The organism is Paenibacillus paridis, assembly GCF_006345825.1.
Classification (GTDB): domain Bacteria; phylum Bacillota; class Bacilli; order Paenibacillales; family Paenibacillaceae; genus Pristimantibacillus; species Pristimantibacillus paridis.
In genome coordinates this window covers 173,014-230,684 of sequence record NZ_VCIX01000088.1, presented here as the reverse complement: position 1 = coordinate 230,684, position 57,671 = coordinate 173,014, and the positions used below count along the sequence as shown (strand labels likewise).

Here is a 57,671-nt window from a genome sequence, read left to right as displayed (position 1 = left end):
CTACATCTACAAAGACTCGCAGCAAAGCAGCTATCGTGGAATTTTGTCGATTGCCGTCATGCTGCTCCCGTTCATCTATTGGATCTCTTCTTTTCAAGCGGTGTCGAGCTATTACGGAAAGTTTATGTTTCTTGTGTTCTTTCTGCTGGCCTCGCTCTTTATAAGCGGCCTTTATTTAGCAGAATCTAAGCATGCTCGTAAAACGATTGAATATGCGCTTATGCTCTCCTCCTATTTAATTGTTATTTTCGGCTTGCTTAATTTGTTCGGGCAAATGTATTACAAAGATGCGCTATGGCTTGCACACGATGGCTTCCGCCTTGCATCAGTCTTTCAATATTCAAACGCCTACGGCGGCTTTTTAGTTGCATTATTTCTAGTCAGCTTATACTATGCGGCTCATTGTATCCGTCCGTCAGCAAGAATCGTGCATGCTGCCATGCTCGTGCCGATTTGGATTTCATTCATGCTTACCTATTCACGAGGCGCAATTGTCATTGTGCCTGTTGTCGTGTTAGCTCTGCTCCCGTTCTTGCGATTAACTAAACAAATAGCCTATCTCCTCTTCCTGATTCTATCTGTTGGTGTTTCAATGGCTCTATTAGGAAAGCTTACAGCAATCGTCGATAAAATCTCAGCGATTGTACAGCCGAATGAAACGAAGGCGCAGCAAACCATCTCTTTGTTTAGCTCGCTTCCCATGCAGGGCTGGGGATTCCTACTGCTCGGTATGATCGTGACTACTGGACTGATCCTTCTCTACCATGCCAAGCTAGATGCTCTACTGGAAAAGAAACTCAAAAAGCTATCCGCGCGTAAGTATTCATTCGCTATGGTGCCTGTTGTCGCCATCATCTTAGCAACTGCGGCAGCGGCCAGCCTGCTCGGCAGCAGCGCGATTCGCGGCTTGTTGCCGGATAAAATTGCGGTGCGCTTCGAAAATATTAATTTTCAGCAGCACAGCGTTCTGGAACGTCTAACCTTCTATAAAGATGGGCTTCATGTAGCCGAGGATTATCCGTTGCTTGGAGGCGGTGGCGGCGCTTGGCAGGCCATGTACGAGCAGTATCAGAATAATCCTTATTGGAGCAGGCAATCACATAGCTTTATTGTTCAAATTTTGGTTGAAACCGGCTGGATTGGCCTTATTGCTTTAATCGGTGTGCTTGTTCTCGCCTATGGCTTATACATCCGTTCTTATTTCCGTCATCCTGAGCTAAGAGGAAGCCATTTTGTCTTTTTTATTTTCTCTTTAGCCCTTTTGCTGCATAGTGCTATTGACTTTGATATGAGTTACCTTTACATCAGTGCCATCGTATTTATATCTCTGGGCTGTATGCTTGCCCCATACGCCAGCAAGCTCATCCTTCAACGTAATGCGGCAAGCAGTTGGTTAAAAATCACCTATCCAGCCGTCCTTATTGTACTATCCTTGGTGCTGCTAGTCGTTACAATTCGTGAGAATAGTGGCGTTCAGAAATACGAGAAAACGTATGATTTGGCCGTCCAAGGGCAAACGCCATTGGACGGACTACTCCCATTGTTGAATGAGGCTATTGACCGCTCACCCAAAAATTCTTCGTTCACCTTAACAAAGGCCGATTGGCTGGAACAGGCCTATAAACAAACGAACGATGCCAGCTTCCTTGAGCAAGCCCTCAGCACGGCACAGCAAGCGCGCAAAACAGATCCGTATAATCGTGGCCTTCTGATTTCGGAATTCCGTCTTCTCCAGCAAAAAGGTCAATTTAAAGAATCGCTTGCCGTCATAGACGAAGGAGTCACTAAGTTCCCATGGGACATTAACCTTTATGAAGCTGCGGTAACTTCGTATGCTGAAGCTAATAGTAAGGCTCTTAAAGAACAAAACGAGGCTGAGGCGAAAAGCTATGCAGACCGCGTTGAAGCACTGTCGGCCGAGGTCAACAGAAGGATAGATCAGCTTGCCACTTTACCGGCAGAACAGCTTCAGGGCCGTTCCTTCGCCCTTACACCGGCAATGGAAAAGGCTATCGCCGGCATCGAGCTAGCCGCGAATCAGTAATTTAATATTATAGCAACTATCTTGACTGCCTGCTGGCGCCACTCGCGCCTAGCAGGCAGTCTTTTTTTCGGATCATCGTTGGTATGTTTTACGTCCTTTAAGAATAAATAGCAATAGAACGCTCCGAACGAACCAAGCTTCTATTCCCAAGGAGGATTGATCTTCATGTTTAAAGATAATAAGCGTCTTTCGCCATCGGATACTTTGATTGGCCAAGGTACGCAAAGTGAAGGGAAACTACGCTGCGAGGCAAATCTGCGCATAGAAGGGGAGCATCGTGGTGATATTGACTGCAAGGCTGATGTCATTATTGGGGAATCCGGTATCGCGCGGTCTGCTATTTCGGCACGGGATCTTACCGTCGCTGGCAAGGTTTTCGGAGATACGTCCATGACCGGCCGCCTCATCATCACCTCTTCCGGCCAATTAACAGGATCGGTTACTGCGACCTCCATCATCATTCAAGAAGGTGGCCAGCTTAACGGGATGTGCCATATGGAGCCCTCAGCAGACAGCAGGCAGCGTTTGCTTCCAGAACAAGACAAAGTTAACCAGCAAGGAAAAGATTCCGGAATCAAAGATGCTAATGAGAAATCGCGCCAAGCCGGATAAAGCAAATATCACAAAAAAGCCGTATCGGCTGCTGTCCGCCTTTCATGGAAGCAGCAGCCGATACGGCTTTTTAAAATAGGGTTGAAGAGCTAGGAAGCAACATCCCGTTTACTGAAGACGTACCAGGTCAATGCGACGAAAATGACATAATAAACAGCTAGCACGCCAAGCGAGAAACCTAGCGTCATCCCGTCACGCATCGGGTTTCCATCAAGATATTGGGTGAGATTCAAATGAATAAATAGCAAATAATCAATCCATTCATATTTGAGCATGGCAATCAAACCGATAAAGCTATTAACGCCTAACAATAGAAAGAGCGCCATGCCAATAGCAAGTCCGCTGCTGCGAAACACAGTCGAGAGCATAAAAGCCAGCGTAACTGTTACAACAAGTGAAATGAGCGTCAAGCCGTAATACTTCAGCATATAAGAAACAGGACTTGCCTGATCGATCCCCATGAAGCCTGGCTTGATAGCAGGATCGGCATTTATGCCAAAACAAATCCAGTTAATGAGAATCGTGCTTGCAAACAACAAAATCGCGAGCAAAATGGCGAACAGCATGATTGATATATATTTGGACAACAAAATTTTGGAGCGTGACCATGGCCGAATAAGCAGCAGCTTTATCGTTCCGCTAGTAAACTCCTCTGCAACTCCGCCTGCAGCAATTACCACTGTAAAGATCGTCACGAGTAGGAACAATATCGACGATTCCAAAAATGCAACATCCCACATCGATGCATCCCTACCGCCAAAGATCAACCACATAATCGAAATGGCTATTACAAGCACAAGTAATATTCCAGACATTACCCATGTGCGAGGACGACGGTAAATTTTCATATTTTCATTTTGAATCAGCGGCAAAAAATTACCCAATTCGTTCCCCTCCTGTCACTTCCAAAAATTGATCTTCAAGCGTCTTCACTTGGGCACGTATACCATATACTTTAATTCCCGCTGCTACAAGCGTTGCATTAATGGCAGCTGTGCTTTCTTTATCTGCATCGACGGCTATCGAGCTTTCGCCCTCAAGCACTCCAGATACGCCAGCAGCAAGCAATACATCGAGCGCACCTTGGGTACGGTCAACTTCGATAACGACACGGTTGTTCGCCTTGGCCGCATTCTCTCCGCGAATCGTCCTGACATCAATCAGCTTGCCGTTCTGAATAATCGCGACCCTGTCGCACATAAGCTCCATCTCTGAGAGCAAATGGCTGGATACAAATACAGCGATCCCTTCTTCCTTGGATAACTGACGCAAATAATCGCGAAGCTCCCGAATACCGCCTGGATCAAGCCCGTTAGTCGGCTCATCCAATATTAATAGCTGAGGCTTATGTAAGATGGCTTGTGCTACGCCAAGGCGCTGGCGCATGCCTAGCGAATAGGTTTTAACCTTATCGCGAATCCGGCCCTCAAGACCAACAAGCTTCACAACCTCATGCACGCGATGCTCCGTAATACCCGGAATCATTCTCGCATAATGAATTAAGTTATCATAGCCACTCAAATATTTGTACATTTCCGGATTTTCTACTATCGCACCTACATGGCGGATCGCTTTCTCATATTGCTTCGTGATGCTATGTCCGCCAATTGTAATTTCTCCCTCAGTCAGCGACATTAAGCCAACCATCATACGGATCGTAGTCGTTTTTCCTGAGCCATTCGGTCCTAAGAAGCCAAAAACTTCCCCAAGCGGCAAATCCAGAGTCAGTCGGTCAATAATCGTACGCTTGCCGATTTTTTTCGTTACGTTTTGCAATTTAACAATAGGCTCCTGCATAGCTGTGCTCCTCCTCCAGAAATCCAAATCCTTTTTATTATAAACGATTAAGGAAACAATTGGAAGTTTACAAAAAAATACAGCCTCGCTCTACAGTTATACTGTAGGGCAGAGGCTCTCATTTCCATCTGTTCTATACGGTTGTATAACATGTTCAGCAACTTTCGCGTCTGCTCGAAGAAACATTTTATAGTCATAGTTATTGGTCTTACCCTGCGATCCTACTATAGCATCCAGCTTATCCTGTTCCATGCTGCATGTTAAGCAATAACCCATTGGATGTACCACCCGGAAAAAACCTGTCCGAAACAAAATATCCGCTTCAGGATTGGAAACCATCTCTCCGCAACTAACACAATAAAAACGGTCCTCTGAACATATCATCCGATCGATCGCTCCCTCTCTCTTTCGTAATGATTGTATCAACCCTATACGATTGTGGACTGACTCGTTATTTCCTCCCAAGAGATGCCTAATCTAATAACATCATTCTCCTCGATTTGTTTTCCCGTTTGTACCTCAATTAGTTCGATATCAGTTATTGCGCGCAAAGCGTGTCTAGACCGCTCCGGTATCATAACGGCATCCCCTGGACCGACCATGCGCTGGGTTTCGTTAAGGAGAAGCAGCCCTTCTCCGCTCAGAATCGTCCACACCTCATTTCTTTTAAAATGCATTTGATAGCTCATATTTTGGCCTGCTGCTATAAAGATTCGTTTGGTCACGCTATGTAAGCCAGATGCGAGCAAAGCTGAGTCAATGACCTTAGCATGCCCCCATCGCCGCTCCTCAAATTTTGGCCGCTCATTCATCGCTTGAAGCTTGGCATCCAGTTCAGAGCTTGCATGCTTGCTCGTTACCAAGATACCGTCGGGACTTGCTGCAACGATAACGTTGCTTAATCCAATTACCGAGATTGGAATATCAAGCTCATTAATAAGCTGTGACGCCTCGCAATCCTCCGATATGCTGCCTAATCCCAGTTGGTCGTATGCGATATTTTCAGATAGATGCTTCCATGTCCCAAGATCCTTCCACTCTCCATCGAATCGGACAACTGACCGGGAGCTTGATTTTTGCGTGACCTCTGCCTCAAAGCTTGCTTTGGGCATTTTGGCATACTGCTTATACAATTCCTCATAATGAATTGGTAAACCGCGATTCATCAGCAGCGATATAATATAGTCGAGTTGAAACGCATAAATGCCAAGGTTCCATAGGGCACCTTCCTCAATCAGCTTCCTCGCCTCTGCTGCGTGCGGCTTTTCCTTAAAAGCCCTAATCTTTCTATCAAGCAGACCCTCGTCCTCATGAAAACGGTTGGCTTCAGGTACAATATATCCATATTGGTCAGTGGCACAGCTGGGACTTGTCCCAACCATGAGCAAATCTGATTTGCTCTCTCTTGCCAGCTTAGGGAGCCCTCGTATGCAGGAGAAGAAGTCATTCTCAACATATGCGTCTACTGGCATAATAATAACGGTTTCTGTTAAAGAAACGCCTGCAATGGAATACAAATAAGCAGCAGCAAGCGCTACTGCCGGAAAGGTGTCTCTTTGCTCAGGTTCAATAACAAGCGGCGCTTTCGTGCCGACTTGCCTTTGCAAGAGCTCTACCTGCTGCCGACAGGTCGCAATGCGAGTATGCTCACGCAGATCGGCTTCATCCAGTTGACGCCACAAACGCTGCAGCATCGATTCCATTTCGCCGCCTGGACCTTGCAGCACCGATAAATATTGTTTAGCTCGATTTCGATTGGACAAGGGCCATAGTCTCTTTCCCGATCCGCCGGATAGCAAAATGATTTTCAAAGCATGTCCCCCTTTAAGCACGTGCTTACCAATTCTCCAAACGAAAACAGGTCATCCGCTATAATGCATTCGTTTGGTATTCAGCAGCCTGCTGTACAAATAATGAATCTTTTGCTGCTGTGGCTGTCTTTCCAGTATTTCTTGATTCATGACCCCAATAATCAGCGAGCGCAGCGTATTCGAGCATTCAAACAATACGCCATGTGAATACTGATTATCCTTCCTAGCGTTCCAAACAATGCGGCCGCGAACATTGATCTGTACGTTCGATATCGTCATTCTACATTCAACCAAGTAATTCTTTTGAATAGGCAGCTGCAGGCCGGATAAAAAACATAGTCCGTTTTGACTTAAGTTGAGCAGCAATACCGTAGTCGTCGAGGGAGTCAGCAGTTGTCCGTCTTTGCTTATAAGTCGAAGCTCCGCTTTCACCCCATCGTTGAACCGCAGTCTAATATGAGCGCGAGAGGCTTCATTTGAATGGTCACTCATTCCTAATTCCTCCATCATACCTAGTCACAAATATGAATCCAAATACTCATGTTTTTCAGTAAAAGCATGCATTTGTAACGTATCCGTATTAATATAGATGTAGTACTCGTTTTAAAACAGGAGGAGTTCCATGAGTATCGGCAAACGGCTTGCAGCATTGAGGGACGAACGGAGATGGACGCAATTGCAAACCGCCGCTTCGCTTGGCATATCCAGAGCGGCATTGTCTCATTACGAAAAAAACCGAAGAGAGCCTGACTCCGAAACCTTATCAAGGTTCGCGGACTTATTTCAGGTGACCGTCGACTATTTGATCGGTCGAACTTCCATCCCCCAGCAAACATTAACCAATGATGTACGAAGCTTCGTTGACCATTTGGAGCTCTCAGACGATGAAATATTGAACAAATATCAGTTAAGCGTAGATGGACGAATTCTGACAGCGGATGAAACGAAAAGATTCATTGCCTTTGTAAGGGCAGAACGTCTGCAGCAGTAAGCTGCTTTTCATCGCACTGCCATTTTTGCTGCGAGATGCCGGTTTGACTCAAGATTGCCTCAATCGTGATTAAAGTAACGATTGGAGAGTCTGCTTTCTCTTCGAACTTAAGCTTAGGCCAATCTCTTAGCATACATTAGGCTCCTAATCGTGTAATTATAATGAAAGGAATATTAACATCATTATACCCGAGTCGCCGGATGGAATATGTCGGTTAATGGGTGCGGCTTTTTTCTAATTTAGTGGCTTTTTGTCGAAAAACAAAAGGGACTGTCGCCTAAAGTAGTTAACTACTTTAGGGACAGTCCCTTTTTCGCATTTATGCTGTAATCGTTTTGACTATTTGCCGCCAGCGCGAGCAAGCTCTCTTTTGTTCGCTTCAAAAGCGGCAAGCAGCGCTTCTTCGCCGACAAGGCCCGTATCCTCAACCTTGCGGATCTGTTCAAGCATGCGCTTGTAATCTTTCGGAATAACTTTAACGAACTTGGAAAGCGATGTTTCCCAATCATTTAAGATGCGGGAACCGATGGCACTCTCCGTATATTTCACATGAGACTCAACCAAGCCTTTCAGCTCTGCAATATCAATCGATTCCTCCAGACGCTCCAGTAATACCATTTCTAGGTTGCAATGGTTGTAGAAATCGCCTTTCTCATCGTAGATATAGGCAACGCCGCCAGACATACCAGCGCCAAAGTTACGTCCCGTACCGCCAAGAATGGCTACGCGTCCGCCAGTCATATATTCGCAGCCATGATCGCCTACGCCTTCTACGACAACATTTGCTCCACTGTTCCGAACAGCAAAGCGCTCGCCTGCTGCACCACGGATGTACGCTTGGCCGCTTGTAGCGCCATAAAGCGCAGTATTTCCAATAATCACGTTGTCTTCAGCAGCAAACGTCGCCTTAGGTGAAGGAGCAACGAATATTTTACCGCCAGACAAGCCTTTACCGAAATAGTCATTTGAATCGCCTTCGATGGATAGCGTTATGCCCTTCGGCACGAATGCGCCAAAGCTTTGTCCCGCAGTACCAACAAAGTGATAAGAAATCGTATCCTCAGGCAAGCCAGCCGCACCGTAGCGGCGAGTAACCTCACTGCCTAGGATCGTTCCGACAACACGATTCGTGTTCAGGATCGGGAACGTACCGCGAACGCGTTCGCCGTTCTCAAGCGCTGGCTGCGCAAGAGGCACCAGCTGCTGCATGTCGAGCGACAATTCCAGACCGTGGTTTTGCTCTTGAATGTTATAACGTACAGCATCCTGCGGAAGGTCAGCTTCGTAAAGCAAGCCCGACAGATCAATGCCTTTCGCTTTGTAATGCTCAAGCAGGTGCTTCGTTTCCAGCATATCCACACGGCCAACCATTTCCTGGATCGTACGGAAGCCCAGCTCAGCCATAATCTCACGAAGCTCTTCAGCAATGAAGCGCAGGTAGTTTACAACATGGCTCGGATCGCCCATAAACTTCTTGCGAAGCTCAGGGTTTTGCGTAGCTACGCCTACCGGACAAGTATCCAATTGGCATACACGCATCATGATACAACCAAGCACGATAAGCGGTGCAGTCGAGAAGCCATACTCCTCGGCTCCAAGCAATACGGCAATCGCCACGTCGCGTCCGTTCATCATTTTACCGTCTGTTTCCAGAACGACACGGTCACGCAATTTGTTAAGCATGAGCGTTTGGTGAGTCTCAGCAAGACCAAGCTCCCACGGCAAGCCTGCATGACGGATGGAGCCCATTGGTGATGCTCCAGTACCGCCGTCGTAGCCGCTGACCATAATGACATCTGCACGGCCTTTCGCTACGCCAGTCGCAATCGTACCCACGCCTACCCCTGATACGAGCTTCACGTTGATGCGAGCACGCGGGTTGGCATTTTTCAAGTCATGAACAAGCTCAGCCAAATCCTCGATCGAATAAATATCGTGATGCGGCGGCGGCGAGATGAGTCCCACGCCTGGCGTCGAACCGCGAACTTCGGCAACCCAAGGGTATACTTTGAGGCCAGGCAATTGTCCGCCTTCACCAGGCTTCGCGCCTTGGGCCATTTTAATTTGAATTTCATCCGCATTGACCAAGTAGTTGCTCGTTACGCCAAAACGTCCGGAAGCTACCTGTTTGATCGCACTGCGTCTTGAATCTCCGTTTGCGTCCGGAATAAAGCGTGCAGGATCTTCCCCGCCTTCACCTGTATTCGACTTCCCGCCGAGACGGTTCATCGCAATAGCAAGGCTCTCATGCGCTTCTTTACTGATCGAACCGAAGGACATCGCGCCGGTTTTGAAACGTTTTACGATAGACTCCAACGATTCAACCTCTTCAAGCGGCACCGACTGGCGGCCTTCCTTGAATTGAAGCAGGGAACGAAGCGTCAGATGCTTCTTGTCCTCGCCTTGTACAAGGGCAGAAAACTTCTTGTAGAGTTTATAATCATTCGCTCGAGAAGCCATTTGCAGCGTATGAATAGTCTGCGGCGTGAACAAATGATCCTCGCCGTCTTTGCGCCATTGATAGTCGCCGCCGGAATCCAGCTCCTTCTCTCCACCTTCTTGCTCGGAGAAAGCGCGGTTGTGATGCTTCAGCGTTTCTTCCGCGATCACATCAAGGCCGATACCGCCAATGCGGGACGGCGTCCATGTAAAGTACTCGTTGATGACATCCTCTTTCAAGCCAAGCGCTTCAAAAATTTGCGCGCCGCGGTAGGATTGAATCGTCGAGATCCCCATTTTGGACAATATTTTAATAACGCCTTTAGTGGCTGCTTTAATAAAGTTTTTGACTGCTTTCTCATGCGATACGCCGCGAAGCATGCCTTGACGAATCATATCATCAAGGGACTCGAAGGCAAGGTACGGGTTAACCGCATTGACGCCGTAACCAAGCAGCAAAGCAAAATGATGCACCTCGCGCGGCTCGCCCGACTCAAGCAGGATAGCTACTTTCGTACGCGTTCCTTGACGGATCAAATGGTGATGCAATGCAGCTACCGCCAGCAGCGCCGGAATGGCAGCATTCTCCTTGTCAACGCCGCGATCAGACAGGATAAGCAGGTTATGGCCTTTCGCGATGACACGGTCAGCCGCTTCGCACATTTGCGTAATCGCAGCGCGCAGTCCACTTTCGCCTTCGCTTGCCGTGAAGAAAATCGGCAGTGTAATGGAACGGAACCCTGGGCGACGAACATGGCGAAGCTTCGCGAATTGCTCATTCGACAGAATTGGCGTATCCAGCTTAATGTGGCGGCAGCTTTCCGGCTCTGGATTGAGCAGGTTGCGCTCAGGTCCGATTGTCGTTCCCGTTGCCGTAATGATTTCCTCACGAATCGCATCGATCGGCGGGTTCGTCACTTGAGCGAACAATTGCTTGAAGTAGTTATACAGGCGCTGAGGGCGCTCAGACAACACAGCAAGCGGAGCATCGTAACCCATGGAAGCAATCGGCTCTGCGCCGCTGCCCGCCATCGGCTCAAGCACCTTGCGGATATCCTCGAACGTGTAACCGAACGCTTGCTGTCTGAGTTGAACCGTCGCATGGTTAGGCTCTGGCAGTTCAGGCGCTTCCGGCAGATCCTCCAAATCAACGAGATGCTCATTCAGCCAATCGCGGTACGGGTGCTCGGTTTCGATCTCCGCCTTTACTTCCTCATCGGAAATAATGCGTCCTTTCTCCGTATCGACAAGCAGCATGCGGCCTGGACGGAGGCGATCTTTGTATAAAATATCCTCAGCCGGAATTTCAACCGTTCCTGCCTCGGAGCCTAAAATAATATGGTCGTCTTTGGTAACGTAATAACGGGCCGGACGAAGTCCATTGCGGTCAAGAACCGCGCCAATCTTCACACCGTCAGTAAAACCAAGCGCAGCCGGTCCGTCCCATGGCTCCATCAAGGTGCTGTGGTATTCGTAAAAGGCTTTACGCTCGTCGCTCATGCTCTCGTGGTTGGACCAAGGCTCAGGAACCATCATCATAGCCGCATGGGCCATGGAACGCCCCGAGAGGAATAGGAACTCAAGCGTGTTATCGAACATCGCAGTATCAGAACCGTCAGGATTAATGACCGGTTTGATCTTCTCGATATCATCGCCAAACAATTCTGTAGCGAACAGCGTTTGGCGTGCGTGCATCCAGTTCACGTTACCGCGAAGCGTATTGATCTCGCCATTGTGGATCATATAGTGGAAAGGATGCGCACGTTCCCAGCTCGGGAAGGTATTCGTACTGAAACGGGAGTGAACGAGCGCCATTGCCGATACAACGGACTCATCATTAAGCTCCGTGTAGAACGAGCGCACTTGCTCCGTTGTAAGCATTCCTTTATAAACAATCTTCCTCGAGGACAAGCTCGAGAAATAAAACATGTTGCCGCCTTCTTTGCCGGCATATCGAATCGCAAGCTCAGCGCGCTTGCGGATCACATACAATTTGCGTTCAAATGCCATATTGTCCTTCAAGCTGTCATTCATTCCAATAAACAACTGGCGAACATAAGGCTTAACAGCTAATGCAGATTCACCGAGCTTCTTGTCATCTGTCGGAACCGTACGCCAAGCGATGACCGACTGGTTCTCCTCTTGAACGATCGTTTCCACTTCACGCTCAATTGCGACGCGTGCAGCCTCATCCTGCGGCATAAAAATCATCCCGACGGCATAATGTCCTTCTGCCGGAAGCTGAATTTCTTGCTTCTTTAATTCAGCCGCAAAAAATGCATGCGGAATTTGAAGCAAAATACCCGCTCCATCTCCTGTATTCGGTTCGCTGCCTTGACCGCCGCGATGCTCCATGTTCTCGAGCAGCATCAGCGCCTGGCGAATGACCTTATGTGATTTTATTCCCTTGATGTTGGCCACAAAGCCCATGCCGCAAGCGTCTTTCTCGAATTGCGGATCATAAAGCCCCTGCTTCGGCGGCAATCCCAAAATATGTTCTTTCATTGTGTGCAACCTTTCTATGAGAAGATTTTTGGGTAAGCGTGAACGTGTAGAAAATAAGCACCGATGAATACGCATTACGCTTCATTTTTGGCTTGTTTTATCATAGAATGGTAGTCAGCGAGGCGCATCGGCCTGCTCCTTGCCATTCATAAACTTAACGCCGGCAGCCCAGCCTGTGAGTGCCTGCGTTTCATTGACCATATACCGGGCCTATACCGCGACATTGCGATTATTATATTATTTTAACATTAGGCCATAGCGGAATCAATTTAATATTTTCATAATTGTTTGCACTATTTTACTACAAAACCACACTTCAGCACGTGTAAATGTGCGTTTTTGGGTTCGTTTCGCCATGGTGGCAAGCTTACCACAAAAACCATTTTTCTTACCCTCATATATTATCAGAAGGAGGTATCTGTGTTGTATAGCAAGTTAAGGAAAGTCGCTTTGAAGACAATCGCGCTTGCTTTAATTGCCATGCTCTGGACATCTGTCATGGCCTACGCCGCGCCAGTGATGAATAAATCAGCAAACAAAGGTACATACAAAATTGTGGCAGTTGGCGATTCGGTAGCGGCTGGATATGAGCACGGATATGATGAGCAATCCGTACCTTACGGGTTTGTGGAGCATGTTTATGAGCAAGCGCTTTTCCATGGGCTCCGCGCGGAATACGAGAATTACGGGGTGCTCGGATTGCGGACAACGGGGCTAAACAACTGGATGAGTGCCGTTGTTCAAGGCACAGAGTCGGTAAAGAGCGGGGACATTCAGGCCAATCTTCCCGATCCCCGCGCAGAGCGGATATTTAATGAGACGAAGCAGCTTCGACTCGCCATAAGCGATGCAAGCCTCATCCTGATAAACATTGGCGGCAACGATATGTATGCTGTGCTTGACAAGCTTAAGAAAGATGCCAACCAAAGCGAAGCCGCCATAATCAGGGACAGCGCTTTGCAAACCTATGAGACAAAGCTTGAGGCATCGCTTCGATTAATCCTCTCCTTGCAGCCGAATGTCCAATTGGTTATCGCCGATCAATATTTGCCGATACCCGCACCGGTCAAGGTCGGATCACTGGTTTTTCCGCTTTTCCCTGAGAAAGACCGCTTGTTTTTGCTCGATAGCGTGAAGCAGCTTCGGGAGCGGCTAGACCTTCTTGTGCATCAGCTCACACAAGAAGGCTTCCGAGTTAACGTTGCCAATGTGGCTGCCGCATTCATGAATAACGAGCTTAGCTTCACCTCGATCGCTGAGGGCGATATCCATCCGAGCCGGGAAGGCTATGCGGCAATGGGAAAAGCTTTTTCGAAGACCATATGGGGCGACTACCGGGTAGTAAAGCCGAGGGTAAACGATGTGCCTGTGTCGGTCGTAGTCAACGGCAAGGAACTTGCCGGTGCTCATCAACCATTACTAGCTAAAAATAAAACGTATGTTCCTTTGCGCGATATTGCCGATGCAGCTGGTGCCATTATCAAGTGGAACGCCGCATCACAGACAGCAACCGTGAGTCTGCAAGGCGTAAACGTCGCTATCACGGTAGGAGCCTCCAATTTATCAATAAACGGAGCGATAAGGCCGCTTATAGGCCCGCCCGCTTTCCTTCGGACCGAAGGCAAAGCGAGCACACTCTATGTTCCGTTAGCTGCACTGAGCGATGGGCTGCAGCTTCAAGTCGTTTACCGTGATAAGTTAAAAACAGTCTTCATTAATAAATAACATTTCTATTTATATTCCTTATGCAGCTGCTGCATTTGTTCCAGCCCTTTCGCTGCCCAGCGATGCAACCGGTCAAGCGCTGCGATTTCTGCTTCAGCTGCTGCCCGAAGCGATGTGCCGTAATCCGGAATAGTGCCCGCAAATGGTTTCAGGTCACGCATGAGTACGGTCGTTTTCTCCGTATAGCTTAGTGCGCGCCGCTCGTGGAACATCGGCACGTCCGGATTATAAGGATTATGCAGATCGCCCTGCTCTGGATGCTTTAATACGGCAAGCACCTTTACAAGCACGCGTGGTCCGTTCAGTTCCATTAGCTCTCCAATATATTGGCCAGAACGCACTTCCGCCCGCACAGTATCGCCAATTTTAAAACCTTGTTCTTCAGAATGTATGCTTGTCATTTCGATTCCCTCACTTTATATTTCTAATGATTGTAAAATATTTGTAAATATAGTTGATCGCAGGGATGCATATCCTAAACAAGAACCTAGCTGCTTTTAAGGATAAATTATCCACAGCCTTATTCGCAACCCTGCTCGGATAAAACTTGTGTTAGTTGTACAAGCGTCGTAATATGGAATTAGAAAAGTAGGTGGAATGAATGCGTAAGAAAAGAGTGCTTCTGCTCTCTGAAGGCTTTGGCTCCGGTCATACTCAAGCTGCCTATGCGCTCGCTGTCGGACTGAAGCAATTATGTCCGGGGATTCAGACCCGCGTCATCGAGCTTGGAAAGTTTCTTAATCCGGTGCTCGGTCCATGGATTATTTCGGCATATCGCAAAACCGTAAGCAAACAGCCCAAGATGGTCGGTCTTATGTACCGCAGCAACTATAAAAAATCTTTTAACCGCCTTACACAGCTTGCGCTGCATCGCATGTTTTATACCCAAACGTCGCAAGTGATCTCGCAGTTGAAGCCGGATTTGATCGTTTGCACGCATCCCGGCCCGAATGCGGTGGTGGCTAGGCTTAAGCGCCTGGGACTCGACATGCCGCTTTATACCCTTATTACCGATTATGATGCACACGGCTCTTGGGTGAACAAAGAGGTCAATCTATACCTGGTTTCCTCTGATCTCGTGAAAAAAAGGCTGATGGACAAGGGTGTCGACGAGGAACGCGTAGAGGTGACGGGAATTCCCGTTCATCCAAATTTCTGGCATACATACGATAAAGAAGAGATACGCGAACAATTTTCATTGCAAAATATGCCGACAGTGCTCATTATGGGCGGCGGCTGGGGTATAATGTACGAGGATAACGCTCTCGAGTACATGACCAAATGGAGGGAGACGACTCAGCTTATCTATTGCGTTGGCTCCAACGAAAAAATGAAAGAAAAAATGCTCGCCGATCCGCTTTTCCAGCATCCGAACATTCATGTGCTTGGATTTACCCGTGAAGTGAACAAGCTGATGGATGTTTCAGACTTGCTTATTACGAAGCCGGGAGGCATGACCTGTACCGAGGGAATGAGCAAAGGAATTCCGATGCTTTTTTATGAGCCTATCCCAGGCCAAGAGGAAGAGAACTGCGAATACTTCATAAGCAACGGCTTTGGCGAAATGCTGGATTCGAACGATACCGTCGATCGATGGTTCTCGCTCATCCACGAGCCCTACGCCTCAGGTCAGTTCCGAGACAGTCTGCTAACAAAACGCAATTTGCAATATGACCCCATGAGCTGTCCGAACGCCGTCCTGCGATTAATGCAGTGATGGCTTTCTTTTTCAAGAGGGTAATGAAGCATAAATTGTATACCCTTATCCAAATCCTATAGATGACGAAGGGAGCTGTTTAGTATGAGTGCGATGATGACAGATGGAAAAACGATTATTTTGAGGATTGAAATCGATACGAATGTCGCCCAGTTTGGACGAGCAGCTACAGCGATCGAGCAAGCCAAAGGCGATATTATCGCCATTGACGTCATACATACCGACAAGAACAAGAGCTTGCGCGACTTGACCGTCAAAATAGCAGAGCAAGGCGCCGCTGAGCGGCTGACGGCGTCCTTAAACGCACTTGAGGGCATTCGGCTTGTCCATATATCCGACCGCACCTTTCTGCTGCACCTTGGCGGGAAAATCACCATTCAGCCTAAAACTCCCATTCAAAACCGCGACGATTTGTCACGTGTCTATACGCCCGATGTGGCTAGAGTCTGCCAAGCCATCTTCGAGGAGCCATCGAAGGCTCATACCCTCACCGTGAAGCGCAATATGGTTGCCGTTGTATCCGATGGGAGCGCCGTTCTAGGCCTTGGCAATATCGGCCCATATGCAGCCATGCCGGTCATGGAGGGCAAAGCCATGCTGTTCAAGCAGTTTGCGGACGTAGATGCCTTCCCAATCTGCCTTGACACCCAAGATACCGAAGCCATTATTGCCACGGTAAAAAACCTGGCCCCCGCCTTCGGAGGCATTAATCTAGAGGATATTTCCGCGCCGCGCTGCTTTGAAATTGAACAGCGGCTCCGGGAAGAGCTCGATATCCCTGTCTTTCACGATGATCAGCATGGCACAGCTGTTGTATTGTATGCCAGTCTGCTCAATGCGCTCAAACTAACCGGACGCAGGCTAGAGGAGGCACGTATCGTCATCTGCGGCATCGGGGCTGCGGGCACCGCCTGCACCAAAATGCTGCTCGCGGGCGGCGCGAAGCATATCGTCGGCGTAGATCGCGACGGCATCCTCACGGCAGATCGTACTTATGAAAATGCCATGTGGCAATGGTACGCTGACCATACGAATCCGGAACGCCAAACTGGCGGCTTGGCAGACGCTCTGGTTGGCGCTGATGTATTTATCGGTGTTTCCGCAGGCGGAATATTGAAACGCGCCCACATCGAAACGATGGCCAAAGACCCTATCGTGTTTGCAATGGCTAACCCAGAGCCGGAAATACGGCCCGAGCTGGTCGAGGATATCGTCGCTGTCTTCGCCACGGGTCGATCCGATTACCCCAATCAAATTAACAACGTTTTATGCTTCCCTGGCATTTTCCGGGGAGCTCTCGACAGCCGCGCAACAACCATAAACGAAGAAATGAAGCTGGCCGCAGCAGAGGCGATCGCTTCTGTCATTAGCGAAGATGAGCTAAGCCCGATGTATATCGTCCCAAGCGTCTTCAACAGCCGGGTCGTCGAAGAGGTTAGGCGCCGCGTGATCCAAGCAGCTCAGCAAAGCGGCGTATCCCGTCGCCAAACGAGGGAGTAGATGCCGCTGCACCTATAGGAGCATCCTCAGCCGCCTTCTCTTCCTTTTTGAGCTTTATAAGCATGTATATATTCTGCCTGTTTACGGGGTTTTTCCGTTTGCAGGCAGTTTTTTATTGAAGTCAGATTTTAAATATGCAGCGTTTTCTTAAACTGGTTGAAACCTGAATGGCTGCTTGCACGTATTCGTTCTTATGCACTACTTTCAGGATGCGTCGGCACTAGAACAGCTGGCATCCCTATAATGAGGGCAAACTGGTGTCTTCAGTCCATATTTTCAAAAAAACACATGACAACTATCATCTTCTTATGCTAATTAAATATGCTATAATTATTATATTAAGCGCTAAAGCGCTTTTTTCAACAAGCTGCAGCATTGGCAGGCACATAAGGGAATTTCCATTTGGTGTATTTCAATAAGCAGGCTTATGTGCAGTTAGTTGACGGAAAGGGAGCCTGGTAATGTTTCAAGCAGTAGTCGACTTTTTAAAGGATTTCGGGCCACTGGGCTTGTTTATTCACGCGTTTTTGGACGCCGTTATTTTTCCCATTCCCGCATTTTTCCTACAAGTTTCACTAAGCATCCTAAATCCATCTACAGCACTATGGCTGGCTACTGTGGGCTATATCGCCTGCCTCTTAGGTACACCCGTAGGGTATTACCTTGGCAAGGTAATGGGCAAATCCGTCCTATATAAGTTTCTCAAAAAAGAATGGATCGACGCCGCGACCGACAAGTTTCAGAAAAATGGCGAAGCCGCCATTTTGATCGGATCGTTTACGCCGATTCCCTTTAAAGTATTTACCATCTTATCGGGCTGCTTAAACTTCCCTATCTGGCGATTGATTGGCTATGCCGCGATCGGACGCGGATTGAAATTTTATATCGTGGGTCTCTTGTTTTATTTCTACGGACGTGCAGCGGAGAGCATGGTGAAAGACGTTTCCTTATATATCTTTATTGTGGCGGTTCCGCTCATCGTTATCTTTTTGCTGATCCGCAAAAGAAGAAACAAAAAGAAAGCGTTGGCTGAAAAGCAAACCGAAGCCGAAGCTTCACAAACCGAACAAATTAAAGCAACCGAAAGCACAAACACGATTCAAATTGATTCCTAATACGTGATTCCTGACACAACAAAGAAAGACGTTCAATGATGAACGTCTTTCTTTGTTGTATTCAACTACTTGCTCCGTGAGCCGGCTTCGCGCCCGCCAGTTGCCTTATTGGAACACTTAACTATAATGCGCTTCCGCCAAACACCATCCGGTACTCCCAATGGGTTCCCGCAATGCTGCTGACCGTTACACCGCCGCCTTCTACCGAATACGTATGTAACACCTTGCCATCGCCTAAATAAATGCCGTCATGCGTGATAGCAGCCGTTGCCTTGTTTATGCCGCTATAAGCAGACGCTTTTGTCCCTTTGTAAGACATAAAGAAAACCACATCGCCACGCTTAAGCTGACTCCAGCTTGTCTTTGCTGTCCCTTTATCCTTTACGTACTGGGCTTGCTGACGGGAATCAGCCGGAAGCTTGATGCCAAGTCCATCCAAAAAAGCTTGTCTTACAAAGTCTGAGCAGTCAAAGGTTGTCGTCGTATTACGGTTAGAGCCATATTCGTAAGGCGTACCTAGATATCGCATGCCTGCGGCTATCATTTTCTCAACCGACTTACTCGCTGATTCACCAGGGACAGTGACTGTTCCGCCGCCGCTATTTCCCGAGCCGCTGCCCGGAACAGAGCCTGTTAAGCTCAGATAGGAGTCCTGCGTGCTGACATAGCCTCGTACGCCATTGCCGTCCTTCACCTCGTACCAGTAGCTGTTAGGCATGGAAAGAACAGTTACCTGTTCGCCCTTCTTCAAAAAACGTATCCGCTCGCCTGACGTAGAAGCAGCTTTTCTGAAGGATACGGATTCTTTTACAACTGCATTGCTGCCGCTCGGAGCCGGCGTAGCGGTTGCGTTCTTAAGCTCGATATATTGGGAGGAAGTTGATATATAACCCGTTTTGCCTGAGGAGTCCGTAACCTTGTACCAATAGGAATTCACCTGATCGACAACGGTTACTTGCTCGCCCTTTTTCAGGCTTCGGATGATCGTTGCTGATGTTGACGGCGAGGTGCGCATATTCACGCTGGATTGTACCTCTCCGGCTTGTGCGGCCAATGCTGCAGGTACGGATATCGAACTGAACAATAATGCTGCCGTTAACGTTGCTGTTGCCATCCTTTGTTTCATGGTGTATTGCAAATCTTTACGCCTCCTTGGTGTGTAAACAGTGTAGGTGTAACGGTTTCTGCTCCCATTGTAAAGAGGATTGCAACAGACAAGTATCGACCATTTCTCCTAATTCCCGATTAGCAAAATTGGGAGGCTAGTCCCATAAATATCTTGGTAAAAAATACAAAAAAGGCATCCCCGCTTAAGAGACGCCTCATTACCTATTGCTTTTGAAACATTTACCTACATTGGCATAGATCCATCAAATAAATATCAAACATTTGGGTCTTTTGGCAGAATGTCTTTTTCATGCCTTTTGTACCACAAAAAAAATATTTCTATATCCATTGGTAACAATTACCGATTATTTTCAGTGGTTTTCCGGCCTATTTATTTCCAAATGGTCCTCAAGCTCCTGAGGCTCCACATGCACATGCACACTCATAATATTGTGCTTTCGGCCCATTCGCTGCTCAATCTCATCACTAATGCGGTGACTTTCGATCAGCGTAAGCTCAGGATTCACCTGTACGATCACATCGACCAGCACATGACTGCCATGCACCCTCGCCTTAATGTCCTTGATCGATTTGACGCCTTTGATCTTAGCAATCGTGGTACGCAAGGAAGAAAGCTCATTTTCATCAAAACCGTCGGTAAGCGCATGCGTAGAGCTGTAGAAGATCTCCCAAGCTGTTTTGCAAATAATGATCCCGACCGCAATAGCAGCTACTGGATCAAGCCATGGCAAACCAAACTGGGCTCCGATGATGCCAATGGCTGCTCCGATACTGACCAGTGCATCCGAAAGATTGTCTTTGGCTGCTGCAAGCAGCGCCTGATTATTTATGCGCAGCGCCAGCTTGCGGTTGTACACATAGACGCCAAACATGCACGCGGCAGCAAATAGAGCGACCCATGCCGTAATTAAGTTCGGAATATGAGAAGTCGGAGAAAACAAAGATTTCACTGCGCTAATCAGCACCTGAATGCCTACTGTCGCCATAATGAAGGAAGCGATTAATGCCGCAATGGTCTCTGCGCGGAAATGCCCGTACGGATGATCCTTATCCGGCGGTTTCTGCGATATTCGAAGGCCAATCAATACCGCCAGGGAAGCCACGATATCCGTTAAGTTGTTAAAGCCATCCGCGACTAGCGCCCCTGAAACAAACCAGTAGCCTGCACCAAGCTTCATCGCCGATAGCGCCAAATAAGCTCCGATACTGACCCAAGCGCCCTTCTCTCCTTGCTTGATTTCATCATATTGATTCAGCTTCATTACCTCCCGAGCATCCATCCTATGTATTCTCAAGCTTAACATTGAACTTATCGGTATCATACCCGATCCATTCCGTGTGGGTCTAGAGAAACAGTGTTTACCAGGTGCGCGCTTTTATGCATGGAGGCAACAATCCTCTGTTACAATTCTTCCGGATATTAATTAGCTTACCGTTCCTACTGGAACATTTGTCACTCCTGTTAGGCCTCCGCTGCAAATGCTCAACCAAGCACCTCGTAGATTCTTGCTTCATAAGGCCTAAGCTCAATCGTGCGCTCCTCCATTACCCATTCGGGATCGGTTTCTGCGTAATTGCCCAGCACCAGGGCTAGCTGCAAGGTATCGCTGCCCAAGCAGTGGTTCGATAACGTAAATGTCCTTGTTTCCCCGCTGTGATTGAGCAATACAATCCATTCCGTACCATCATGCTCCCTTGCGTAACCATATAGATACGGATCATCTCCGCTAATATCGGTAAAATCTCCATATACCATTACCGGATTGCTTTTGCGCAGCCCAATCAGCTCCCGGTAAAATGCAAGTACGGAATGGGAGTCCTTCTCTGCCTGCTCCACGTTGATTTCCACATAATTAGGATTCACCTTAATCCATGGCTTCACATTACTGAAGCCCGCATGAAGGCTTGTATCCCACTGCATGGGCGTACGGGAATTATCCCGGCTGAGCGGCTGAAGTGCACGAAAAACCGCCGCAGGGTCCTTGCCCTTGCCGACTTCTTCCACGTACTTGTTCAGCATTGCGATGTCATTATAATCGCCGATCGTTTCGTACCTAACCCCGGTCATCCCAATTTCTTCGCCTTGATAAATATAAGGAATGCCTGGCAGCGTGTGAATCATCATCGCCAGCAGCTTGGCAGACTGCACACGATAGTCCTGATCATTTCCGTATCGCGACACTTGTCTCGTATGGTCATGATTATTCAGAAATTGCGAACCGAAGCCGCGTCCGGCCAGCGCTTCCGCCCATTCCTTTTGAATTTTTTTAAAGCGCAGCATATCCCATTCCGGCATTTCATCCGCTACTTCAAAATGAAACAGCGTATTCAGCTCCCCGCGTTCCTCATCCACAAACAAAGGGCCCGTTTCCGGCGTTGCAAATGCGATTTCACCAACGGTCATCATATCATAATGGCGGAAAACCTCACGGTTCATTTCCTGCAAGAAATCATGGAGCCCGGGATTATGCGTCAAATACTTAATCTCTCGCGGCTCTTCCACGTCCGTGAAGATTTCGGGTTTGGCAAGCAGCGCAAGCGCATCAAGCCTTAGCCCATCCACTCCCTTATCGAGCCAAAAACGCAGCATCGTATAGATTTCCATCCGCAGTTCCGGGTTTGCCCAGTTCAAGTCAGGCTGCTCTGTTGCAAACGAATGCATATAATATTGCCCCGAAGCCTCATCCAGCTCCCAGCATGACGGATTGAAGTAAGACCGCCAATTCGTAGGCGGCTCCTTAGCCGTACCTTTTTCACCTGTTTCCTTCTCCTTGCCATCCCGCCAAATATACCAATCCCGTTTCGGATTGTCGACCGACGAGCGTGACTCGATAAACCAAGGATGACGATCCGAAGTATGGTTAACGACCACATCCATCATCACTTTCATGCCCCGCGCATGCGTCTGCGCAACGAGCCGTTCAAAGTCTTCCATCGTCCCGGCTTTTGGCATTACCGCATAATAATCGGATACGTCATATCCGTTATCCTTATCGGGCGATTCGTTAAACGGGTTAATCCACACCATTGTGACGCCTAAGGATTGAATATAATCAAGCTTGGCTATCACGCCCTGCAAGTCCCCGATACCATCTCCGTTCGTATCGCAAAAGCTCCGCCAATAAACCTGGTAAACAACCGATTCCTTCCACCACGCCGGTTTAACCTCCATCAAACTCACACTCCTCTATCTCTGTCATTTTTATGTCCATAACTAAAATGGCGCACGCCGGACACGAGGTCCAAACGCTGCGCCACTTTGCCAACCATTGTTACGCCATAGTCAGCCCTTAATCGATCCGCCAAGCATTCCGCGAACGAAATATTTTTGCAAGGCGAAGAATACGGTTAAAGGCATCAGCATGGAAACAAATGCGGCGGCAGTCAGCAAATGCCAGTCATTTCCTCTAGAGCCGACCATATTCGCAATGTTCATTGATAATACCTGTACTTCCGGCTGGCTGCCAAGGAAGATGAGCGAGACCAGATAGTCGTTCCATACCCATAAAAACTGAAATATGCTGATTGAAGCAAGCGCAGGCACCGACAACGGCAGGATCAGCTTGCTGAAAATCGTAAAGTTTGTTGCTCCATCCATAAACGCCGATTCAAACAAATCCTTCGGCAATTGGCTGATGGAGGTATACATGAAATAAGTAATTAACGGTAAACCAAAGGCCGTATGTGCGAGCCATATGCCAAAGTAGGTTCCGTTAAGCCCAAGTGACGTGTAGTCTCGCAGTATAGGAATAAGCGCTACCTGCATCGGGACGACAAGCAAAGCAATGACGATGACGAACAACGTCTTTCGCCCCGGAAAGCGGAGCCAAGCAAAAGCATACGCAGCGAAGGAAGCGATGAAAATCGGGATAACCGTCGCCGGTATCGTAACTGCAATCGTATTCCAGAAGGAACGCGACATGCCGCTGCCCTTCTCCGTTTTGGTCGTGCCGTCAGGCATGGTGATGGAATAGGTTTTGCCGCCAAGCACAGTCTCATAATTCTGGGTTGTAAAATGAGAAATAACCGTCCATTCCTTCTCCTGTACATTCAGGAGCCTAGCCCGCCGATTTTCCCAAATGATCCGTTTCCCATCCTGCTCTACGCCGGATCGCAGCTGATCATCCGTAAACGTGACTCCATTCACCTGAATGGGCTCGCGAAGATCGGTATCTTTTGGCAATTGAAGCTGCTCTGCGGTTTGCCAATCACGATGCGGCAAAATGTTCCACCAGCCCGTTGCCAAAATATCTGCGGCAGGCCGGAATGAGGATACGAGCAGTCCGAGCGTCGGAATCGTCCATATGAGACAGATGACTGCAAGCACTGTATTCACGAGCCATTTGGACTTGCGCAGCTTTTTGTTTTTGCTCATCTTAGAAGCCCCCCTCTCTCCGGAACTGGCGCAGGTTGAATATAATAACCGGAATGACCGCAATTAGCAGCACGATAGCAAGCGTGGAGCCGTAGCCTGCATTTTGGTACATAAAGAGCTGCCGATAGAACTGGGTAGCTACCACGTCCGTCTCATATTGCCCGCCTGTCATGATCATGACCACGTCGAAAATTTTGAGCGTGAATACAATGATCGTTGTCGTAACGGAAAGCAGCGTTCCCGCGATATAAGGAATCATGATTTTAAAAAATATCCGTACTTCGCCCGCGCCATCCATTCTGGCTGCCTCAAGCATATCCTCGGGGATGCTCTTGATTGCAGCCGAAAAGATGACCATCGCAAACCCTGTTTGCATCCAAATCAGGATCGCGATCAGGAAGAGGTTGTTCCAGGGTTGGACCATACTGAGCCACGCTTGCGGCTCACCCCCGAATTTGACGACGATCGCATTAAGCAGACCGATCTGTTCATTGCCAGGTTGATAATAATAGATGAACTTCCAGATGACGCCTGCCGCAACGAATGATATCGCCATCGGCATAAAGATCAGTCCTTTAGCAAGCTTCTCAAAGCTGCTGCGGTCAGCCAGAATCGCGATGAGAAGGCCCAAGCTCACGCAAGCCAATGTGCCAAAAAATACCCAAAGCAAGTTATTGCGAAGCGCCATCACAAGCAGCCGGTCTGTAAATACGGCAGCGTAGTTGGCTAAGCCGACAAAATTGACCGAGCCTGCATCAAAGAAGCTTAAATATAAGGTGCGGAGCGTTGGAAAAACGAGCAGCCAGCCTAACAGCAGAACTGCAGGTCCAACAAATACAAAGGGCAAAATTCTGCGCTTCCATTGATCCGGGTATTGCTCGACTGCCCAGTTGAATGAGTAGTAAATGGAATAAATGCCGAGCGCTCCCCAGACTACAGCCAGCACCGCATTTAGGACGGGATGGAGGCTGGATTCGCGAAAGAATAAAAAGATGCCCCAGTGAACGGCAATATTCAGAGCTGGCACGAGCACGGATATCAACAGTAGACGCAGAGCATTGCCCTTCCTAGCTTGAAGCTCCATATGAATCCTCCTCCAAGGTTTGTGAAGCAAACCTGACTTCGTAAGCATAAGCTTAGGTTTGTGAAGCAAACCTGACTTCGTAAGCATAAGCTTAGGTTTGTGAAGCAAACCTGACTTCGTAAGCATTAAGCTTACATCTTTCAAGAGGCTGGAGGGGCTTCGCCTTCTTGTTGGAAGCCCCTCCATTATCCTCAAGCTTTGCTACGCATCATTTAAAGCCGGTCTGAATTTCTTTCAGGGCCGTATCTAGATCAACCGTGCCGCTTACCCAGTCAGTCATGCCTTTCCAGAATGTGCCGGCGCCTACTGCACCTGGCATCAAGTCAGATCCGTCAAAACGAATCGTATCCGCCGTGCTTACGAATTCAGCCATTCTGCGCTCTTGGTCATTTGGATACCAAGAAGGATCCGCATCGTTCATAGGCGCCGTTACGCCGCCCGTTTGAATCCATGTTTTCAGCGATTCGCCCGTTGTGAAAAATTCGAGTACGGCACGAACCTCTGGACGATCGTTGAACATGGCATAAATATCACCGGAGATCAGCGCTGGCTGCCCATATTGCTCGTCAATGGCTGGCAGTGGGAACCAATCATAATCATCCGCAGTCAAGCCTTCAGGGAAGAAGCTGGTGATAAAGCCTGCTTGACGGTGCAGCCATGCTTTTGGCGGATTATCGAAGAGAGGCTTAACCGCGTCTCCAAACGATGTCGTAGCGATTGATTTGCGGCCACCGTAAACGTAATCCTCGTTAAACCAGATTTCAGCCATTTTTTCGGCAGCATTTTTAACAACAGGATCTGTAAAAGGAAGCTCGCCTGTCAGCCATTTGTCATAATTTTCTGGTGTAGTGGTGCGAAGCATGATGTCCTCCATCCAGTCCGTCGCCGGCCACCCCGTTGCCGTGCCGCTTTCGATACCGATGCTCCATGCCGGATCGCCGTCCTTCGCAATCTGATCCGTTAGAGCCATCAGCTCCGTCCATGTCTTAGGAACCGTATAGCCGGCTTCCGCAAAAGCTTTTTTGTTGTACCAAACCAAGCTTTTCACGCTGCTGCGAGCCCATACGCCAGCCATTACATCGCCGCTAGCGCCTGGCATCGTCGCCATGTCAAGCCAGCTTTGATTGTATTGCTTCTTCAAATACTCATCACTAAGGAATGATTTCACATCTACCACTTTACCTGCGTTAGCAAATCCCTTAAGCAAGCCAGGCTGCGGAAAATCTGCGATATCCGGCGCGTTATTGCCGTTTACGCGAACAGAGATCGTCGCTTCGAATTCCTTGGACCCCTCATACGCAATATCAATTCCCGTTTTCTCTTCAAAAGCTTTAATGCTTTCGTTAAACTTCACTTCATCCGCATCCGTAAATGGACCAAACATCGTTACTTTTTTACCTTTAAAATCACCGTTTAACGCTTGCGCAAGCGCTCCGTCCCCTGTCGCTGAATTGTTCCCGCCCTCCGCCGTTTCCGTTGGTTTCTCCGATGGCTTGTTGGTTGGCGTATTGGTATTGTTGTTTCCTCCGCAAGCCGTAATCGTTGTCGCGAATGCTACGGACATAATAAAGGCAGTCAATGCTTTTTTTGTTTTTCTAGTGTACACAGACCTCATCCTTTCATATTTAAGTAATTCAGTAATTACCTTACACATGCTGGACCCTTTTGAAACCTCAATGACAATCAATTCACGACTTAGGACATCACCTCCTTAAAATGCCATCGCTGGCTAGTTTTATGCCCGAACTCGATCAAAAAAAGCAGTCAACCTATAGTTTGCGCTTACATTTGACTCTGAAAAGCTTTTCAAAACTCCTGAAAGCAACCCTTTATTCGAGTTCCTATTACAAGCTCGATGGTCTAAAGGCGCTTTCCTGCGATGAGCGAGGCTTACCATTTTAACACTGCAATTTATATTTCGCGGGTAGATTCCCTCACGATCAGATGATGAGGCAGCTTCTCCCTAAGCACAGCAACCTTGCCCGACGTAATCAACTCATGCAGCTTGAGCACGGAGCGGTATCCAATATCGTAAGTAGGCTGGTCGATCGTGGTCAGCTTCGGGATAAACATTTGCGCCATTCGGATATTGTCAAAGCCGATTACGGATACATGCTCAGGCACGGCTTTCCCTTGTTCGCGCAAATACGAAATAGCGCCCATTGCAAATTCATCCGATGCTGCAAAAATGGCGGTTAAATCCGGGCAGCGGCTCATCAGCCGCTCAGATGCTTCAAATGCATGCTCAAAACGGTGCTCGGCAAATTCAATGCATTCTTCATATTCCGAAAGCCCGAATTGCCGAAGTGCCTGTTTAAATCCCGTGTACCGCGGCTCACCGGAAATCGTCTCCCCTAACGGAAAGCCGATCATTCCAATTTTGCGGTGTCCTGCGTCAAGAAGATGCCTTACCGCGTCATAGGCGCCTTGAACATCATCAATGTCAACGGACGGAATATCGTATTCAGGCGCATTCGTTGAAGCTAGCACAAATGGCAGGCGATAACGCTGCATTTCCTCGTAATATTCTTCGTGCAAGGAATCGCTCGTAAAAATTATGCCGTCGACCTGCTTCTCAAAAAAGCTCTGCACGTAGGCGATTGTCCTCTGCTTATCGCGATCCGTATTACAAATCATCAAGCTATGGTTAAGCATAACCGCCGCATCCTGCATCCCGCGAATCAGCCCCGCATAATACGGATTTTCAATATCCGGTATCATGACGCCAAGCGTATCGGATTTTTTGTAAATCAATCCTCTTGCGAAACCATTAGGCTGATACTGAAGCGCCTCAATGGCTTCGAGCACCTTCGTTCGCTTCTCCTCCACTACGGTGTCCGGCGCATTCATGACACGAGATACCGTGCTGATGGATACGTTTGCGTATTTTGCTACATCGCGTATAGTCGATTTCATGATTGCACGCCTTTCTTGGTGAATGAAAATGATCGTTCATGAAATAGCATTATGATGCTTCCCCGTATTGTAAGGGCTTACTGAAAAGGTTTTCTGAAAACCTTTTCAACGATAGTATAGCCTCTTTTCCAGCCATATGCAACCCATAATTTAGACTACTTGTCCACGGCTCCTGTCTTATTCCTCTTATCTGCTGGCTCACCTGCCCTCAAGCAGGCCCAGCACTTTGAGCTGTTATATTCGCATTTCTAGCATGCAAAAAAAACGCCGACAAGCAGGGCTACCTGCTGTCGACGCTCTCTAAAAAGGCGGATTATACCGCGTACATACGCTCGCGAAGCGCTTTGACTTCTGCGCTCTCAAGGTACTCGTCATAAGTCATCATCCGGTCGATTACGCCGTTCGGCGTAATTTCTACGATACGGTTCGCAATTGTTTGAACGAACTGATGGTCATGCGAGGTGAACAGGATCGTACAATCGGTGTCCGTCAAGCCGTTATTCAATGCCGTAATGGATTCGAGATCCAAGTGATTCGTTGGCTCGTCGAGAATAAAGACGTTCGCGCCTTCCAACATCATCTTGGAGAGCATGCAGCGAACCTTCTCGCCACCTGACAATACGCTTGCTTTCTTCATTGCATCGTCGCCAGAGAAAAGCATACGGCCCAAGAAGCCGCGAATGAACGTCTCGTCAGGGTCCTTCGAATATTGACGCAGCCATTCCACCAAATTCAAATCAACGCCGTCAAAATATGGCGAGTTGTCTTTCGGGAAATAAGCCTGTGACGTCGTAACGCCCCATGAATAGCTGCCTGCGTCCGCTTCAACTTCGCCAACCAGCAATTGGAACAACAATGTTTTCGGAAGGCTGTTTGGCCCAACAAAAGCAACCTTGTCGCCTTTGTTGAGTGCGATCGTCAAGTTGTCGATAATTTTCTCGCCATCAATCGTCTTCGTCAAGCCGTCAACCAACAGCAATTGCTTGCCCGCTTCGCGCTCGCCTTTGAATAGAATGAACGGGTATTTACGGTTCGATGGGCGAATATCGTCAAGCGAAATTTTCTCAAGCAGCTTCTGCCTGGAAGTCGCTTGCTTCGCTTTGGATTTATTGGCGCTGAAACGTTGAATGAACGCTTGAAGCTCTTTAATTTTGTCTTCCTTCTTCTTGTTCTCTCCGCGCATCAGCTGCAATGCAAGCTGGCTGGATTCGTACCAGAAGTCATAGTTACCGACATACATTTGGATTTTGCCGAAGTCAATATCCGCGATATGCGTACAAACCGTGTTCAGGAAGTGCCGGTCATGGCTGACTACGACAACTGTGCCTTGATAATCCGCAAGGAAATCTTCCAGCCAGCGGATCGACTCAATGTCCAAGTGGTTGGTAGGCTCATCGAGCAGCAAAATGTTCGGAGCGCCGAATAAAGCTTGTGCTAGCAATACGCGAACCTTCTCGTTGCCGCTAAGCTCCGCCATCTTCTTGTCATGCAGGTCAGGCGTAATGCCAAGGCCGTTCAGCATCTCAGCCGCTTCCGACTCCGCTTCCCAGCCGTTCATGTCCGCAAATTCGGCTTCAAGCTCGCCTGCGCGCATGCCATCCTCGTCAGTGAAGTCCGCTTTGGCATACAAAGTGTCCTTCTCCTTCATTACTTCATAAAGACGCTTGTGGCCCATCATGACCGTCTCAAGTACGACGGACTCATCGTATTCATAATGGTTCTGCTTGAGAACAGCCAGCCGCTCGCCCGGTGTAATATGCACTTCTCCGTGGGATTGCTCCACTTCACCGGATAATATTTTCAAAAAGGTCGATTTGCCTGCGCCGTTAGCGCCGATCAAGCCATAACAGTTGCCTGGTGTGAACTTAATGCTTACATCTTCAAAAAGCGCACGCTTCCCGTAACGGAGCGTTATGCCACTTGTGCTAATCATTCGTTTAATCCCGTCCTTCACTACAAAATCAGTTTATATCGAACTATTATAGCACATTATGCTCGGAAACCGAACCCTCTTTTGCCCTCGGGACTGCCGGCCTGTTCGTTCGCCAAATTGTCCAAGCGCTTGTGCCATACAGCAGGGCACTCAAATAAAACAAAATATTAATCGTTAGCCAGTCTATTAAAAAGCCGCCTAAAATAACCGCAAAGCCCGAAGCGACCGACGTCCAAAAATGATAGGACCCGATTCCAGCCCCTCTAGATCCAGGCTCGGTATAATCGGCGAGCAGCACACGCTCGCTCATTCGCTGCATCGCATTGCAGGTTCCCATCAAGAGCTGCAAGAGCAGCACCCAGCCATAGGATGAGGTCCATGGAAAAACGAGCATCGCCCCCATCATGCCAAGCGAACTTACAATCATCATGCACACCCCGTGCTTATCCAGCCTAGGCGCAAGCCAATGCGATACCGCCGCTGAGCTTATCGTAAATACAGCGAAGGCCAGGCCGTATTTGGAGAAGCTGTTCCCGAGATTTTTGAGAAACAAAAGATAATAAGGATAGATCATGCCAGCCGCTAAAGTCATGATGCTTTGCGATCGAATCAGCCATTTCAAGTTCATATGCAGCCCCCTAACCCCCATATTGCTCATAAAAATAATTCATAAACAGCTCATCCGGGTCGTAATCCTTTTTCTTGGCGAAAAAATACTCATATCCCGGATAAACGTTGCGGAACTGCTCCAGCGTAGGGTAAGCAATGTAGGGCAAATAGTAAGAGCCTTCTGAGGCAATGACCTCATTGATGATCCGCTCTACGCCCTGCTTCATCCGCTGCTGGCCCGCTTTGGACAGCGGCGCGTGGAACAAGCAGACCAGCGCCAGCATATCCTGCTTCGCATAGGACAGGACCGCTTCATCGTCTTTATTTACATATCGGATCGTAATATTAAGCAGATTCATATCCTCTTCTTTGACAATGGCGCCTAGCCGCTGCACAAATGCATCAAACTGAGGCAGCGGAATAAAATATTCCTGCAGCAAATCATTTGCTCCGGGCTGGCTGTACTCCATAAACGCCGACGCGGCGCGCATCGCATTATTGCGGCTAACGATTTTGTCGGACTGCTCGACGAAAAAATGCTTTTGCAAATTCCACTGTGCATTTTTGCCCCAGTCCGTTGAACGGTTGATGTTAAATAGCAGCTTCCCAGGCGCGACCCAATTGTCATTGCTTTTTAGCTTATTGTGGTCTGACAGCTTTAGCGACCGATCTACCGTATAATTTTTGGAAAAGGCTTCCTTAAAATAACTGTCTTCCGCCACAGAAATTCTGGCGATATGAAGGCGGATGTCCGGATTAGGCAGCACCTCATTTTGAAAATAATCGCTGTATTCCTCCAAGTTCATCAACACGGTCGATTCGCGGTATACTTCATCCTCGGTCAATATCAGCGTAACGTCCAAAATAATGCCGAACAGCCCATATCCGCCAAGGGCTAAAGGAAACAGCTCTGCATTTTCCGTACGGCTGACCTGAATAATATCGCCGCCCGCGGTTAGCAGCCGGAAAGATTCCACGCTTTTGATCAACGACCCGTTGCGAATATCTCGGCCATGCGCATTAATGCTGATAGAACCGCCGATCGTAAACACATTGAGCGACTGCATTGTTTTGACAGAAAGCCCGTAAGGATTCACCGCCTTCTGTACATCCTCCCAAGTTGCCCCCGCCTGTACGACAATCCGCTTTGCCTCCGGATCAACCGATAAAACCTGGTTATAACTCGTCATATCGACGACAACCGCATCCTTGTAATAGGTATGGCCGCCTTGGCTATGCCGTTGTCCCGCAATCGAAAGCTTTAATCCCTTCGCTTTGGCATCCTTTACAAGCCCGATAAGCTGCGCCTCTGCCTCTCCTTGCAGGACACGCTCTACCTTCACGGGATGAAGGCGGCTGTAATCGGTCATAAGATACGGATTTTGGTCGGAGGAGCTGGTTCTGACATATTGAACGAAGGCCAAACTGGCCAAAAGCAGCAGCACGATTGCTTTTTTTATGCCGATAACCTCCTGTCTGCCCGCAAAAAAGCCTCCTCAAAGTGATTATCAGAAGTCTTCACCTAAGAGGAGGCTTGCGTATTTAAAATCTAATTATTGCCGGGCGATAACTGCTTAATCCCATTTCAGCTTGACTTCATTTCCGGTTCGGGATGATTCGTAAATCGCATCCAAAATACGGTTGTTGGTGTAACCCGACAGCGCGGAAGTAATCGGCTGCTTATTCTCGCGAATGCACTCTACGAAATGCTGGCTCATCAGAATGCGTTCCTCTTCGCCCTCAAGCGGCGTAATATCGCTCTCGGCAATACCGCTATCCGAATGGGTCACGTATTTCCCGTAGTTTCCGACAATCCCTACGCCGCCTTGCGTCCCCATCAAGTGAATGAACGGCTCCTCCGACAAAAATGCAGCGTGAGCTGCCCAGCTGACTTCAAGCGATAACGTTGCCCCATTGTCCAGCTTAATTAAAGCCGAAGCGAGATCCTCCACGTCGTAATACCCGTCCCAATTTGGCGTGCCCCAGTTTCCGATGCCTTGGCGGTTCGGTCCGAATTCAGCATAGGTGGAGCCGTACACGGATACGGGTTTTGGGTTGCCCATGAGGTAAAGCGAGAGATCCAGCATATGAACGCCGATATCAATCAGCGGTCCGCCGCCGGACTGGTCCTTGCGGGTAAACCATGATCCCCAGCCAGGTATGCCCTTCTTCCGGAACCAGCCCGCTTTGGCATTATAGACATGGCCGACATCTCCATTGTCAACATGCTGCTTGAGCGCTCTGCTTAGTCCAGTCCAGCGCATTTGATGCGACATCATTAATATTTTGCCGGACTTCTCCACTTCCTCCACGATCTCGCGAGCGGCTTCGGAATGGATCGCCATCGGCTTCTCCAAGAGAACATGCTTGCCTTGCTTTAGCGCTTCAATCGCCAGTCCTGCATGAAAGTTGTTCGGCACGCCGATAACAACGGCATCAATAGAAGCGTCTTCCAGAAGCGCTTGCGGACTTGGATGAACCGTCTCGATGCCAAATTCCGCTGCACGCTGCTCCGCAAGGGGAAGGTACGCGTCGGTAACGGCAACGACGTCAATGCCTTCCACCTTTTTGAACGTCTGCATGTGTATGCTACCGATTGCGCCCGCCCCAATGATACCTAGGCGTATAGTTGCATGACTCATTTCATTTTCCTCCTGAAGGTTTGCGGCAAGCAAACCTCTCTTCGTAAGATTTGGCTAAGGTTTGCGCTGGCAAGCCCCGCTTCGTAAAACAGATAATTCCAGTATACCCTTTTCATCTACCGCCGTCATTGTGCGCATTTGGCACGCTCTTGTCCGTGTTTGTCATTTGCCGGACAAACGCCAAGTTTCCCCATGCGGCAAAACAATGATTCGTTTGTCCTCAATGCACCGTTTCATGCGCTCCGCTTCCAACCGATCCAGCGCTTCGCGCGGCGTATCATCCGCCAGCTTGAACGCACCATAGTGCATGGGAACGAACCATTTCGCGTCCAAATCGTCGAACGCTTGCAAGGCTTGCTCAGGCGTAATATGCTGCGGTCCCATGAACCATTCCGGCTCGTAAGCTCCAATAGGAAGAAGGGCAACCTCGACAGGGAATCGCTTGCCGATTTCTTTGAAGCCTTGGAAATAGCCGCTGTCACCGGCAAAGTAAATGGTCGGCGTTTCCGATAGGACCGGACGCTCCGCTGTGCCAAGCTCATTAAAATAAGACATCGTCCGTGCTTCAAGCGGCTCGGCTGCACTGGCAATTTGCGCTCTTGACTCCGCTTCGGCCATTTCTTTGTCAGAAGCCTTGGCCTTCGCTTTGCCTTCCGGCCGGCTTACGACCTTCCCGGTTTTTGTTGCCGGACGCTCGATAACAAAACCGCCCCAATGGGAGCTGTTTGTATCCCATGGGTTGCGTCGGGTAGAATGCTGCGAAGGCACGAACGTAAATTTAACGCCGTGGATCATCACCGATTCCCACCAATGAAGCTCTTTAATGTGAATAAAGCCTTTTTTCCGAAGCTTCGTGCCGAGTCCCGCCGGTACAAGCAGCTGCCGAGTCCCAATGAGTCTGCGCAGCGAGTTTATATTTAAGTGGTCGTAATGGGAATGGGAAATGAGCACAACGTCAACAGGCGGAACATCCTCCACTTTGATTCCCGGCGGAGCCAGTCTTTTTTGCAAGGCCATCTTCGTGGACCATACCGGATCAGTGATAATGTTCAAGCCGCCGAGCTGAATAAAGAAGGTGGAATGGCCTACCCATGTGATGGAAGGCTGTTTTCTATTGTCCTCCAAATATGCGATGTCAGGCTCGACATTCGGAACGGTGAATGAATAATCCTTTAATTTCAGCCTACGAATGCGTTCTTGACGCCATCTTTTGAATTGCTTCAATGAAGTATGCTGCTCGATAGGATCAATATTTGCAAAACGTCTTAACCTCAACCGTTCATCCCTCCCTCGCCATGATCTGTTAGTTATTAAGATACCAAGCTTCAAGCGATCATTGCAAATCTGTTATTTATTCGTAAACTTCCCCACGGATGCCATTGCCGCCTCTGAGGTTGTATGCAAAATTAGGCGATTGTCGCTTCCTTGTTCGCATCCTGCCATAAAATAAGTTACACTTATCTATACAGTTTTACACATAAGACTACGCTTTCGACGCAGCTTTTGTTACAGTACGGCGACAAAAAAATGTACCGGACATACTATTTCCAGGAGGTTTCCTCATGAAACTAATTTCGATAGAACCGACACCGAGTCCAAATTCCATGAAGCTAAACGTGGACGAAATGCTGCCGCGCGGACGCCGGCTTACCTATAAAGCAAGCGAGGCCGGCGAAGCACCTGAGCTGCTCGGGCAGCTTTTGCAAATTAACGGCGTGCGCAGCTTGTTCCGCACAGCTGACTTTATTGCGCTTGACCGCAAGGCTGGCGCTGACTGGGCTGCTATTCTGGCTGCGGCTGGCCAGCTGCTGCAGAAGGACGAAGCGAAGGGAGACCAAGACGCAGACAGCAATGGACCATCTACCAGCTACGGAGAAGCGCTGGTGCTTGTCCAGATGTATCGCGGAATTCCGATGCAGGTGCGCGTCCGAATGGGAGACAGCGAGGTACGCTCTGCGCTGCCGCCGCAGTTCGCCGAGTCTGTCAGCAAGGCTGCCGGCTCAGGCATGATCCGGGAGCGGATGCTGGAAGAGTTTGGCGTCCGTTACGGAGAGCCTGAGGAGATCGCTGCCGAAATCGTAAGAGAGCTAGAAGCTTCTTATACGGCAGAACGGTTGGAAGCACTCGTGCAGGCCTCTATCGCGTTAGGCAATTCAGGCACAGAAGAAGGTTCTGCGCCTGCCGTTGTCCGTCCAGCTCCGCTGACGCTAGAAGAAGCGCTGGAACAATTCGATTCGCCGGAATGGCAGGTCCGCTATGCGGCACTCGAGCGCTACGTTGCTACGGTTGAAGGCTTGCCGCTTCTTGCCAAGGCGATCAGCGATGAGAATACGTCGATTCGCCGGTTGGCCGTTGTCTATTTAGGCGACCTTCGTTCACCTGAAGCGCTGCCCTATCTGTTCATTGCGCTGCGCGACTCCTCAACGTCCGTTAGACGGACGGCAGGCGACACGTTATCGGACCTTGGCGATCCCGCCGCAGTCGGTCCAATGATCGATTCGCTCCGTGACAAAAACAAGCTTGTCCGCTGGCGTGCAGCCCGCTTCCTGTATGAGGCCGGCGACGAGTCCGCGATCGACGCTCTGCGTGAAGCCGCCAAAGACAGTGAATTTGAGATTCAGCTGCAAGCCCAAATGGCGCTAGAGCGAATAGAACGCGGCGAGGAAGCCGCAGGTTCCGTATGGCAGCAAATGACGGCCGCTCGCAAAAACGAGCAGTAATCCTCTGCAACCGGATCTGGCAGACATTATCCGCCGTATCGAACGCAATCACCAAGCTAACAAATCAGATGACAAAATAGACTCAACCTTTTTCATTTGGCTGATTCGACTGAACGGGCTTATTCTGCTTTGTCTATGGCTACTCTGCATTTGAATTAGATGGAATTTCTCCCTATATTCTAAAGGAATTCAGCCTTTCTTGGCATTTAGATGGAATTTGTCCTTCTAATCGCAACAAATCAGCCGGAAAGCAATGAAAACAGTTAGATTAGCGGGAATAATTCCATCTATTTCTTTATAGCCAGGGAATAACGATATATTAACAGGATAGATTCCATCTGTTTCTTATGAAGAGGCTTATCGCTTTCTCAACTGGATAAGTTCCATCTATAACTCATGATTGGGTATTCACAAAAAAAAGAGGCGCAGCGCTGCACCTCTTAGTCATACGATTCAAGCATCAGTCATCGCGCGTATTCGAGCTGAATACGCACGATGAGCGAGTTATCGGCCGGATAAGGCTCGTAGCTTGCACGATAACCGACCGACATATTAATATTTTTGAAAGCGGCCTTCAGCGCTGCCGGAAACTGGTCCCCCTGCTCATATCTGAACTCCAGACTGGCCGTACGGGCAGCAAGCGCCGATTGAATAACCTCTTGAAGCTGTTTGGTGCTGGAAACGGTATACTCTGGGTCTAGAAAATGCAAGCCAAGCGCCAGCTTCAGCTTGCTGAAGCGGCTTCGTTCCGTCTCCTCGCCTTGCTGCTCCAGCTCCCTGATCGTATCCGCATAGGCAACGGCTGCCGCTGGATAGCTCTTCGTCCACTGGTGATCCGCCCGAAGCTCCTCATCGGTCCTTAAATAATAATTATAACGGATCGAGCTCTCCTTCGAAGAAACTGACTTTCCAGAGGATGCCTCTTTTTCCGCAGCCTTTATTCCCACAGGATCATCCCAAGTAAGATCCAGATGATACCAGACTCCATCCAGCTTCACCATATTCCAGGCATGCTCGCCTGTATTTACCGTGCCCTCGGCAATCAAGACCGTAATTCCCGCTTCCTTCAGCATCTTGTAACCGAGAAGCGCGTATCCCTGGCATACAGCCTCACCTAAAGCAACGGCGTCATAAGCCGTATACCGGGTCAAACCCTGATCGTATTCCACATGACCGATAATCCAATCATGTATCGCTTTTATTTTCTCATGATCATTCATTCCGGGTTCAATGATCACGCGCAGCGCCTTCGAAACCTCGCGGTCTACAACCGCAGTCTGCTCCAATGTCTCCCGGTATCTAGCTTCCAGAGCAATCGTTGACTTGTTTCCCCAGCTTCGAATGGTATAGATATAGGATTCAAGGATATAGGCTGTATAATCATCATGCCCAAGAGCAGCGCGAATGACATCCGTCAACTGATCTGACAGCTCCTGCTTGTCCCCTGTATAGGTTAAAGAGAAACGCTCCGTTCTTGCCTGAAGCTGCTTGGCGATTTCATCCTCAAGCCGCTCCAGCTTATTTGCCTCTTCCACAGCAGCCACCTCTTCCGATTCCGCCGCAGCGGGAAACAGATCCAGCTTCATGTCCAGAAAGAATGCAGCAACGATAATTATGGCAACCATCATCAGCTTGGAAACTATTCTATGCATTCGAACCTCCTTGACGAACTTTTGGGCTATGTAATGAAACTGTAATATTTCTCTCATCTTGGTTTCATCTTATGCTTATATAATAAATTCATGACCCCCCTTTATTATATATTCTCTCTTGTTGCCTGCAGCCTCGTGCCGCAGGCTTCCTTTTTGCCCGCTGCGTTTGCGACCTTCTCCTGCAAGAAAGGGATGACTCGTTCCCAGAAAGCAGGCTCCTGCTCCGAAGTGCTATGTCCAATGGTAGATACGAATAACGTATCGATAACTCCCTCTGGCAATTTCCCCTTCAGCTCTTTAAGCTCTTTCGCGCTAATGAATTCATCACCATTCGAATGAATCATCAAGACCGGCGTTCGGCCCGCTTCATGGCGACCCGCATGCCTCTCCAGTATTAACGGAATGTTGGCTGCCTTAAACTGGGCGCGTGAAATACCTGAACGAATGAGCCATATCATCGGTATAATATAAGCAAGCGGAAAGACCGGCAATTTTTTTCGACGCAGCTCCGACTTCATCATCGTCTCAAAGTGAACGGGCATCGAATCCGTGACGACAGCCTTCACGTCCATCCCGCTCTCAAGCGCAAGCAATGCGCCGAAGCCCCCTAAGGAATGCCCCAGTACGGCGACTCGCTGAGCATCTATTCCCGGAAGCTGCCTTGCCGCCTCAACGGCTGCCATGACATCATCCCGGAACATCAACGCAGAAGGCGCATGGATCGAATCACTATCGCCATGGCTCCGGGCATCATACATAAATACGGCAAAACCAGCCTGATACAGCGAGTGCGCGTAGCGAAGCACTCTTGTGCGGTTTGAACCCCAGCCATGCGCGATGACGATAAGCGGCAGCTTGCCATTTGCTGATTCCGCATGCGTAGCTGGCTGCAGCAGCCAGCCTTCTACCTTGGAGCCATAGCTCGTAAAGGTTACAGGACTCCACTCCGTTAATACGTCAGGTGCTCCAAGATTCGGCAGCTTGCGCGGCCTTTGACTGCGAACTCCCATTTGCCAGACAAGCCATGCCAGTAAAGCGACAATGATGATGAAGCCCGCAGCGCCTCCGAGTGTAGCCTTCACAGTTAGCCCTCCTTACGCTATAGAGACCGCACAGCTTCCGTGAACTGCCGCGCCCTCTCCGTGATCAGATCAAATCTGCCTTCCCGTACCCACTGCATATTGACCAGCTTGCTGCCCATACCGACCGCATTCGCTCCTGCTTTAAAATAATCGGCGATGTTATGCAAGTCCACCCCGCCCGTGGCAATCATCGGGATCTCGTTTAACGGACCGCGTATTTCCTGCAAATAACCGATTCCAAGCGTCCCCATCGGAAAAATCTTAACGGCATCCGCGCCCGCCTTCCAGGCTTTGACGATTTCCGTAGGCGTCATTACGCCCGGCCATACCGACAGGCCCCGCTCGCGGCCAAACGCAATGACCTCCTCATCTAAGTTGGGGGAAATAAGATATTGCGCCCCTGCAGCAACCGCCTGCTCCGCAAGCGCAACATCGGTTACCGTGCCCGCTCCAACGGCGGCTTTGCCGTCAAACTTTGTGCGCCAGCGCTCGATCATGGCCGCAGCACCGTTCGTATTCATCGTAATTTCCATCATATGAATGCCGCCATCGATCAAAGCTTGTGCCGCAGCATCTGCATCCTTGTCTTCAATTCCCCGTAAAATCGCAACAATCTTATGCTGCAGCAGCAGCTTAAGCATATCGTTCATTCGCTTCTCCTCCGGCTCTATATTCATTTATTCCCAAAATTGCTTTAAAATTCGCAAAAATAAATTAGGAAACGGCAATTCATCCATATCTTCCTTGCCGATCCAGCGATAGGTGCCGCTAGGCAAGCCCATCCCACCTGTCCCTGAACCTCGTAAAACTTTGTTATCCACTTCTGCTATCGCATATGGAGTACCCGCCTCAGCTGCCACAGCAGAACTCGCAACTACGGATGCAGCTGCTGTTTCTGTCAGCACTCTCGGATCTTCACCCAAATCAGCCAAGTAGAACCGCATTTTCCAGTGGATATGGCTGAAAATATGATCGGCATCCGTAAACCAGCTGCGCGGACGAATTAACAGTCCCGTATCTTCTTCCAGCATACGGCTAATCATTTCGGCCAGCTCCCCCTGCTCCTTCGGCTCGGATTCCCCTAGCCAGGCTGCCTGCTCTGCTGACAACAACAGATGCGGAAGCTCCCACATTTGCGCGAGCAGCCCGGTTGCAGGCCGCTGCCTCACAAGCACTTTGCCCTTATTCTCGCCGCTGCCAAGGACAATAGCTGCCGCTCTGAACTCCGCCCGTGGCGGCTTCGCCTTCGTCTTGATCGGCAATTCCATTTCCCTGCCTTCAAGCCTCGCCTCGCAATGCTCCATAACCGGACATGGCAGGCAGCCTGGCGTTTTCGGCGTACAAACCAGTGCCCCCAGCTCCATAAGCGCCTGATTGAAATCCCCAGCCGCTCCTTCCGGAATGAGAGAAGCCGCAAGCTTCTCGATATTAACCCTAGTCGATTGCTTAGCAATGTCATCCTCTAGGCAAAAATAACGGGAGAGCACGCGCATGACATTCCCGTCTACGGCAGGTTCCGGCCGATTGAATGCGATGCTCATAATCGCTCCGCTTGTATAAGGGCCGACGCCCTTAAGCCCGGCAACAGAGGTTTTGTCATCCGGCACAATGCCGCCGTAACGCGAGACGACCTCTTTGGCGCCGGCTTGGAGGTTTCTAGCGCGCGAATAGTAGCCGAGCCCCTCCCAGGCTTTTAGTACCTCGGTCTCCGGCGCTTCGGCAAGTGCTGTGACAGTAGGAAACTTATTCATGAAGTTATTATAGAACGGAATAACCGTGTCCACCCTCGTCTGCTGCAGCATGATTTCCGATACCCATACGCGGTAGGGATCACGATTGATCCTCCATGGCAAATCACGCTTGATCAGCCTGTACCAACTGAGCAGCTCTGTACTGAAATATTGTTTGACCGCTTCTTGCTCCACTAGCTGTTCTCTCCTTCGCTTGTTGTCATCCCGCAATCCAATGGGTAGTCCACGCAATGCTTGCCAATCCGGCGAAATTGGACCGGCGTAATGCCTGTATATCTCTTAAACAGCCTCGATAAATAATGATTTTGCATCCCGACCTGCTTCGCGACCGTCGTCACCGGCAGCTCCGTCTCCCGAAGGAGCTTCTTAGCAAGCTCAATGCGGCGATTGGTCACATACTGGATCGGGGAGCAGCCTACGATGCTTTTGAAAGAGGTAATGAAATAATTCGGATGGAGAAAAGCAAATTTCGCAAGCTCCTCGATTTGAATATTCTCATGCAAATTGGCTTCAATATGGGCCAGTACCTCATTCCATTTTACACCAAAGCCAGAGTCATAGAGCGATTCTCTTTGAAGATCGCTTTCATCCAAATAAAATGCAAGCATCTCCAGCAAAGCTGCCTTCAGCCTGAGCTCTCTTGTAATTGAGGTGCTGTGCTGATAGGCGTTCATTTTGACGAACAGCTGCTGCAGCAGCTGTTCGTCCTTCACATATACAAATGGAGGCAGCCTTAACGAATTAATAAACTGAATATCGCCCAGCTCTAGCCGGAAATGGCACCAATACCTGCAAAAAGGCTCATTTCCTCCAGTGCCAAACGTTTGCATCGTACCCGCAGGCAAAAAATAAAGCGTGCCTGGCTGCACAATATGTCTTTGATTCTGAATATCGAGCCAAGCCTCACCCTTAACCGCGTAACAAAAACGGTAAAAATCAGGCTCGGTTTTGTTTTCTACCCAGCCCGGTAAATTTTCTGTATAAGCAGACATCGTAACTTCGACTTGAATTTTGTTCAATTGGTTTTGCAAAATACTTTCTATTGTCGGTTTCATGAATTCTCCTGTAGATAAAATTGCGATATAATGAATGATATTCTCGCTATGAACCATCCTATGCCTACTCTATTATACGAATTTAAGTTTCAAATTCATATGGTAGCCATAAGGATAGATTATACATTCCTTTTATTCCCATATTAAACAATAAAAGAGAGGTATGTTTAATGTCTATTAATCGATCCCTTCCGTTAATCGTCACCGCTATCCTGCTGCTCGCTCTTATGGGCTGCGGCGGCGGCAAAAACTCCACCGAAATTAAAAGTGCATTAGACGGGCCAAGCGAGGTTATGTCCGTATACAAAGCCAACTGCGTAAGCTGCCACGGCACCGGGCTTCAAGGCCGCATCGGTCCGTCAACGAATCTGCAAAAGGTCGGCGAACGGATGAGCGCAGCGGATATCACAAAGCAAATTGAGCAGGGAGAAGGGTCCATGCCACCGTTCAAAGATAAGCTCACGGCTGAGGAAATCGCCGGATTGGCTGAATGGCTCGCCAGCAAGAAGTAATCATCATAAGCGCCAGTTAAATTCCATTTATAAACAAAAAAGGATGCCGTGCAGACGTTGCTGCTGGCATCCTTTTTTCTTAATTGGAAAGCTTATTTAAGTCAATAACCAATATGGTGACCGTTGATTTTTGGAGATTTCATGTAATGCAGAGCGGATTGGCCGGCGTATGTCCAGTGGGTTTCGCCCATTTGGGGGTGCATTGGAAACAGATCGCCCTGCACCAGCACCAGATCACCGCCCCAGTCGTCTGAATACAAGCCATCATATTCGACCCATTGTCCCGTTTTGAAACGACGCTTCGTTTTCTGCTGCCGCTGCTCCTTCAATGCCGCCATCCCCTCTCACCTGCCTGCTTGGTATATTACATTCCAAGTATAGGCAAAAGGTTACTGCGATATTCGCTCCGCAACAGCAAAAGCTGAGGCAAGCTGGCGCTCATGCGTGATCGTCACATGAATCTTTACATCCTTGGAGCTTAAACCAAGGCGTTCCCAAGCGGCTTCACTCAAGCCGCACTCGGGCTTGCCGCAGCTATCGCGTAAAATTTCAATATCGGCAAAGCCCATCACCTGGCCAATTCCACAGCCAAATGCCTTCACAACCGCTTCCTTCGCTGCGAACCGCCCGGCTACGAATTGATGAAGCCTTTCGCCGCTGTAATGCCCGGCAAGCTCCCGCTCACCCTCGGACAGCACACGCTGCATAAAGCGTCTACCCGCACTCCCGCTCAACACTTTAGCGACGCGCGAAATATCCGATAAATCATTTCCGATGCCGATGATCATGCTAACACCCGCCTTTTCCCTGAAAGTGAGATTAGCAGATGCTAGAAGCGAAGTCAAGCTGTCCCAGACGTTGCCGATGGCCTTCAATTATTGTTTATTCCAGAAGCAGCGACTCTAATTCCCTCTCATAATGAAAGCTGTTGCCCGCCTCATCCTGAATGTCCACCAAAAGCATGCCTTCCCTGCGATCCTCTACAAAATCACCGACTCCCCTGTAGGTGTACTTCTTAAAGCCTGGAAACTCAAACTTTTCAAGAGCCGGTGGATCAAGTTTCAATGGAATGCTTATCTGGCGTTCTCCTGCCCCAGATCCCTCGCCGTCAAGCTGCAAGGCTGCCGCCACAGATACGGGTGCTCCCATCTCTTCAGGCAGCCATACATCGAGTCTGGCTGCCTGCTGTTCCGATTTTCCGTCTTCTGAGATTCGCAAGCTCATATGCGCTTTCTCACCCATGACATGCCAATATATCGGCTCAGTCAGCTTCGTTTCTGCAGCCGCTTCCGGCGGTGAAGTCGAAGACAGCCAGCCGGCCAGCACAAACAGTACAACCGCAAGGAGCACTTCAGCCCTCACACCGATGAGCAAGCCTCTTGAAGCACCTTTCTCAGCGATCCTGGGCATAAAGACCAACTTATGCAGCGCAGCAATAACAAGAACCAGCAGCATGAAGATGATTTTAGCTAAAATCAGCTGGCCGTAGTCTGTATCGATCAATTGACTCCATCCGGAGAGCCTCGCAACCGAAAGCCATATACCGCTGACTAAGATAAATGCCATACTCGGCAGTGCCCATACAGAGAAGCGTGCAGCCGTCTGGTTCAATCGGTCCAATCCACCCGAATGGAAGGTAAGTGACAATAGCCCGGCAAGACCGCCGAACCAAATCGCTGCAGCCCCCATATGGACCGCATGCGCGGTTATGGCCAGTGCCGCACCATTTAATGAGGCATAAGCATGCCCCGTCAGGGGGAAGGAGACGATCACTGCCGCAGCAACGGCAAATTTGAGCGGGTTTGCCCAAGCCCGCTCACGGACAGGTGCGAACGCCAGCAAAAGGATAAGGATGGCAAGCACCGGCCGCAATGCCGCCACCTTGCCAATCATCGTTCCGCTAGCCAGTGCATACAGAGATACGCCATCTAGCTGCTCCGAGAGGGTAGACAGGCGATCTAAGCCGGATATCAGCCAAATGATTCCTGCTCCGCAAATGACCATTTTCTCAGCCGCCTGCGAAAAACCATAAGGAGCCGCATCCGCATCCTCTCTCCAAATGACGTAGCGGAAAAACAAGATGCCTGCCACAAATACGCCAGCGAGGACATCAAGCACCCGCAGTACAATCATCGTAGCCGGGCGCACTCCCTTATGTTCATGCTCATCAGTACCGTTCTGACCGCTTCCGCCATGACCGCTGTGAGCTCCTACAGCTGCCGTATCATCTGTCGCAGTCGGAGGCGCTTCGTCCACAGGGCCACTTTCATCGTCAGCAGCAGGCTCCTGTGATTGACTACCCGTAACCGTGGGATTATCAAAAGCTGGCTCATTACCGATAGCTGAGCCTTCTGGGGTTGGCCCAGCAGCTGCATCCTTATCTGCTGGCAGCACAGGCTGCGTGCTTGCTTCCGGCTCGTTAGAAGTTGTGCCCGGCACAGAGTCCGGCGTATGGGACACAGCTGGAGAAGGCGCCTGGTTTGGCGTCTCGCTTGGTGTCGACGCAGGCTTCTCCGTCACGTTTGGCGCTTTCGTTGCCGCTGGCTTCGAGGTTGCCGCTGGCTTCGCCGTCGCTGCGGGCTTATTCGTCGCTGTTGGCCGGGTTCCCGCCCCTTCACTATTACTTCCATCTAAGGAAACCGTATCGTCCGGCTTGGTCTGTACCAGTTTGACGCCTACGGCAAACTGGAAGGTTCCATCGGTCAGATGCGTATCCAGCGACAGCACCTGCCAGCTGACTTCGTAGATTCCTTTGCTGAGCTTGGGAATCGTATAGATTAGCGTTTGATCGTCCTCAGCGCTTAATTCTCCTTTAATCGCCGACCCGCCGTCGACTCTTTGAAGAGACACGTTGCTTAGCTTCGAATCGATTTTCTCCGTAAATTTAATGCGTATAGCAGATGGCGGCTCCGACAGCTCAGCATCCTGATAAGGTGTCGATTGCGCAACATAGGCATGCGCCGAGACGAAGCTCGGCAGGCATGCCCATATCATAATCAATGCTGCTATACAATTAATCAGCTTTTTCATCTAAAAGCCCTATTTCGTGTAAATCGCAACCGCTGCCGGATTAGCGCCCACTGCTGGGAAATATTCAACGACGGCGCCTGCCGCCTCTGCAGCGGTACGAAGCGTTACAAGACCTGTTCCCTTGTAAGCAGCGTCAACATATTGTTTGATAAAGGATGCATCTACTTTGGTCGTCCCTTGCGCAATCGTCAAGCTGCTGACAGCCGTTACGGTGCCATTGACATAGATATGAGGTTTGGTGCCGGATGCAGTACCCGGAAGCTTCACTGATTTGTTCTGTACCGTGAACGTCATTGTCGCCTCATAGTTGGTTGTGCTGTATTCGCCTTCCACAGCTTCTGTTGTGCTCGGCTTGGCACGAACCAGGTAGTAGTCGGCTGCGTCTGTTGTAAAGGACACCATACCCTTGGCATCTGACTTCAGCTCTGTAGCCTCCGAATTGCTGCGGCGAATGACATCAATGGCTGTATCTGCGAGCGGTTTTCCCTTTAAGAGCAATTGAATGGATACTACCTCGCCCGGTGTAACCGCAGCTGGATTGAACTTTGGAACCAACTCGGCACGATCAGGACTGACTTGCTTCGAGAAGCCCGTAAGTGCCTTAACCCGATCAAGGACAGGTATATCCCCTACCGCGACGAATGATTTTGCGCTGCGAAGAGTACGGCTAGCTGCATCTGCGCCCTTATACACGCTATCCGCCTCTGTAGAGATAATGTAAGCGCCGGGAACGTTCGATTTGAAGGATGCAACAAAATAGTTGTTCAATGCCGGGGTTGTTTCAGTCGCAGGCTCCCCTACATAAAAACGAGTGCCTGTGATATCCGATTTTACGCCAGCAGGCGTGGTGACATATACCTTAGAGGTATTTCCCCATTGACCATCAATACGGTAGCTCTTATGCTCATTGGAATGGTTTCCGTACAATAGCTCAACGTAAGACACCTGGCCTTGAGCAACAATTGGAGCACTCGTCTGGCTCCAGCCGTCATGCGCGAATACAGGTACTGCCGTGCCCAGCGCTAGAACAGCTGCCAAGGCTGCGCCTACTAACTTTTTGCGAAATATCATTTTTATAAAACCTCCATCGATTTGAATTAACTGTACAAATTGTATCAATGGAGGAGACTCGGCACATGACTCGTAAGAGCTACGCGCCTGTGAACGATATGTGAATTTGCGGCCAGTATGGAACGTCTTTGTTATTTAAGACTTTATTATTTACAATATCCGCTGAAATCGACAGCCTGTCCGTTGATTGTTTTGGTGCTTGTTCCGTCTTTCCCTACAATCAGCTCAAGAGCGGTGCCGTCCCATGCCATATAGTTCACGCCAAGCGCAAGATTGGTTGACCATAAAGGGGCATTGCTTCTTGCTTTCATCTGGAATGCCGCAAAGTCTGCTATGCCGCTTTCTTCTGCATCTTTCTCGCTTACAGCTTCGATAACGACGCCATTATGCTTCGCTTCGCTTGTAACTAGGCATCGATCGGGAAGCTGCTCCAGTACGTATGACTGCATGATATAGGCAGCTAAATAAACTCCCCCCACTTTCGCAAGCAGTAAGCCGAGCTCCTCCTGCCAGTCCGCCTTCGGCAGCACGCCTATAATGGTATGAGAAGCATGCTCGGGCAGCGGATATAGCGCTGCAATCGCATTTTTATGGAACAAGACCTCCGTATAGCCGGTTTGATGCCTCGCATCCTCAGCAGCATACGGATCAGACGGATGGAAGAAATAGGTTTGATTCACGCCGTTTTGCTGTCCAAGCGGCAATGTAATATCCCAGCGGTGCTGCTCGTTGTCAAACTCCTCGTACCGCTCCCACATCCCGCCTGCCGCAAAGTTGGCTGTTATATACGCATAACTGTGCAAATGGACCGCACCCGCTTCTGAGCGCTTGGTAACCGTCTTTTTCACCTCGGACGGCCGGCTTCGATTAATCGCTTTCCTAAGCGCTTGCTCAGGAGCCTTATAATAAAGGAATCCGGCATACTCCGTCCGGGGAAGAGCAAGCGGAAGCTCGAAATCGCCAAACTGCACGTAATCGAACAGGACATTCCCATCGAGCGGAATATCATGCTTTTGTCCGCGGCAATGCGCCCCTGCCCACGTCCCTTTTAAATAAAAATCAGCCCGCTCGCACCAGAGATAATCCAGCAAATCGGCAAGCTCCGTCTGAATCGAACGTTCATCCAACATATGCCACGCGCAGGTAAAGGCTTGCACCCAATGCCAGAACCACGGCAGGCTGCTGTATTCCGACATGCCCTCTTTGCGAACATGGGCTAAGGTCAGCCTCAGGTTGGCGTGGCCATCCCCCAGCAGCTCCGCATCTGCAAATCGTTGTCCAAAAATCAGCTTAGCTGCCGTATATTTGGCATCGTGATGGCCGAACGTATTGGTCTGGCGGTAGAACCCGCTTCGGTAGACATGAAGGAGCGCCGTATCAAAGGCTGAAGCAAGCGCTTCGCTAAGCTGCCCGCTGTATCGGCTCGCAAAGAAAGCCATCAGGCTGCCCATTAGCTCAACTGGCAGGGGATGTGGCGCTGCCTTCCGCGGATCCTCACCTAGATGAAGCGGCCAATGGCCATAGGTCGCGCTGCTTTCATTCCGATCCTGAAGCTGAAGCACTTCAAGGAGAACACCTTCTGCCTTTTGTTTGGCGGCGCTAGCCTCGAAAGGAAGCTTCTCCCCTTCTTCAAGCGCCGCAGAGAATAGATAGGAGGCATAATAAAAGTTGTCGCGTATATCGTGATGGAACCATAATCCGCTGCTTAAAAGCGGTTGGTCCTGCGCTGCGATTGCAATCAAACGGATGATTTCGTCTTTTCTGGCTTTGAAGCCCATCTCGCAAATCCCCTCGAGTGGCATATTTTTCTTACTATCATATATAATTTCAATTCCAAGAGAAACCTCTACATTGTTTTCTATCATAAAAAATGATAGTTTTGTAAGATATGCCGTCTCTCGTTGAGAAGACGCTTCATTATCGGTTAAGGGGCTGAATGCTTTGCAAAGCGGATATACATCCATCACCTCACTCTCAAGCGCAAGCAATTTCATAGCAAGATTTAGCGAAAAAACGACAATCACCTTTCGTACGTACATCCAGCCACGGGAATTTGGACAGCTTCAAATCAAGTTCTGGCACAGCAACACGGTTGACTCGACCTGGGCAGATGGCTCCGAATCCAATGCTAGTGACCAAGGCGGCCATTGGCGTATTGAGTCCTGCTTCATCGCCGATGGCGGACAACAGCCAGATGGCAGCATCGTTGCAGGTACCGAGCGTCCGCTGACGTTTGCCGGCTCTCCCTCCAAGGATGTACGGCCGGGCGAGCAGTTTTGGAGCGATGCGTCCGCAATTCATGTGCCGGACGGCCATTTTCTGGCTTTCAGCTGGGCGATTACGCTTGATGGCTTGAGCGAAGGACTGCCATTCAATACGGAGACATTGCTCGCCAGCGCATTTGAAGCGGTGGGAGATGCCGCCAAGCAAGCTTCTGCCGATGGTTATGAAGGCGCCGGCAATCGTCAGGTGCTGCCTTCCTTGATCGCATATGAGAAAACCACCTCTAAGCAGCTTGTGTTCCTCGGTGATTCCATTACGCAAGGCGTTCGAACGGAGAAGGACGGGTACGCCTTCTGGGCCGCCAAAATCGCGGCTAGTCTAGGAACAGACACAGGCGTGTGGAATATCGGCAGCGGGTGGGCACGTGCCTATGACTTGGTGGAGGATAGCGTCTGGCTGTCCAAAGCGCTACACGGTGATGAGGTGATCCTTTGTATCGGGGTAAATGATGTCGGTACTGCCAATCGGAGCGCCGAGCAGTTGATTGCAGACCTGACTACAATCATTAGCCTGCTCACTAGCCAAAAGCCCGGGCTTGTCCTTTGGCTGTGTACTCTTCCAGCCTTCAACTTTGCAGGTGAGCAGGAAACAGTCTGGCGCACCGTAAATAACTGGATTCGGAGCGATGCTGCCAACAGTGTCTCCGGCGTCTTCGATATCGCCGCAGTGCTTGGGCAAGCGAAGCCAAACGACCAGCTGCTGCGCCCGGAGTTTATGAGTCCGCATAATGACCCTCACCCGAACGGCCTGGCAGGCACGGCGGTTGCCGATGCTTTCCTCGCCTGGTATAACAACTAAATTAATCGTCAAAGGAGCTGTCTTGTAAGGCTAATATCCATAACCATCAAGACAGCTCCCCACTTTTAGAACGGGATAAGCTTAATTAAATTTCCCCGTATCTCCAGAGCCAATTAGATCTAAAAAGTAGACCTATTTCTCCCAAACTGGCTGCTTTTCTCGGAATAGGTCTAAAAAATAGATCTATTTCAATCTCAAACCTCCGAATTCCCTCTAAAACGTCATTCCGGAGCCAATTAGATCTAAAAAGTAGACCTATTTCTCCCAAACTGGCTGCTTTACTCGGAATAGGTCTAAAAAATAGATCTATTTCAATCTCCAACCTCCTAAGGTAAAATTCCGGCTGCAAAAGCGAACCCTTCGTTTCACCAGAACGTTTTCCTCGCTTCACTTAAACTTCATTTCTTTCGTTCAACTTGTATCATTATGATTTTTTTCGCACCAGCTTGTTAAGAATGCAGCTATCGATGAACCATGCCACCGCTATGCCGGCACTATACCTTACCAAATCCAGCGCCAAAAACCCGTTCCCCAGCACCAACGCCCCTAACGGATGACTTCGAATGGCCTGAATCCAATCCGCTTGATAGAGCTGGCTGGTCTCAATGGCAAAACTAAATACGAAACTGGCTATTACGGCAATGCCAAGCCTCTTAGCAACCCAAACGAAACGAAAGCCAAAATAAATCATGCCAGCCCACAGCGCATCTCCAAAATGCTCTGCGACAAACGTTGGAAGCATCGCAGCAAAACTTCTCGAGCTATAACCAAGAATCATCGTGATAAGAAATGCTAATAAGTACGGTAATCTAGCTTTCATCCTGAGTTCACCTTCTTATGCCAACTAAAAAACGGGTAGGCATCACAGCCCATTTCCCCCAAAATGACTGCACTAATTTGAATCGCCTATGTAGCAGGGTTTGTACACCCCGGTTTGAAGCTGCTTCACCAGTCCTCGTGGATAAATTCTGATATTATCCAGCTCGCTAAGCGCCACCCAGTCCACGCCTACTTGATCGGCATCCGGATTTGCGCCAGCGAAGTTTTCTTCCTGTGACTCTATCACACATTCAAAATAAAACTCCACCTGATGCGTATCGCTATCCCAGTCCGCAAACTCATGGTTTTTGCCAATATACTCCCTGACAAACAGCAGTCCGCGAACAGCGACCTTGCATCCGGCTTCCTCCATGCATTCGCGGATGACCGCGTCGCTGAGCTCCTCGCCCTTTTCCTGTCCACCGCCGGGAAATAAATAAAAATAACCGTCGGAATCTTGATTTTTCGTTAATAAAATGTGCTGATCGGCGATAATGACCGCTTTCGCGGAATTTCGAATCGGCTTCATCGGCTGCTCTCCCATCGGTTCATTTGTATATGATATACCTTTCTAATATTTTCAAAAAAAACTGCCCTGCACCGATCACTCGGCAGCAGGGCAGTCCTCATCATGTAACCAAACCAAGGCAGCTGCTTAAATACCCGGAATCGGGGAGCGTTTGTGCTCGGTTTTCAAATATTGCTTCTCCAGCTTCTCGCGCGTCTCAGCGTTGATCGACTTGCCTTCGAGGTAATCGCTGTTATCGCCGTAAGTGATCCCAAGCTCATCCTCATCGGTTTGTCCATCCCATAGGCCAGCCGTTGGCGCTTTATCCAATACGCTTTGCGGAACGCCGATATGGGAGGCTAATTGACGCACTTGGCGTTTGTTCAGCGTACTAAGAGGGGTAACGTCTACAGCGCCATCGCCCCACTTCGTATAAAAGCCGGTAATTGCTTCGGATGCATGATCCGTGCCTACGACAAGCAGATTAAGATCGAAAGCAAGCGCATACTGCATAACCATCCGCGTTCTTGCCTTGACGTTGCCCTTGCCACCGCGGCTCAGGTGGCGCGGAATGCCAAGCGACTTAAAGTTGTGCTCCACTTCGATGGCAATCTCGTCAACCGCTTCAGCAATATTCGTTTCCGCACGGTGCTTCAATTGAAAAGCTTCGGCTACGGCGTAGCTGTCAGCGATATCCGATTGCTCCCCGTAAGGCTGGAACACGCCTAGCGTCATATACTCGCGGCCCGTTTCAGAGCTTAGCTCATCCGTAGCACGCTTGCACAGTCCTGCCGCTACCGCGCTGTCAATTCCGCCGCTAATGGCAATCAACAGACCTGTCGTGCCGGACTGCTGAACATACTGCTTCAAAAAGTCGACCCGCTTCCGAATCTCCACTTCCGGATCGATTTCTGGCTTCACGCCTAGTCTTTCAATAATTTCTTGTTGTAGGCTCATAGTCACCGTCCCGTTTAGCGGCAAAACCGATCGAAAGCGTCAGACAGATCGGCTGCAATATCCGATGCCGAACGATTTTCAATCTGGTGGCGCTCAATAAAGTGTACTAGCTCTCCATCCTTCATCAAAGCGATCGATGGGGAAGATGGCGGGTATGGAGCGAAATATTCACGAGCCTTCGCCGTTGCTTCTTTATCTTGACCTGCGAACACCGTATAGAGATGATCAGGAGTAATATCATGCTGTAGCGCGTCCGCTACGCCTGGACGGCACTGGCCTGCAGCACAGCCGCATACCGAGTTGATAACGACAAGTGCTGTGCCCTTTGCGTTAGGCAATTTTTCTTCTACTTCTTCAGGTGTGCGAAGCTCCTGAATGCCAATGCGAGTAAGATCGTCCCGCATAGGCTGCACCATATCTAACATGTATCGTTCGAATGACATCGACATCGAAACACACTCCTTTAATTACTTTATTTTAGCTACTATTATACCGTCCGTAGTCAAAATAAAGCAACCGGAGCGGCCGCTCCGGCTGTTCTTTTTGCAGCTTAATCCGATTGTGTGCCCGGCTCATCGAGGCCGTATGCCGAATTTTTGTCAGGATGTGTAAATATGCCGCCTTGCGGTGACTGGCCCTTTTCAAAAATATCTCGGTTATCCGCCGTTAAAAAGCCCACATCCTTAAACGGATGCACCCATTCATCGCCCGCCATAATAGCGGGATCGGTATCCTCGCTCCATTGCGACAGAGGCGAATTCGGAGATTCGTATTCATGGTCACCGATTACAACGCCGTATTGATTCACATATGGTGCACGGCTGCCGCGCCCATGCCGAAACTGCGGCAAAAACTCAATTTCGTAAGGATCAAGCGCCGGATCATCGCCATACGGTGGCTCTCCCTCATGCGTGGAATCAGTCATTGGCACACCTCCGCGCTAGATGGAAGGACGATTTGGCCCATCTAGTTTTTTATCGAAACCTTCCGATTCTGGCGACTTGCTGTTCTTGCCGGCTGTATTTTTCGCTGCTTGCTGCGTCTGTTCAGCCGAACGGTCCTTCTGTTCATTGTGCTCCGTCATGGCTTTGCCCTCCTCCCGTCATGCTCTCCAGCTGCTTTGGCCGGTTATCTTGCTAGAGTAGTATGCGCAACCGCACCTTTCCTTATAAATCCTAAGGCAGCCTGACCCTGTCCATCTTTAATATTATCTATCTATAGCCTATGGTTGCCTCGTTTTTATTCAAATCGCGAAATCCGGTATCGCGGCGTGCTCCTTAGCTAGAAAAAAAGTAACGATGAACGTAGTTCCTTCGCCTTCCTCGGACTCCACGTCGATGCGGCCATTATGCCGTTCGGCAATACTTAAGCAGAGAGGCAGACCGAGCCCTGTGCCTTGTGTTTTCGTTGAAAAAAACGGCTCAAATAAGTGCTTCATCTGCTCCTGAGAAATGCCAACGCCTTGATCTGAGATCCGCAGCTCGATCTTTTCCCCAAAACTGACGGTTTTAATCCGAAGCGTACCATGATCCCCCATCGCTTCCATCCCATTGCGGGCAATATTGAGAAACAACTGTTTAATTTCCCTATCATTCAGCATGAGAAGCGGTATGGACTCTGCCAGGCTGACCTCAATCGTTTGCCCGCGCAAATTCGCATCCGCCATCAGCAGCGGAATCAGCTCATGGATAATCGCATGCAAGGAAGTCGGCTCCATTTTGAGCACCCTATTTTGGGCAAGGGACAAAAAATCGCTAATAATCATATTCGCCCGATCAAGCTCATCGATAATAATTTGAAAATATTCTCCTTGGTTTTTTTCGCTTCGTTCCTGAATGAGCTGAACAAAGCCCCGAATGACCGCCATCGGGTTTCGAATTTCATGCGTGATGCTCGCTGCCATCTGGCCAACCAAGCTTAGGCGCTCCATCCGCCCCACCTCGTCCTGCAAATGGCGAATTTCGGTCACATCCTGCGCAATGAGCGCCGCACCCGCATTTTTATCATTTAACGACGTGCGCAGCGAAATCGTTGTTAGCAGCAGCATCGTTTCATTATTTACAAAGGGAACCAGCGATACCTTCTCGCCATCGAGCGCTTGATTCAGCAGCTTGACACAGGCATCCTCTTGACCGATCTGAAATACTTCTGGAAAGGACGAGCCTAATATTTGCATAGCGCTGGTATATTCAGAATGAAGGGAAAATAGCTTTTTGGCCATTTCATTAAAATGGGTGATCCTTCCGTCGTGATCAACCACGATGACGCCAAATGAAGTTTCATCTATAAATTGCTGGAGCTTGACCGCCTCGTTGTGATAATTTGCCGAGACCCTCTTGACTTCATTATACAGCAGCTGTTTCTCCTTCACGCTCTCGATCATAAAGATAGACAGCCACGTTGCCGTCAAGGTCGCCATTACTGCTACGATAAGCGACACGACCATAATAAACGACCATGAAACGTCGCTATAGCTAATGAACCCAATCATGCTGATGACAAAATAAAGCATAAATACCGACATCAGCAGTAAGCCCTTCCTCTCCTTGTATAAAGCAGAGGCTCGACTAAAAGGACGAACAGAAAGCAGCACAAGCGGTATAAATACAATGAGCAGCATGATGAAGCTAACCGCTTCCCAGCCGCTGTCCAGCATTGGGATTCTTACGGCTGCATAAATGACCGTCAAAATGACAAGCGTTGGCAATCCCCCATAAAGTGAACCAATCAAATAGGGAATAAGACGAAAATCAACATCGTAGCCAAGTACGTTGGATGTGCTCAGCATGCACAACAGCATGGATGCTCCACAAAAAATCCCCATAAAGACCGGCATTCTCGTCCAGCTCTGCTCTTTATGGGACCAAAGCTGGAAAGCGAACACCGGCAATAAGGATACGATAAATTGTAACAGCAATTCTTTTAACACTTAAGATCGCTTCCCCCTACCCGCGCTCCAAATGCATGCCACAAATTTGATTATGATGATTAAACAAACATTCCCGTTTAAGATGACCTATTACTCCGATTAAAACATAAAAGGCATGTTTTTACAATTGATCCATCAACCAATTTATGATCGTGCGAATGGCGTCCTCGCCCTCCAAATCATTATGCAGCTCATGGTACCCGCCTTCCCACCGTTCAAAATGACAGCGTTTTCCAAGACTGCCGGCCAATATGCCGCTCGCTTCAAGCGAAGTGACCCGATCGGAAGTTCCATGCATGAGCAACAAAGGAACATGGAGCTGGTCGGCATGGGCCAAAGCCCACTCTCCCCCGGCTGTAACTTCTACGTAAGTCTGGATCGTAATTTTCGTATGGCATAAGGGATCTTCAACGATTGGAGCCGCATCAGCGTAGCCTGGCCGAAACAAATCGGCAGGGTTCAAACCTGTGGATTGATGCATCGTTGGCAGCACGGCCGCAAGCCTGCGCCCTACCCACTCGACTGCGGGGTTTGGCGCGAATGCCAGCCTTAGCCACGGACTCGTGAGAATAAGCCCTCTGATAGGCGGCAGGAGGCGCAGCGCGCTGTTCAATGCCACATTTCCCCCCATGCTGTGGCCGTACAAAAATATAGGAATGCCGGGATGGCGCTGTCCCGCTGCTTCAATCATCAAAGCGGCATCGCTCGCCGCTGCGCCAAGTGAAGGCAAATGCCCCCGCTTCCCGGAGGAGCGGCCGTGACCCTGCTGGTCAAGCGCAATCAGCGCGATCCCCGCCTCTGCGAAACGTGCCGCGACATGCTTGTAGCGGTCGCCATGCTCCCCCATGCCATGCACAAGGCAGACAACCGCTTTTATATCCGTTGACTCCGGCTTCCACTCCCTCAGAAACAATGAGGCACCTTTGGCCCCGGCCATTTTCCACTCCTCACGAAGCATCAGAACGCCGCCTTTCATTATATGGTATTATTAAGTCTACTAATAATATAGCAGGTGGAAAACGATGCAGTATAATGCAATTATAATTGGCGGCGGCTCCGCAGGCTTAATGGCCGCGATTGCCGCGAGCAAGGATGGCGCTAACGTGCTGCTCCTCGATAAAGGCGACAAGTTGGGACGCAAGCTCGGCATATCCGGCGGAGGCCGCTGCAATGTGACCAATAATAAAGATTTGGACGAGCTGATCAAGCATATTCCCGGCAATGGCCGTTTCTTGCACAGCACCTTTTCGAATTTCAACAACAAAGACATCATCGCTTTTTTTGAAAACCTCGGGATCGCTCTGAAAGAAGAGGATAACGGCCGGATGTTCCCCGTCACGGACAAAGCCAAAACCGTTGTCGATACACTGGTTAACCAGGTTCGCAAGCAAGGCGTGAAAATCGTGTTGAACGCTCCTGTCGATCATATCATGTATGATGGCGGAAAAGTGATTGGCGTTCGCGTTAAATCAGGTGAAACTTTCCGAGGCACCAGCGTCATTGTCGCTTCAGGCGGCAAATCCGTGCCCCAGACGGGCTCAACCGGCGACGGCTATGCTTGGGCAGAGAAAGCCGGCCATACGATAACCGAGCTGTTTCCTACTGAGGTTCCTCTCACTTCGAATGAGCCCTTCATTACGAGCAAGGAGCTTCAGGGCTTGTCGCTGCGCAGCGTCGCTCTTTCCGTATGGAGCCCCAAAGGAAAGCAGCTGATTTCGCATGAGGGGGATATGCTGTTTACCCATTTCGGACTATCCGGCCCCATTGTCTTGCGCTGCAGCCAGTTTGTGGTAAAGGCGCTCAAGCAATTTGGCACGGGCAACATCGAGGTTGCCATTGATCTTATGCCAGGCAAAAGCAAGGACGATGTATATCGTGAGACATTGAGGCTCGCCGAGGCTGAGTCCAAGAAAACGATCAAAAATGTGCTAAAAAGCTATCTGCCTGAAAAAATGATTCCCATACTGCTGCAGAAAGCCGGCTTGCAGGACTCCCTTACCTTTGACAATATTCCAAAGCAAGAATGGCTAGCCCTGACACAGCTCATAAAGCATTTTCCGATTCGAGTATACGGATCGCTTTCCATTGAAGACGCCTTCGTAACGGGAGGAGGCATTCATTTGAAAGAAATTGATCCGAAGACCATGGAATCGAAACGGATGAGCGGCCTTTATTTTTGCGGGGAGATTCTCGATATACACGGCTATACCGGAGGCTACAATATTACGGCAGCCTTCTCGACCGGTTATACCGCTGGCCTAAACGCAGTCCTGGGACGGTAATATCCGTTTCGCTCGCTGAGACTGGATACTTTTTTTGTATTGGTAGCAGCGCGGAGTTTATTCTTATTTTGTTTATTCCAAAAAGGGGTTGTCACAAAAGGCTATTCGCCTTCCGGACAACCCCTTCTGTATTTGGCCCCCGTTATCGCTAAATGCGCACGTCTCCGGAGAAATAACCGTACGTACCTGGATCAGGAAGAAACTCGCCCTCGTAGTCCGCGTCATCGTCTCGATTAGCGAGTCCGTCCGGCAGCTCCTCATGCCCCTCATTGGCAACCCAGTCCTCATTAACCATATGGGCGGGAATCGCAATCGCATCAAGGGCATACGCGCTGTCCGTTACGGCGCTACTGTCAATCTGAGTCTGCTCGGCAAGCTGCCCGCCATGGGACTGTGCAATCTCCAGCGCTGAGGTCAAGTCGCTTCCCGCTAAATGGACATGCATTCGGCTCCCTTCATGCAGCACCGTCTCATAACCGAGCTCGCGCAGTGTCTCGCAAGCAAGCGCCGCGCTCTGGTCGTCATTAAAATCAAATAACAAAGCGGAATTACCAGCCATATTCCATCATCCTCCCTACGTTTGGTATAGCATGCCCCAAGGCAAAACTTTCATGAGGTGCTGTTCATTTTGCTGCCGGACATTATTTTTTCACAATTAGCTATATAAAAATGTTAGGTTTTATGACATAATTATAACATACTGTTTGATATACGCTAACTGATGGGACGGTGTCATCGATGAATCATTTATTTTATTTACTTTCAGATCCTATGCTTATCGTCGAGTCCGACGAATCCCTTTGGTCGATACGCGATGTCAATCAAGCCTTTACCGCATTCTCAGGCTTCAAGAAATCCGATTTGATCACGCTTGATCCCTCGACGATCATAACCACGGAGGATTCGGGAATTGCCTTCGAAGAAGCCGTGATCCAACTCGCAGAGGAGAACGCAATCTCTCCGCTGCTTGAATGCAAGCTGATCACCAAAGCGTCCACCCCTGCCGACGTCCGTATGTCCTGCCGCAAGCTGCAAGAGGCTGACCGCATCGTCTACGTTATTATCTGCAAGGATCTGCGCGAATCCAAATGGATCGATCAATATATTACCCAAAACAAAATCATGGTCTCTCTTATCGCCAATGATCGATACACTATTTTAAGCCTTAAGCATTATTACGCCCCTGTGCAGCAGCCGTCCTCCTCCTATGTGAATCAATCCATCTTCGATCTCGTTGCAGAGCATGAGCGAGGCAAGCTAAAACGGATATTTGAATATG

50 protein-coding genes (2 of these 50 only partly in view) are annotated in these 57,671 nt (G+C 49.3%); 12 read left to right on the top strand and 38 right to left on the bottom strand.

The genetic code is table 11. From position 1 onward, the window contains the following. Both FJQ58_RS18095 and FJQ58_RS18090 read left to right on the top strand, forming a co-directional pair. On the top strand, window positions 1–2,044 hold the 3' portion of the coding sequence (locus tag FJQ58_RS18095; RefSeq protein ID WP_162341566.1) for an O-antigen ligase family protein. 209 nt of this gene lie to the left of the window's left edge; the window shows 2,044 of its 2,253 coding nt (coding positions 210–2,253); the start codon falls outside the window, past its left edge; the stop codon is at window positions 2,042–2,044. A 165-nt stretch (window positions 2,045–2,209) separates the two neighbouring features. Continuing rightward, a complete protein-coding gene (locus FJQ58_RS18090; RefSeq protein ID WP_139995948.1) occupies window positions 2,210–2,656 on the top strand; it encodes a bactofilin family protein in 447 nt (148 codons plus the stop codon). 89 nt (window positions 2,657–2,745) lie between these two features. On the opposite strand, the gene FJQ58_RS18085 is transcribed toward FJQ58_RS18090, so the two are convergent. From FJQ58_RS18085 to FJQ58_RS18070, 4 genes are all read right to left on the bottom strand, one after another. Next, complete coding sequence (locus FJQ58_RS18085; protein ID WP_139995946.1) at window positions 2,746–3,540, bottom strand: ABC transporter permease; 795 nt, start codon at window positions 3,538–3,540, stop codon at window positions 2,746–2,748. Further along, window positions 3,533–4,453, bottom strand: coding sequence for an ABC transporter ATP-binding protein (locus FJQ58_RS18080; protein WP_139995944.1), 921 nt, complete (start codon window positions 4,451–4,453; stop codon window positions 3,533–3,535). Before FJQ58_RS18080 ends, FJQ58_RS18085 begins: the two co-directional genes overlap by 8 nt. Before the next feature lie 428 nt (window positions 4,454–4,881). Next, on the bottom strand, window positions 4,882–6,264 hold the full coding sequence (locus tag FJQ58_RS18075) for a sugar phosphate nucleotidyltransferase (RefSeq protein WP_139995942.1): 1,383 nt from the start codon (window positions 6,262–6,264) through the stop codon (window positions 4,882–4,884). A 51-nt stretch (window positions 6,265–6,315) separates the two neighbouring features. Then, the gene (locus tag FJQ58_RS18070; RefSeq protein WP_162341564.1) at window positions 6,316–6,756 is read right to left on the bottom strand and encodes a PilZ domain-containing protein; all 441 of its coding nucleotides are present in this window, start codon (window positions 6,754–6,756) and stop codon (window positions 6,316–6,318) included. A 130-nt stretch (window positions 6,757–6,886) separates the two neighbouring features. On the opposite strand from FJQ58_RS18070, the gene FJQ58_RS18065 reads away from it, so the two are divergent. Then, window positions 6,887–7,255 carry a helix-turn-helix domain-containing protein gene (locus FJQ58_RS18065; protein ID WP_139995938.1) on the top strand — a complete coding sequence of 123 codons (369 nt, stop codon included), beginning with the start codon at window positions 6,887–6,889 and terminating at the stop codon, window positions 7,253–7,255. Here the strand turns inward: FJQ58_RS18065 and FJQ58_RS32370 are convergent. Then, window positions 7,218–7,388 (bottom strand): hypothetical protein, encoded by a 171-nt coding sequence (locus FJQ58_RS32370; protein ID WP_162341562.1) that lies wholly within the window; start codon window positions 7,386–7,388, stop codon window positions 7,218–7,220. The two genes, FJQ58_RS18065 and FJQ58_RS32370, sit on opposite strands and share 38 nt — an antisense overlap. Window positions 7,389–7,594: 206 nt before the next feature. Then, window positions 7,595–12,199: a glutamate synthase large subunit gene (gene gltB, locus FJQ58_RS18060; RefSeq protein ID WP_139995936.1), complete on the bottom strand. Its 4,605-nt coding sequence runs from the start codon at window positions 12,197–12,199 to the stop codon at window positions 7,595–7,597. Between the two features lie 423 nt (window positions 12,200–12,622). Between gltB and FJQ58_RS18055 the strand changes: the two genes are divergently transcribed. Then, window positions 12,623–13,924: a stalk domain-containing protein gene (locus FJQ58_RS18055; RefSeq protein ID WP_139995934.1), complete on the top strand. Its 1,302-nt coding sequence runs from the start codon at window positions 12,623–12,625 to the stop codon at window positions 13,922–13,924. A gap of 5 nt (window positions 13,925–13,929) precedes the next feature. Here the strand turns inward: FJQ58_RS18055 and kapB are convergent, their stop codons facing one another. After that, window positions 13,930–14,325, bottom strand: coding sequence for a kinase-associated lipoprotein KapB (kapB, locus tag FJQ58_RS18050; protein WP_139995932.1), 396 nt, complete (start codon window positions 14,323–14,325; stop codon window positions 13,930–13,932). 200 nt (window positions 14,326–14,525) lie between these two features. Here kapB and FJQ58_RS18045 point away from each other — a divergent pair, with 200 nt between their 5' ends. The 3 genes from FJQ58_RS18045 (at window position 14,526) to FJQ58_RS18035 (ending at window position 18,256) form a co-directional block, all read left to right on the top strand. Further along, the gene (locus tag FJQ58_RS18045) at window positions 14,526–15,641 is read left to right on the top strand and encodes an MGDG synthase family glycosyltransferase (RefSeq protein WP_139995930.1); all 1,116 of its coding nucleotides are present in this window, start codon (window positions 14,526–14,528) and stop codon (window positions 15,639–15,641) included. An 84-nt stretch (window positions 15,642–15,725) separates the two neighbouring features. After that, a complete protein-coding gene (locus FJQ58_RS18040; protein WP_139995928.1) occupies window positions 15,726–17,141 on the top strand; it encodes an NAD-dependent malic enzyme in 1,416 nt (471 codons plus the stop codon). Between the two features lie 461 nt (window positions 17,142–17,602). Then, the gene (locus tag FJQ58_RS18035; RefSeq protein ID WP_139995926.1) at window positions 17,603–18,256 is read left to right on the top strand and encodes a YqaA family protein; all 654 of its coding nucleotides are present in this window, start codon (window positions 17,603–17,605) and stop codon (window positions 18,254–18,256) included. A gap of 121 nt (window positions 18,257–18,377) precedes the next feature. Here FJQ58_RS18035 and FJQ58_RS18030 read toward each other — a convergent pair whose 3' ends face one another. The 12 genes from FJQ58_RS18030 to FJQ58_RS17975 form a co-directional block, all read right to left on the bottom strand. After that, the gene (locus FJQ58_RS18030) at window positions 18,378–19,394 is read right to left on the bottom strand and encodes a C40 family peptidase (RefSeq protein ID WP_338016150.1); all 1,017 of its coding nucleotides are present in this window, start codon (window positions 19,392–19,394) and stop codon (window positions 18,378–18,380) included. Window positions 19,395–19,734: 340 nt separating this feature from the next. Further along, complete coding sequence (locus tag FJQ58_RS18025) at window positions 19,735–20,646, bottom strand: cation diffusion facilitator family transporter (RefSeq protein ID WP_139995924.1); 912 nt, start codon at window positions 20,644–20,646, stop codon at window positions 19,735–19,737. Between the two features lie 221 nt (window positions 20,647–20,867). After that, window positions 20,868–22,556, bottom strand: coding sequence for a glycoside hydrolase family 13 protein (locus tag FJQ58_RS18020; RefSeq protein ID WP_139995922.1), 1,689 nt, complete (start codon window positions 22,554–22,556; stop codon window positions 20,868–20,870). A 111-nt stretch (window positions 22,557–22,667) separates the two neighbouring features. Then, entirely contained in the window at window positions 22,668–23,759 is a 1,092-nt protein-coding gene (locus FJQ58_RS18015; RefSeq protein ID WP_139995920.1) for a carbohydrate ABC transporter permease, read from the bottom strand. A 1-nt stretch (window position 23,760) separates the two neighbouring features. Then, a complete protein-coding gene (locus FJQ58_RS18010) occupies window positions 23,761–24,843 on the bottom strand; it encodes a carbohydrate ABC transporter permease (RefSeq protein WP_139995918.1) in 1,083 nt (360 codons plus the stop codon). 208 nt (window positions 24,844–25,051) lie between these two features. Then, window positions 25,052–26,449, bottom strand: coding sequence for an ABC transporter substrate-binding protein (locus FJQ58_RS18005; RefSeq protein ID WP_420799847.1), 1,398 nt, complete (start codon window positions 26,447–26,449; stop codon window positions 25,052–25,054). A 305-nt stretch (window positions 26,450–26,754) separates the two neighbouring features. Then, window positions 26,755–27,759, bottom strand: a complete 1,005-nt coding sequence (locus tag FJQ58_RS18000) for a LacI family DNA-binding transcriptional regulator (protein ID WP_139995916.1) — start codon at window positions 27,757–27,759, stop codon at window positions 26,755–26,757. 313 nt (window positions 27,760–28,072) lie between these two features. Then, complete coding sequence (locus FJQ58_RS17995; RefSeq protein ID WP_139995914.1) at window positions 28,073–29,692, bottom strand: ABC-F family ATP-binding cassette domain-containing protein; 1,620 nt, start codon at window positions 29,690–29,692, stop codon at window positions 28,073–28,075. Between the two features lie 46 nt (window positions 29,693–29,738). Next, window positions 29,739–30,320, bottom strand: a complete 582-nt coding sequence (locus tag FJQ58_RS17990) for an MFS transporter (protein WP_139995912.1) — start codon at window positions 30,318–30,320, stop codon at window positions 29,739–29,741. Window positions 30,321–30,330: 10 nt separating this feature from the next. Next, the gene (locus tag FJQ58_RS17985) at window positions 30,331–31,746 is read right to left on the bottom strand and encodes an FAD-binding oxidoreductase (protein ID WP_238404135.1); all 1,416 of its coding nucleotides are present in this window, start codon (window positions 31,744–31,746) and stop codon (window positions 30,331–30,333) included. 129 nt (window positions 31,747–31,875) lie between these two features. Further along, window positions 31,876–32,943 carry a Gfo/Idh/MocA family protein gene (locus tag FJQ58_RS17980; RefSeq protein ID WP_139995908.1) on the bottom strand — a complete coding sequence of 356 codons (1,068 nt, stop codon included), beginning with the start codon at window positions 32,941–32,943 and terminating at the stop codon, window positions 31,876–31,878. Between the two features lie 162 nt (window positions 32,944–33,105). Next, entirely contained in the window at window positions 33,106–34,218 is a 1,113-nt protein-coding gene (locus tag FJQ58_RS17975) for an MBL fold metallo-hydrolase (RefSeq protein WP_139995905.1), read from the bottom strand. Between the two features lie 287 nt (window positions 34,219–34,505). On the opposite strand from FJQ58_RS17975, the gene FJQ58_RS17970 reads away from it, so the two are divergent. Continuing rightward, window positions 34,506–35,663 (top strand): virulence factor, encoded by a 1,158-nt coding sequence (locus FJQ58_RS17970; protein ID WP_139995903.1) that lies wholly within the window; start codon window positions 34,506–34,508, stop codon window positions 35,661–35,663. 464 nt (window positions 35,664–36,127) lie between these two features. Here the strand turns inward: FJQ58_RS17970 and FJQ58_RS17965 are convergent, their stop codons facing one another. The 5 genes from FJQ58_RS17965 to FJQ58_RS17945 all read right to left on the bottom strand — a co-directional run bounded on the left by FJQ58_RS17965 (window position 36,128) and on the right by FJQ58_RS17945 (window position 41,203). Further along, window positions 36,128–37,315, bottom strand: coding sequence for a transglutaminase domain-containing protein (locus FJQ58_RS17965; RefSeq protein ID WP_162341560.1), 1,188 nt, complete (start codon window positions 37,313–37,315; stop codon window positions 36,128–36,130). A gap of 104 nt (window positions 37,316–37,419) precedes the next feature. Continuing rightward, window positions 37,420–38,397, bottom strand: a complete 978-nt coding sequence (locus tag FJQ58_RS17960) for an alpha/beta hydrolase (RefSeq protein ID WP_139995899.1) — start codon at window positions 38,395–38,397, stop codon at window positions 37,420–37,422. Between the two features lie 17 nt (window positions 38,398–38,414). Further along, entirely contained in the window at window positions 38,415–39,047 is a 633-nt protein-coding gene (locus FJQ58_RS17955; protein ID WP_139995897.1) for a bifunctional 4-hydroxy-2-oxoglutarate aldolase/2-dehydro-3-deoxy-phosphogluconate aldolase, read from the bottom strand. Between the two features lie 27 nt (window positions 39,048–39,074). Further along, entirely contained in the window at window positions 39,075–40,322 is a 1,248-nt protein-coding gene (gene mutY, locus FJQ58_RS17950) for an A/G-specific adenine glycosylase (protein ID WP_139995895.1), read from the bottom strand. Next, on the bottom strand, window positions 40,322–41,203 hold the full coding sequence (locus FJQ58_RS17945) for a helix-turn-helix domain-containing protein (protein ID WP_162341558.1): 882 nt from the start codon (window positions 41,201–41,203) through the stop codon (window positions 40,322–40,324). Before FJQ58_RS17945 ends, mutY begins: the two co-directional genes overlap by 1 nt. Before the next feature lie 170 nt (window positions 41,204–41,373). On the opposite strand from FJQ58_RS17945, the gene FJQ58_RS17940 reads away from it, so the two are divergent. Beyond that, window positions 41,374–41,715 (top strand): c-type cytochrome, encoded by a 342-nt coding sequence (locus tag FJQ58_RS17940; protein WP_139995891.1) that lies wholly within the window; start codon window positions 41,374–41,376, stop codon window positions 41,713–41,715. Window positions 41,716–41,816: 101 nt separating this feature from the next. On the opposite strand, the gene FJQ58_RS17935 is transcribed toward FJQ58_RS17940, so the two are convergent. From FJQ58_RS17935 to FJQ58_RS17915, 5 genes are all read right to left on the bottom strand, one after another. After that, a complete protein-coding gene (locus FJQ58_RS17935; protein ID WP_139995889.1) occupies window positions 41,817–42,053 on the bottom strand; it encodes a hypothetical protein in 237 nt (78 codons plus the stop codon). Between the two features lie 51 nt (window positions 42,054–42,104). Further along, the gene (gene acpS, locus FJQ58_RS17930) at window positions 42,105–42,503 is read right to left on the bottom strand and encodes a holo-ACP synthase (RefSeq protein ID WP_139995887.1); all 399 of its coding nucleotides are present in this window, start codon (window positions 42,501–42,503) and stop codon (window positions 42,105–42,107) included. 94 nt (window positions 42,504–42,597) lie between these two features. After that, the gene (locus FJQ58_RS17925) at window positions 42,598–44,745 is read right to left on the bottom strand and encodes a copper resistance CopC/CopD family protein (protein WP_139995885.1); all 2,148 of its coding nucleotides are present in this window, start codon (window positions 44,743–44,745) and stop codon (window positions 42,598–42,600) included. A 9-nt stretch (window positions 44,746–44,754) separates the two neighbouring features. Continuing rightward, window positions 44,755–45,816 (bottom strand): DUF4198 domain-containing protein, encoded by a 1,062-nt coding sequence (locus FJQ58_RS17920; RefSeq protein ID WP_139995884.1) that lies wholly within the window; start codon window positions 45,814–45,816, stop codon window positions 44,755–44,757. 146 nt (window positions 45,817–45,962) lie between these two features. Beyond that, entirely contained in the window at window positions 45,963–47,594 is a 1,632-nt protein-coding gene (locus FJQ58_RS17915) for a hypothetical protein (protein WP_139995882.1), read from the bottom strand. Window positions 47,595–47,757: 163 nt separating this feature from the next. On the opposite strand from FJQ58_RS17915, the gene FJQ58_RS17910 reads away from it, so the two are divergent. Continuing rightward, the gene (locus FJQ58_RS17910) at window positions 47,758–48,897 is read left to right on the top strand and encodes an SGNH/GDSL hydrolase family protein (RefSeq protein WP_139995880.1); all 1,140 of its coding nucleotides are present in this window, start codon (window positions 47,758–47,760) and stop codon (window positions 48,895–48,897) included. 424 nt (window positions 48,898–49,321) lie between these two features. Here the strand turns inward: FJQ58_RS17910 and FJQ58_RS17905 are convergent, their stop codons facing one another. The 8 genes from FJQ58_RS17905 to FJQ58_RS17875 form a co-directional block, all read right to left on the bottom strand. Next, entirely contained in the window at window positions 49,322–49,717 is a 396-nt protein-coding gene (locus FJQ58_RS17905) for a ribosomal maturation YjgA family protein (RefSeq protein ID WP_139995878.1), read from the bottom strand. A gap of 72 nt (window positions 49,718–49,789) precedes the next feature. Then, window positions 49,790–50,245, bottom strand: a complete 456-nt coding sequence (locus FJQ58_RS17900) for an NUDIX domain-containing protein (protein WP_139995876.1) — start codon at window positions 50,243–50,245, stop codon at window positions 49,790–49,792. Between the two features lie 126 nt (window positions 50,246–50,371). Further along, window positions 50,372–51,181, bottom strand: a complete 810-nt coding sequence (gene nadE, locus FJQ58_RS17895; protein ID WP_139995874.1) for an ammonia-dependent NAD(+) synthetase — start codon at window positions 51,179–51,181, stop codon at window positions 50,372–50,374. A gap of 14 nt (window positions 51,182–51,195) precedes the next feature. Next, window positions 51,196–51,630 (bottom strand): BrxA/BrxB family bacilliredoxin, encoded by a 435-nt coding sequence (locus tag FJQ58_RS17890; RefSeq protein ID WP_139995872.1) that lies wholly within the window; start codon window positions 51,628–51,630, stop codon window positions 51,196–51,198. A 101-nt stretch (window positions 51,631–51,731) separates the two neighbouring features. After that, window positions 51,732–52,106, bottom strand: a complete 375-nt coding sequence (locus FJQ58_RS17885) for a DUF3905 domain-containing protein (protein WP_139995870.1) — start codon at window positions 52,104–52,106, stop codon at window positions 51,732–51,734. A 15-nt stretch (window positions 52,107–52,121) separates the two neighbouring features. Then, window positions 52,122–52,265 carry a hypothetical protein gene (locus tag FJQ58_RS32595; protein WP_202915285.1) on the bottom strand — a complete coding sequence of 48 codons (144 nt, stop codon included), beginning with the start codon at window positions 52,263–52,265 and terminating at the stop codon, window positions 52,122–52,124. Between the two features lie 159 nt (window positions 52,266–52,424). Beyond that, entirely contained in the window at window positions 52,425–54,110 is a 1,686-nt protein-coding gene (locus FJQ58_RS17880; protein WP_139995868.1) for a two-component system sensor histidine kinase NtrB, read from the bottom strand. 121 nt (window positions 54,111–54,231) lie between these two features. Next, window positions 54,232–55,068, bottom strand: coding sequence for an alpha/beta hydrolase (locus FJQ58_RS17875; RefSeq protein WP_162341556.1), 837 nt, complete (start codon window positions 55,066–55,068; stop codon window positions 54,232–54,234). A 64-nt stretch (window positions 55,069–55,132) separates the two neighbouring features. Here FJQ58_RS17875 and FJQ58_RS17870 point away from each other — a divergent pair, with 64 nt between their 5' ends. Continuing rightward, the gene (locus tag FJQ58_RS17870) at window positions 55,133–56,392 is read left to right on the top strand and encodes a BaiN/RdsA family NAD(P)/FAD-dependent oxidoreductase (RefSeq protein WP_139995864.1); all 1,260 of its coding nucleotides are present in this window, start codon (window positions 55,133–55,135) and stop codon (window positions 56,390–56,392) included. 148 nt (window positions 56,393–56,540) lie between these two features. Here the strand turns inward: FJQ58_RS17870 and FJQ58_RS17865 are convergent, their stop codons facing one another. Next, window positions 56,541–56,951, bottom strand: a complete 411-nt coding sequence (locus FJQ58_RS17865) for a hypothetical protein (RefSeq protein WP_139995862.1) — start codon at window positions 56,949–56,951, stop codon at window positions 56,541–56,543. Window positions 56,952–57,130: 179 nt separating this feature from the next. On the opposite strand from FJQ58_RS17865, the gene FJQ58_RS17860 reads away from it, so the two are divergent. Continuing rightward, window positions 57,131–57,671 carry the 5' portion of a helix-turn-helix domain-containing protein gene (locus FJQ58_RS17860; RefSeq protein ID WP_139995860.1) on the top strand. The gene runs 365 nt beyond the window's last position, so the window shows 541 of its 906 coding nt (coding positions 1–541); the start codon lies at window positions 57,131–57,133; the stop codon falls past the right edge of the window.

Bases quoted from the DNA above. Each gene is read 5' to 3' on its own strand.
- FJQ58_RS18090 (WP_139995948.1), top strand. From the start codon at position 2,210: ATGTTTAAAGATAATAAGCGTCTTTCGCCATCGGATACTTTGATTGGC.
- FJQ58_RS18080 (WP_139995944.1), bottom strand. From the start codon at position 4,453: ATGCAGGAGCCTATTGTTAAATTGCAAAACGTAACGAAAAAAATCGGC.
- FJQ58_RS18070 (WP_162341564.1), bottom strand. From the start codon at position 6,756: ATGAGTGACCATTCAAATGAAGCCTCTCGCGCTCATATTAGACTGCGG.
- FJQ58_RS18065 (WP_139995938.1), top strand. From the start codon at position 6,887: ATGAGTATCGGCAAACGGCTTGCAGCATTGAGGGACGAACGGAGATGG.
- FJQ58_RS32370 (WP_162341562.1), bottom strand. From the start codon at position 7,388: ATGCTAAGAGATTGGCCTAAGCTTAAGTTCGAAGAGAAAGCAGACTCT.
- gltB (WP_139995936.1), bottom strand. From the start codon at position 12,199: ATGAAAGAACATATTTTGGGATTGCCGCCGAAGCAGGGGCTTTATGAT.
- kapB (WP_139995932.1), bottom strand. From the start codon at position 14,325: ATGACAAGCATACATTCTGAAGAACAAGGTTTTAAAATTGGCGATACT.
- FJQ58_RS18045 (WP_139995930.1), top strand. From the start codon at position 14,526: ATGCGTAAGAAAAGAGTGCTTCTGCTCTCTGAAGGCTTTGGCTCCGGT.
- FJQ58_RS18040 (WP_139995928.1), top strand. From the start codon at position 15,726: ATGAGTGCGATGATGACAGATGGAAAAACGATTATTTTGAGGATTGAA.
- FJQ58_RS18035 (WP_139995926.1), top strand. From the start codon at position 17,603: ATGTTTCAAGCAGTAGTCGACTTTTTAAAGGATTTCGGGCCACTGGGC.
- FJQ58_RS18025 (WP_139995924.1), bottom strand. From the start codon at position 20,646: ATGAAGCTGAATCAATATGATGAAATCAAGCAAGGAGAGAAGGGCGCT.
- FJQ58_RS18020 (WP_139995922.1), bottom strand. From the start codon at position 22,556: ATGGAGGTTAAACCGGCGTGGTGGAAGGAATCGGTTGTTTACCAGGTT.
- FJQ58_RS18015 (WP_139995920.1), bottom strand. From the start codon at position 23,759: ATGAGCAAAAACAAAAAGCTGCGCAAGTCCAAATGGCTCGTGAATACA.
- FJQ58_RS18010 (WP_139995918.1), bottom strand. From the start codon at position 24,843: ATGGAGCTTCAAGCTAGGAAGGGCAATGCTCTGCGTCTACTGTTGATA.
- FJQ58_RS18000 (WP_139995916.1), bottom strand. From the start codon at position 27,759: ATGAAATCGACTATACGCGATGTAGCAAAATACGCAAACGTATCCATC.
- FJQ58_RS17995 (WP_139995914.1), bottom strand. From the start codon at position 29,692: ATGATTAGCACAAGTGGCATAACGCTCCGTTACGGGAAGCGTGCGCTT.
- FJQ58_RS17990 (WP_139995912.1), bottom strand. From the start codon at position 30,320: ATGAACTTGAAATGGCTGATTCGATCGCAAAGCATCATGACTTTAGCG.
- FJQ58_RS17980 (WP_139995908.1), bottom strand. From the start codon at position 32,943: ATGAGTCATGCAACTATACGCCTAGGTATCATTGGGGCGGGCGCAATC.
- FJQ58_RS17970 (WP_139995903.1), top strand. From the start codon at position 34,506: ATGAAACTAATTTCGATAGAACCGACACCGAGTCCAAATTCCATGAAG.
- FJQ58_RS17965 (WP_162341560.1), bottom strand. From the start codon at position 37,315: ATGCATAGAATAGTTTCCAAGCTGATGATGGTTGCCATAATTATCGTT.
- FJQ58_RS17955 (WP_139995897.1), bottom strand. From the start codon at position 39,047: ATGAACGATATGCTTAAGCTGCTGCTGCAGCATAAGATTGTTGCGATT.
- FJQ58_RS17945 (WP_162341558.1), bottom strand. From the start codon at position 41,203: ATGAAACCGACAATAGAAAGTATTTTGCAAAACCAATTGAACAAAATT.
- FJQ58_RS17940 (WP_139995891.1), top strand. From the start codon at position 41,374: ATGTCTATTAATCGATCCCTTCCGTTAATCGTCACCGCTATCCTGCTG.
- FJQ58_RS17935 (WP_139995889.1), bottom strand. From the start codon at position 42,053: ATGGCGGCATTGAAGGAGCAGCGGCAGCAGAAAACGAAGCGTCGTTTC.
- acpS (WP_139995887.1), bottom strand. From the start codon at position 42,503: ATGATCATCGGCATCGGAAATGATTTATCGGATATTTCGCGCGTCGCT.
- FJQ58_RS17925 (WP_139995885.1), bottom strand. From the start codon at position 44,745: ATGAAAAAGCTGATTAATTGTATAGCAGCATTGATTATGATATGGGCA.
- FJQ58_RS17920 (WP_139995884.1), bottom strand. From the start codon at position 45,816: ATGATATTTCGCAAAAAGTTAGTAGGCGCAGCCTTGGCAGCTGTTCTA.
- FJQ58_RS17915 (WP_139995882.1), bottom strand. From the start codon at position 47,594: ATGGGCTTCAAAGCCAGAAAAGACGAAATCATCCGTTTGATTGCAATC.
- FJQ58_RS17905 (WP_139995878.1), bottom strand. From the start codon at position 49,717: ATGAAAGCTAGATTACCGTACTTATTAGCATTTCTTATCACGATGATT.
- FJQ58_RS17900 (WP_139995876.1), bottom strand. From the start codon at position 50,245: ATGAAGCCGATTCGAAATTCCGCGAAAGCGGTCATTATCGCCGATCAG.
- nadE (WP_139995874.1), bottom strand. From the start codon at position 51,181: ATGAGCCTACAACAAGAAATTATTGAAAGACTAGGCGTGAAGCCAGAA.
- FJQ58_RS17890 (WP_139995872.1), bottom strand. From the start codon at position 51,630: ATGTCGATGTCATTCGAACGATACATGTTAGATATGGTGCAGCCTATG.
- FJQ58_RS17885 (WP_139995870.1), bottom strand. From the start codon at position 52,106: ATGACTGATTCCACGCATGAGGGAGAGCCACCGTATGGCGATGATCCG.
- FJQ58_RS32595 (WP_202915285.1), bottom strand. From the start codon at position 52,265: ATGACGGAGCACAATGAACAGAAGGACCGTTCGGCTGAACAGACGCAG.
- FJQ58_RS17875 (WP_162341556.1), bottom strand. From the start codon at position 55,068: ATGCTTCGTGAGGAGTGGAAAATGGCCGGGGCCAAAGGTGCCTCATTG.
- FJQ58_RS17870 (WP_139995864.1), top strand. From the start codon at position 55,133: ATGCAGTATAATGCAATTATAATTGGCGGCGGCTCCGCAGGCTTAATG.
- FJQ58_RS17865 (WP_139995862.1), bottom strand. From the start codon at position 56,951: ATGGCTGGTAATTCCGCTTTGTTATTTGATTTTAATGACGACCAGAGC.